Consider the following 57671-nt stretch of genomic DNA (forward strand, 5'->3'; position numbering starts at 1 on the left):
GCGGGGCGCTCGGCCTTGCAGGAGGTGCAGCGCTGGGTTGCCGCCCATCCTGCGGAAGATCACAGCATCGCGGCGTTGTCCGCACGGATGCATCTGAGTCCACGCCATTTTGCACGACTGTTTCGCAGCGAAGTCGGCATGACGCCGGCCGCCTGGGTGGAGGCGTCGCGTATTGCCAACGCGCGGCGCTTGCTGGAAGGCGAGCATGCCGCGCCCAAACAAGTGGCCGCGCTGTGCGGGTTTGCGGATGCCGATACGCTGCGACGCGCATTTCGCCGGCATGTCGGTATCACACCGGCGGAATATCGCAAACGCTACACCGGCTGACCGCGCACTACGACTTGAAATCGATATAGATCGGGTTGCCGATCAGCAACAACTTGCCCGAGGCATCTCTCACCTCGACACGCATCCAGTGTGGTGCGCCGTCGGCACTCCAGCGGAAAGGCAGGTGTCGATCCGCGCTGTCGATCGCCATCTCTCCTTGCGGCAGCGGCTTGCCATCCAGCAGCACCACGACGTGTGCATCGGCGACGTGTGTGACATGCGCGTCGAAATCGACGGCTGTGCCGGCGCCGGCAACGAGGTTTCCACCCATATCCGCTTGCCGGTCACCGGACCGGGCATGCCATTCGAGCAAACGATCACGACTGCCTTGCACGTCGATAAAAACCTGCCCGGAGCGGATGCCGTCGAGAATCGCCGGCATCGACAACGCCTGCGCATGCACTACGGTGGTCGGTATGCCGGTGGGATTGCTACCAATCCCGGGGGCATCCTGGAAGGCATTGTGATTATCGCTGCCGCCAATGCCGGTCAGGCGATACCCCTTTGCCAGCTGCTGTTCCCAGAACGGCAGGGCTGACGACGGTGTGTCCGCATCGCTGCCGTTGACGATCTCGATGGCTTGCACGCTTCGCATGTCGATCGGCGGCTCGGCGGTCCAGCCGCAGCCCATGCAGGCTTCGCCGCTGGGACGAATCGCATGGTTGATCGACAGCAGACCATGCAGCGGCACTAGCGCCTTAGCCAGCGCGTTCCAATCCGGGACCTCCTTGCTGCCGACGCGAAAGTCGACCGGAGCTGTCGTACCGAACAGATTGGCGTGACCGCTGAAGGTGGTGATCTCACGCCCCGGTATCAGCAGCAGGCGGTCGAAGTACGGTTGCAACTCGAGCATCGCGTTCGCGTGCGACACCGTGTTGTGGTCCGTCATCGCGATGAAGTCCAGGCCGCGCTGCGCGGCAGCCTGCACCGTGAAGAACAACGGGCAAGGAACCTTCACGCCGCTCTGGCTTTTGCAGCTTCCGTCGCTATGGGCCGTGTGCATGTGCAGATCACCCCGATACCAGCCGGCTTCATCGCGCAATGGCGGATGCAACACCGTCGGCATCCACGCAGGATCCGTCGCGTGGCCGAACCAGATGCGCGCATCGTAGGTCGCATGGCTGGTCTGGCGAATATTGGGTATGCCGAGCACGAGCGTCCAACGCCCGGCGCGTATCGCCCCCGGCAGATAGGACGGCGTGGCATCGGTGGCCGAGACGGTGAACAGGTGCTTGCTGCCGCCGCTCCAGCCACGAAAACCATCCTGGCCACGGAAGCCGTCCGGGCCGAGCAACCCCAGGTCGATCGTCGTGCGCTCCGTATCGTGGCCGGTGTAATCGAACTGCACGGTGATGCGTGTTGTACCCGCCGGGACGTCGAACGGCAGGTTGCGGTAGGTGTGGTTCTCGTGGCCTTCCAGCGTGCCGTGCAACACCACGTCGGGTGTCTGGGCGTCGGCGGCGTGGCTGCTTTCCAGCACACCGAGCAGCATGATCAAAAGGGCAAAGAGGTTGACGAGCAGACGCAGGGGACGCTGATTCATGGGGTCATACCAAGGGGACTGTCATAAACGAGCCATTGGCGACGTCGAGGTAGATAACCGATCCACCTCGACGTCACCTCGGGTCATGCGTCAGAAGCGATACATGATGGCCGCACGGTAGGCACGCCCAAGAATCGGGCGGGCGATAAACGTATTGGCCCCTGCGTCGGCGCTCTGCAATTCACCGGCGCGCGGGTTGCCTTCGGTCAGGCCCTCGGAGTTGGTGATGTTGTCCACGTAGAAGTACAGCGAACAGATTCGCGAGATGTCATAACGCGCGCTGGCGCTGAGCACGTCGTACGAAGGCAGCCGTACCGAGTTGGCCGTATCCACAAATCGCGCGCCTTCGTATTCGTAGGCCAGCTGCAGTCGCAGCCTGCCATCGAGCAGATTCACGCCGGGCACGATGCGGTAGCTCACCTTGGGCACACGGATCAGCTGGTTGTCGACGAAATCTCGCAGCACCGGCGCGCCATTGACCAGTTCGGTATAGGTCAGGTTCTTGTATTCGGGATCCTGCAGTGTGCCGGTGACCTGCACGTCGAACCACTTGGTCGGATACCAGGTGCCTTCCAGCTCCAGACCGGTGGTCTTGGTATTGGCATAACCCTGCTGCACGGTCGATGCGCCCGAGTTCGGATCAAAGACGTAGTTGCTGAACGACACGTCGTTGTACTTGGTATAGAACGCGGTCGCGTACAGGTCCAACTGGCGATCCGAATACTTGTAGCCCACCTCGCCCAGTTTCATCGTCTGCGTCAGCGGGGTGGCGCTGGGGCTGGTGATGTAGGTGCTCAGGTTGGGCAGGCGAAAGGTCGGCGTCCAGCGCGCGAACAGGCCCTGGCGATCGGAGAACTGCCAGTTTGCCCCAAGGGTCCAGCCGAGCTTGTTGAAGGTGTGATCCCAGGCCGTGTACTGCCCGTTGCCCTCGATGATCTGCGACGTCGCGGGCGTGCCCAGGTTGACCGTCTGTTTCAGCTCGGTGTTGCCGCGAGTGTTGACCTGCTCCCAGCGAGCGCCGGCGTCGATACGCAGCTTGTCGGTCACCTGCCATTCGTCCGAAACGTAAAACGCGTTCGTGGTCGAAATGCCGCTGGCGTTCTCCCACTCGTAACCGTATTTGTAGATGCCGTGATCGGTCAGCGTGGATACCGGCTGGCCGGCTGCATTGACGGCGACCAGGTCGAGCAGGCGCGCGTTGTCCTGCGTGTCCAGCAGCACGGTTGACGAGTAGCGGCTGAACGACTGGTCGAAGCGCGCGTAGTAGTAGCCGAACGTCACGTCGTGGCTCTGATCGCCGATATCGAACTTGCGCATGAAGCGCGTGTCGTTGATCAGCTCCTTCACCGGCATCGTCACGCCGCGCAGGCCGCCGATGATGACCAGGCCGTTGCCGTTCTGATTGGCGTTGTTGAATACCTGGGAAGGGTTGTCGACGTAACGCAGTTGCAGCGCGGTCGCGCCAGCCGGCATCGACGACTTGGCGGAGGCAAGAAACGTATCGGCGCTCTCCACGGTATTGGGGAACATGCCGTTTCGCTGGGTATGCGTGTCGTCGTAACGCAGCGATTCGGCCAGCTTCCAATCGTCGCCCAGGTCGTAGTCGAACTTGAGCGTCAGCTGGTCGCGTTTGACGTGCGTGCCTTCGCTATTGTCGAAGTTGTAAAGGCTACCGTCGCCTTCCTTCATCTGGATGTGTTCGGTTTCCGGGCCGGCCAGCGTGCCGAAGTTGCCGTCAAAACCGGGCACGGCGCGGATCTTGCCGTCGGGATAGGTGCGCATCGGGATGCCGAGATACAGCGCCACCTTGTCGTCCAGGTGCTTGTAGTCGACGCTGAAGCGACCGTGCTCGAAATCCTTGGCCAGATTCACGCGAAACTGGCCGCCCTCGTCGGCGTTGAAACCCGGATCGCGAATACCGCTGTCGATGCGGTAAAAGCCGCCCAGGCCCAGCTTCCAGCCGTCACCGATGGGCGTGCCGTACCACATGTCGGCACGGCTGAGTCCGTAGTCGCCGACCGTGTACTTGAAGATGCCTTCAGGCGTGTCACCAACCTGGCGTGGAATGAAGTTGATCGCACCAGCCGGCGCGTTCGAATAGAACACCGACGATGGGCCGCCGCGCACGACTTCGATGCGCTCGATGGTTTCATCCAGTCGAAAGGCCTGATCGGCATTGAGATAGCCGAGCGCCGGATCATGCTGTACCGGGATACCGTCTTCGAGCAGATTGACCGAGCCGAAGCCATCCACCGGAATACCGCGCGCACGAATATTGCCGCTGGCTTCGCCACCCGATGCCTCGACCCAGAAGCCGGGGACCGATTTCATCGCTTCGGTCACTGATGTGGGGGCTTGCATGCGCAACCGGTCTTCATCGATCGTGGTAATCGAATAACTGGTTTGTGCTTTCGTGCGTGTCTCAACACCGGAGCGGGCGGTTACGACGATGCTGTCGAGGTTTTTCGCGTCCTTGGTGCTTTTGTCGCTCGTGGTTGCGGCGCTCGCATCGGGAGCTTGTTGCGCGGAAACGTGAAAGGTCGCGCTGGCCATCGTGCCTGCCAGGATGGCAAGGCCAATGGCCCGGGAAAGTGAGGTGGTACGCAAGGCGGTAACTCCGGGAATGGGTGGGGATTCACGGAGCCGCGCACACGCCCACGCCGATCACGCCATCAAGGCGATCGGTGAAAAGGGCAATATCTGCCATGCAATCTGCTGTTGCTCGCCGCCCCCCCTTGGCTGACGCGAGCTCCGAGGTCGCAAATAGTAGGCGCAAGCTATTACAGTTAAGTCGACGTTGCCATGACAACGCTTGTTCATTTCGTTTGGACGTCCAAATCCTTAAACGAAGTCGTCATATTTTTCAATGCGTGTCGTGCATATGAGCTTTGCAGCAAGTGCATCGATCTGGAGTGAGTGAAGAGGAGTGAGGAGTGAGAGAGAGCGACGTGCGTTCTAACTTATGACTCACATCTGGACACTTGCTGCTGCCTTATTGGATGCTCGCGTCGTTCCAGCGCAGCATGATGCGTTCGCCTGCATGTGCATGGCCTTCGACATCCAGCGGGAACAGTGTGCACACCTTTGGGCGAACGAGCAGGTCGCAGCCATGCTGCAAGTCCAGGCGTCCCAGGTTGTCGCTGGCGACATCGGCTTCGAGCTCGTGGACGGGGTCGCGCAGGCCCAGTTCCAAATGCGTCACGCTCCCGGCCGGGTAGATGTGCTGCAGACGCGCCTGCCACGCGTTACCATCGCCGCGGATGGAAAGCGTGAGGTGCTCCGGTCGAACATACGCCACAGCACGTTCATAGCGCCCTTCCCATGGGTCTTCGCATAGCTCCATGGCGCTGCAGACTAACTGCGTGCCACGCCGCTCCACCGGCAGCTTGTTGACCTTGCCGATAAACTCGCACACAAACGGCGTGGCCGGTTGCTGATAGATCATGTCGGGCGTATCGACCTGCTCGATGTGGCCGTTATTCATCACCGCGACACGGTCGGCAAGTTCGAGCGCTTCTTCTTGGTCGTGGGTGACGAAGACCGTGGTGAGCTGGAGCTCTTCATGCAGGTGACGCAACCAGCGGCGCAATGAAATACGCACCTGCGCATCGAGCGCGCCGAATGGTTCGTCGAGCAACAGCAGGTTCGGTTCCACGGCCAATGCGCGTGCCAGTGCAACGCGCTGGCGCTGGCCGCCGGAAAGTTGCGCGGGATAGCGTTTGCCGAAGCCTTCCAGATGCACACGCTTGAGCAGTTTCTCCACGCGCTCGTCGATCTCGCTACGCGATGGCCGGGAACGCATGGGGCGGACGCGCAAGCCAAATGCGACGTTCTCCGCGACCGTCATATGCCGAAACAAGGCGTAGTGCTGAAACACCAGGCCGACGTTGCGTTGGCGCGCCGTTACCTTCAGCAGATCGCGCTCGTCCTGCGTGACGCTGCCGCTTTCCGGATAGTCCAGCCCGGCCAGGATACGCAACAACGTGGTCTTGCCCGAACCGGAGGGGCCAAGCAACGCAAGGAACTCGCCTTGCGCGATATCCAGGCTGACGTTGTCGAGCGCGGCCGATCCGGCAAAGCGGCGACTGAGATGGGAAAGTTTCAGCGTCATCGATTTTCTCAGTGCCTGGCGGCGTTATGCGAGGCGATCTGGTCGCCGTAGCGCCATTCGAGCACGGTCTTCAACGTCAGGGTCAGCAAGGCCAGCATCGCCAGCAGCGAAGCGACGGCAAACGCACCGACATAGTCGTATTCGTTATAGAGCACCTCGACCTCCAGCGGCATCGTGGTGGTCAACCCGAGGATATGCCCGGAGACCACCGAGACCGCACCGAACTCGCCCATCGCGCGCGCATTGCACAACAGCACGCCGTACAGCAACGCCCAGCGGATATTGGGCAGCGTCACGCGGAAAAACATCTGCCAGCCATTGGCGCCGAGCACGCGCGCGGCTTCTTCCTCTTCGGTGCCCTGGGCCTGCATCAGCGGGATCAGTTCCCGTGCGACGAAAGGCAGGGTGACGAATACTGTGGCCAGCACCAGGCCGGGAACGGCGAAGATGATGTCGATATTGTGCTTGTCCAGCCACGGCCCGAACCAGCCATGCGCACCGAACAGCAAGACATAGAGCAGGCCGGAGATCACCGGTGATACGGAGAATGGCAGGTCAATAAAAGCGCCGAGAATGGATTTGCCGGGAAAGTCGAAGCGCGCCATCGCCCAGGCCGCGGCAACGCCGAACACGAGGTTCAACGGCACGGCAATGGCTGCCACCAGTAAGGTGAGCCGCATCGAGTCCAGGGCTTCGGGCTGCGCCATGCCATGAAAATAGGCCTTGAACCCTTGTTGCAGGGCTTCGTAGAAGACCGTGGCCAACGGCAGCAACAGAAACACGATCAGGAAAATCAGCGCCACGCCGATCAGACCGGCATGCGCGAGTTTGCGCGGCCACGCCGTGGGGCGGGTGGTCGGCTTCATCGGCGGATCTCCGTCCAGCGTTGGCTCCAGCGCTGCAACCGCGAGACGGCAATCAGCAGCAGCAGGGAGAACGCGAGCATGACGACGCTAAGCGCGGCGGCGCCGGCGTAGTCGAACTGTTCGAGCTTCTGCACGATCAGCAGCGGCGCGATCTCCGAGCGCTTCGGGATATTGCCGGCGATGAAGATGACCGAACCGTATTCGCCGACAGCTCTAGCAAGTGCCAGGGCAAAACCGGTGAGCAGCGCCGGTACCAGCATCGGCAGGATCACCCGGAAGAAGGTCTGCGCACGCGTGGCGCCCAGGCTCATGGCAGCCTCTTCGACATCGTTCTCCAGCGCTTCGAGTACCGGCTGCAAGGTGCGCACCACGAAAGGAAAGCCGACAAAGATCATCGCCACCAGCACGCCAAGCGGCGTATAGGCGACATGGATGCCCAGCGGCTCCAGCCAGCGGCCGAGCCAGCCGTTGGGCGCATAGATCGCGGTCAGGGCGATGCCTGCCACCGCGGTGGGCAGGGCGAACGGCAGGTCGATCAAGGCATCGAGCAGGCGTCGGCCGGGAAAGCGATAACGCACCAGCACCCATGCCACTAGCAAGCCGATGGCGGCATTGATCAATGCGGCGACCAAGGCGCCGCCAAAGCTGAGCTTCAGCGCGGCAAGCGTGCGGCCGGAGCCGAGCAGGTGGGTCAAATCATCCCAGCCGATACCCGACGCCTTGGCGATCAGCGCCGCCAGTGGCAGCAATACGATCAGGCTCAGATAAACGATGGTGTAGCCGAGGCTCAGACCGAATCCCGGCAGCAGGCGGCGCTTCATCAAAAGCCTCCGTTCGCGCCGAAATGATCGAACACGCCACCATCGCGAAAGAATTTGTCCTGCGCCTGCTGCCAGGTGCCGAACATCTCGCTCAGCGTGAAGGTGACGATCGGCGGAAACTGCGCGGCATATGCGCCAGCGGCACTCATCGAACGCGGGCGATAATAGTTTTTCGCCGCGAGTAATTGCCCTTGCGGTGAATACAGGAACTGCAGGTAGGCCTGTGCCAGCGCACGCGTGCCATGGCGTTCGACGTTCTTGTCCACGATCGCCACCGGTGGTTCGGCCAGGATGCTGATCGACGGTCGGATGATTTCGAAGTCGTTCTCGCCCAGGCGTTGTTTCGCGAGCATGGCTTCGTTCTCCCACGCCAGCAGTACATCGCCGATGCCGCGTTGGGCAAATGTGCTGGTTGCGCCGCGCGCACCGGCATCCAGCACGGGTACGTGCTTGTACAGCGTACGCACAAAAGCGCGCGTCTCGTCTTCGTTGCCGTGGTACTTCTTCAGTGCATAGCCCCATGCCGCCAGGAAGTTCCAGCGCGCGCCGCCTGAGGTCTTCGGATTGGGCGTGATCACCTGCACGCCGGGTTTGACCAGATCATCCCAGTCGTGGATGCGCTTCGGATTGCCTTTGCGCACCATGAAAACAATTGTCGAGGTGTACGGGGTGGCGTGGTCGGGCAGACGCTGCTGCCAGTTTCTGGCCAGCCAGCCGCGTGCCGCGATGGCATCGATATCGTAGGCGAGCGCCAACGTCACCACGTCCGCGCGCAAGCCTTCGGAGACGGAACGGGCCTGCTTGCCCGAACCGCCATGGGACATGTGAATCGATACATCGTCGCCATGTTGTTGCTTCCACTGCGCGGCAAACGCTTCATTGATGTCCCGATACAGTTCACGCGTCGGGTCATAAGACACATTGAGCAGGCTCACATCCGCCGCCCGCGAAGCTGTCGCCGCAAGGCACAGGGCGAGCAGAGCGGTGGATACAAGACGAGGCAGCATGCGGTTCCCGGGGTGAAAGGCGCGAGTCGGCGCGGCGATTCGCCGGCCCAGTTATCGCCGATGTTCCCGATCCGGATGTTAAGCGTGGGTTGACGCTATCGTGATCAGCGAAATGCGAGCGCCAGTACGATGCCGATCCATAGCACCATGCCCAGCCAGTTGTTGTTGCGAAAGGCCGTCAGGCAGGCCTGGCGATCGCGCGTACGAATCGACCAGAGCTGCCAGGCGAACAGACCGAGTGCGGCGACCAGCGCCAGCCAGTACAGCCAGCCGAGGTTCGCGCGTTGGCCGACAAACAGCATGGCTAGCGCGAATGTTCCCATCAGGATGCCCAGAATGGGCAGATCCGCGTCGCCGAAAAGGATTGCGGTGGACTTCGCCCCCGCCTTGATGTCCTCGTCGCGATCGACCATGGCGTACTGGGTGTCGTAGATCACCGACCACAGGATGTTGGCGATAAACAACAGCCACCCCAGCGGCGGCACGGTGTTTGAAACAGCCGCGAAGGCCATCGGAATGGACCAGCCGAACGCGGCGCCCAGCACCACCTGCGGGAGATTCGTATAGCGCTTGGTGAAGGGATAGATCGCCGCCAACGCGGCACCGCCGAACGACAGCAGTATCGTGAACTTGTTGGTGAACAGCACCAGCACGAACGCGAACACCAGCAGCGCGGCAAAGACGATCAGCGCTTCGCGCGGCGTCACGCGCCCGCTGGCGATCGGCCTGCCCGCCGTGCGTGCCACCTGGGGATCGAGCTTGCGGTCGGCAAAATCGTTGATCGCGCAGCCGGCCGCGCGCATCGCGAACACGCCCAAGGTAAAGATCACCAGCAATTTGACCGGCGGGAAATCGCCCGCCGCCAGCCATAGCGCCCACCAGGTCGGCCACAGCAGCAATAGCGCGCCGATCGGCCGATCCATGCGCGTAAGCACCAGATAGTCCAACGCCTTCTCGCGCACCCGCGGCGGCAACTTCTGCAGCAGCCAGTCCAGCACGCGCGTGGCGCGCGTGGAGCTATCGGCCGGGCGTACGGCCGTTTTCTTCGCCGGTGGCGTTCCAACCCGCGCACGTGGTGCGTTAGCAGGGGCCGGGGTACGTCTTGGGCGCTTGCGTGGAGTCGGAGCCATGGAACGGATTTTAGCCTGGGATGCTCTGGCGAGGTGTGACCGATCGGCGGTATCCCAGATCAGTCGTCGGACCGGATATGTTCGAAATCCACGATGTCACCGCGATCGCCATAGATATAAAGGCGCTTTTTCACGTGCGGGTAATCGCAGATATCCTGTTCCAGGCGTTGCCCGGCCACCAGCATGGTCAGGGGTTCCGAGCCGGTGTTCTTCAGGACATGCGCGACGCCGCCACGCGGAAAGCCCAGGAAATCACCGGGACCGACGGCATGGATCTGCTCGTCGATAAGCGCTTCGCCGACGCCCGAGAGCACGTAGACGAATTCTTCTTCGTAAAGGTGGCGGTGATATTCGCTCGACTCGTGCCCGGGCATCAGCGTAATCAGATGCGCGCCCAGCTGGGTCAGGCCGGTGAGGTCTCCGAGCGACTTTCGCAGGCGGACGGCGTTGGGGTTGAGCGTGTGCGGCCGGACTTGCGCTTCCATCGCGGCGATGGCTTCGGCCTTCAACAGTTCGCGTGGTGTGTTCGACATGCTGGACCTGACGGCAGGCAGGAGTCCAACACATTAGCAGCGTGGGGAGGGCGGTCGCGACTGAAGTCGCTCCAACAAACTGAGGAAGGCCCCGCTATCTTGTAGGAGCGGCTTCAGCCGCGACCAGCCGTGACGCGACTGAAGCCCGCCCCCACAAACGCCGATCAGCCCTTCTTGCAGATCGACTTCTTGTCCGGATACGTCTTCACGCACCAGTCCTGCCATTCCTTGCGGTTGGTGGCGCGCGTGGCCGGATCGGAGCCGTTGTAGACGAACTCGAAACTCTTGCCGGTGATCTGGTTCAGCAGCGCGGCGAGTGCGTCATGCACCACTTCGGGCGAGTACATGCGCTGACCCTGCTCGGTTTTCTTCGAGTCGACGATCACGATGTTCTTCAGCGTCATGTTCTTGTCGCCGAGCGGACGCATGTCGCCCAGGTGGCTGACCAGATAAGGCACGCCGTTTTCGCCGTACGACTCCAGGCGCAGGAAGGCATCCGCTTCGGTCTGCGAACTGGTGGTCTGGTCTACCAGCGTCGATATCTGGCTGGCAAGCGTCGTGCGCTTGGTATTGCCGCAGCCGGCAAGCAATACAGCGGTAACAGACACGAGCAGGACAAGCTTCTTCATGGGTACTCCTTTACGACACTGTATGAAAGAACGAAACGGGCGCTGCCAGCCGTGTGCAGCGGCGGGCAGACATGGAAGAACAAAAGGGGGGGGCGCGGCGATGCAAGACGCCGACGGAAAACGTTGTAATAAAGCGCGACGCCGACCGGGGGTCGGTATCGTCGGTTCGCATCCCATCGTTGTTGGCATCTCGTTCCATGACGCTATCCACCCTGATCGCACATAAATCCGATGGGGCGGCGCCAGGCGTCCGCTCGATGAGCCATCAGATTTCCCCTGGCGCGTGCCGATCAAGCTACGGGCACGTCTACATTCGACGCCCGGATAATGCCATGGAATGAGCGGCCATAGGCAAGACCCCGTTCCGCAAATAACCGGCCCGAGCGGCTATCTACCGATCCGGCGCCATGGTGGCGGATCGCCCTTGAACCGGAAAATGGCTACCAGAATCAGGTTAATGGCGTTGTTCGGGCCTTCCAGGGCTCCCGGTAGCCCAACCCTGGACCGCAGTTTTTTGCGGGGTGCCAGTGGCCAGGGATATTCAATCCTTTAGCAGTAGACGGTAAGCCGGATTGGCGGTTTCGTTCTTGTACGGATAGCCGAGCCTGGAAAGGAACTGGGTAAACACCCCGCGCTCCTCCGTCGGCACCTGGATACCCACCAGGATGCGGCCGTAATCGGCACCGTGGTTGCGGTAATGAAACAGGCTGATATTCCAGTCCGGATGCATATGATCGAGAAAGCGGGTGAGTGCACCGGGACGTTCGGGAAAATCGAAGCGGTAGAGCTGTTCGTCGTGGGCCAGCGCGGAACGACCGCCGACCATATGGCGCAGGTGCAGCTTGGCCAGTTCGTCGTCGGTCAGATCGAGGGCGGCGAAGCCTTCGGCCTTGAACGCTTGCAGCAGCGTGGTGTTCTCCGCATGGTTGCGCGTCTGGATGCCGACGAAGATATGCGCATCGGTGGCATTACCGATGCGGTAGTTGAACTCGGTGATGTTGCGATCGCCAAGCGTTGCGCAGAAGCGGCGAAAGCTGCCGCGCTCCTCGGGAATGGTGACGGCAAAAATGGCCTCATGGCGTTCACCGACCTCCGCGCGCTCGGCAACGAAACGCAGGCGGTCGAAATTGAGATTGGCGCCGGAAACGATCGCGGCCAGGGTTTCGTTGCGCACCTGCGTACGTGCGACATATTGCTTGAGCCCTGCCAGCGCCAGGGCACCGGACGGTTCGGGAACGCTACGCGTTTCGTGGAAAATATCGCGAATCGCCGCACATATCGCATCCGTGTCCACGCGCAGGACCTCATCGACATACTTGCTGCACAAGGCGTAGGTCCGTTCGCCGGGCTGCTTTACGGCGGTACCGTCGGCGAACAGTCCGACTTCATCCAGCGCGATGCGTTTTCCCGCCTCCAGCGAGCGCGCCATGGCATCGGCATCGTTGGCCTGCACGCCGATGATGCGTATCTCCGGGCGCAGTGCTTTTACATAGGCTGCGATGCCGGCAATCAGACCGCCGCCGCCGATCGGTACGAAGATCGCGTGCAGAGCCTTGGGGTGTTGCCGCAGTATCTCCATGCCGATCGTGCCCTGGCCGGCAATCACGTCCAGGTCGTCGAACGGATGGACCAGGGTGAAATCATGCTGGGTCTGCAGTAACGCCGCGTGCGCCTGGGCGTCGCTATAGGAATCGCCGGCCAGCACGACAGTGACCGATGACCCACCGAAGCGTCGCACCGCGTCGACTTTTACCTGCGGCGCCGTCACCGGCATCACGATGGTCGCGCGTACACCGAGCCTCGCTGCAGCCAGGGCGACGCCCTGCGCGTGATTCCCCGCGGAGGCCGCAATGACGCCGCGTGCCCGTTGAGCATCGTCCAGCGTAGCCATCTTGTTGTAGGCGCCGCGCAGCTTGAACGAGAACACCGGCTGCTGGTCTTCGCGTTTGAGCAGAATGTGCTGGCCCAGGCGCGCCGACAGCAGCGGCGCCTGTTCCAGCGCCGTCTCACGCGCTACGTCGTAGACCTGAGCCGACAACACGCGACGCAACAAGTCATGCTGCGTATCGGCGAGATCGACCGTGTCGTCGGCAAGTGCGCTCATGAGTGCAGCAGGGATACCGGGCGGCTGACCTCGATGACATCGACCAGCTTGCGCGTCTGCTCGATGATCTGCTGCACGGTACCTTCCGCGCCATGCATGACCAGTGTCAGCTGGGACACACCGGGGTCCTGGGTGATCGCTACCGTCAGCGAATCGATATTGCAGTTGCGCGCGGCAAACAGTCCGGCGACGCGAACCAGGGCGCCGGCTTCGTTCTGCAGCAAAATGGAAAGTGTATGTTTCATGGTCGCCTCAGAACATGTCGGTCGTGGAGGCGTGCGCGGCTGCACTGTCGCGCGCAGCGATAAAGTCGCCGGTAATCATCTGCGCGTAGCTGGCACCAGGGCCGACCATCGGATACACGCCGGCATCCGGATCGATCAGCACCTCCAGGAAAGCTGGCCCGGGGAAGGCGATGAACTCGGCGACCATGTCGGCGACCTCTTCGGGACGCTCCAGTCGTTTGGCCCATTCGAAGCCATCGGCTTGCGCCGCCTTGATGAAGTCCTTGCGATGCAGGCTCTTGTCCGACGAGGCAAAGCGACCCTTGAAAAACAGCTTCTGCCATTGCCGCACCATGCCGTCGCCAAAGTTGTTCAGCACGACAATCTTGACCGGCAGTCCGTAGGTGGTCACGGTTTCCAGCTCGCCGAGATTCATGCGGATGCTGGCATCGCCGTCGATATCGATCACGATGCTGTCGCGCCGCGCGAACTGCGCGCCGATGGCGGCGGGAAGGCCAAAACCCATCGTGCCCATCGAGCCGGAGCTGAGCCAGTGACGCGGCTCACGGAAATCGAAGTACTGCGCCGACCACATCTGGTGCTGGCCGACGCCGGTACTGATGATGGCGCGGCCCTGCGTATGGCGGTTGATCTCCTCGATCACCGCATAGGGTTGCACGAGGGAGCTGTCGCGGTCATAGCCCAGGGCATGGATCTGCTTCAGCTCGGCAATGTGCGCGTGCCAGGGCGCATAACGTGTCGCGCTGTCACGATGCAGGCCATGTGTTTGGCCGTAGTCGCAGAGCCGATGCAGCGAGCTGCGCAGGTCGCCGATATGCCGCCAGTCGACGGCCTTGACCTTGCCGATTTCGGCCGGGTCGATATCGATCTGTGCCACCGTGCGTGCACGTGGCGCAAACTGGTCGGGGACACCGGCGACGCGATCGTCAAAGCGCGCGCCGAGCGCAAAAAGAAAATCACAGTCCTCCACCGCATAGTTGGCATACGCGGTGCCGTGCATGCCCAGCATGTGCAGGGCCAACGGCTCGGTGGTGTCGTAAGCACCCAACGCCATCAAGGTGGTGGTGACGGGAAAGCCGAACGTATCGACGAAACGCTTCAGTGCATCGGCCGCACCGGAAGCGATCACGCCGCCGCCGGCATAGATCAATGGGCGTTTGGCGGTGGACAGCGCCTGGAAGAATGCCGCGCATGCCTCATCGCTCAGATACGCTTCGTCGATGGCACGCAGGCGCGCCCGGTAACCGGGAATGGGCAAGACCCCGTGGCCTGCAAAGGTCAGCGGCGCGTTTTGTACGTCCTTCGGGATATCGACCACCACTGGGCCGGGTCGCCCGCTGCGTGCGATCTCGAATGCCGTACGCAGCGTGACTTCCAGTTGTGCCGGGTCGGTCAGCAGAAATACGTGTTTAGCGCACGAACTCATGATGTTGCTGATCGGTGCCTCTTGAAAGGCATCGCTGCCGATCGCCGTCGTTGGCACCTGGCCGCTGATCACCACCATCGGGATCGAGTCGGCCATCGAATCGCGTACCGGCGTCACCATATTGGTGGCGCCCGGACCGGACGTGACGATCGCCACGCCGACCTTGCCGGACGCGCGCGCGTAACCGGCGGCCATAAAGCCGGCACCTTGTTCGTTCGCCGGCACGATCAATGGCATCGGTTCGCCGCCATCAGGTCCGATATGCGTGGCGTTATAGCGGAACACAGCGTCATAGACCGGCAGGATGGCGCCGCCGGAATAACCAAACAGAACATGCACGCCTTCGTCGGCCAGTACCTGGACCACTACTTCGGCGCCGCTCATGGTTTGCCCGGCGAGCGGGTGCTCGCTTTGCGTGGGTTCCGTTGGCGTGATGTGCAGTGGGGCCTTCATGGATAAACGCGTGTCCTTGGAATAGGAGTGAGAAGTAAGGAGTGAGGAGTGAGTTCGGGGGAGCGAGTGGCTTTCTCTCGCCACTCACTCCTCTTCACTCACTTCTTGCTCTCAGCCTGCTTTCTTCAGCGGCTCGGCCGCCGCCGGCTGCGCCGCACCCGCATTCAACCAGGGCATGCGCGCACGCAGCTTGGCGCCGACCTGCTCGATCGGGTGATCCAGATCTGCCTGCTTCAGTCGCTTGTAGTTGGGCAGGCCGGCCTGGTATTCGGCGATCCAGTTGCGCGCAAAGGTGCCGTCCTGGATATCGGTCAGCACGGCCTTCATGCGCTGCTTGGTTTCCTCATCGACCACGCGCGGGCCGCTGACGTAGTCGCCGTACTGCGCGGTTTCGGAGACGAATTCGAGCATGCGCTTCAGGCCGCCTTCGTAGAACAGGTCGACGATCAGCTTCAGCTCGTGCATCACTTCGTAATACGCGATCTCCGGCTTGTAGCCCGCTTCGACCAGCGTCTCGAAACCCTTGATCACCAGCTCGCTGGCGCCACCGCACAGCACGGCCTGCTCACCGAACAGATCGGTCTCGGTCTCTTCCTTGAAGTCGGTTTCGATCAGCAGCGCGCGGCCGCCACCGATGCCGGCGGCATACGCCTTGGCCTTGGCTTCGGCTTGGCCGGTGGCGTCCTGCTCGACGGCGAACAGGCAGGGCACGCCGCGGCCGATCTCGTACTCGCGGCGCACCAGTGCGCCCGGGCCTTTCGGCGCCACCAGCACGACGTCGATGTCCTTGCGCGGATCGATCTGCTTGAAATGCACGTTGAAGCCGTGCGCGAACAGCAGCGCCGCGCCGGCCTTGATGTTCGGTGCGATGGCATCGCGATAGATCGCCGGCTGAGTCATGTCTGGCGTCAGCACTGCAACCAGGTCGGCATCGCGCACGGCATCGCCGGGCTCGGCCACGTTGAAGCCTTCGGCGCGCGCGCGCTCCCAGGACGGGCCTCCCTTGCGCAGGCCGACGACGACGTCGAGGCCGGAGTCGCGCAGGTTCAGCGCATGCGCGCGGCCCTGGCTGCCATAGCCCAGGACAGCGATGCGGGCATTGGCAAGTTGGTCGGTAGTAGCGGCGGGTTGGCTCATGCGATAGCTCCAGTCAGGGCAGGGTTGGAAGTGGTGGTGTGGGTGGCAGTCGAAGCAGCGTTGGAATCGTTGGTGTCGTTGTCGAAAGCGCGCGTGACCGCGCCATCGGAAGCGGAACTGACCAGACGCGCGTACTTGGCGAGTGCGCCGCGCGTGACCTTGGGTGCGGGTGCACGCCAATGCTTGCGGCGTTCGGCCAGGTCGGCATCGGTCGAGATCTCGCGCGTGCCGGCATCGATACGGATGCGGTCGCCTTCCTGCAGCAAGGCAATCGGGCCGCCACGAACGGCTTCCGGCGCGATATGGCCGACCATGTAGCCGTGCGTCGCGCCGGAGAAGCGGCCGTCGGTGATCAGCGCGACATCGTCGCCCAGACCGCGTCCGATCAAGGCGGCAGTGACGCCGAGCATCTCGCGCATACCGGGGCCACCGGCAGGTCCTTCGTTGCGGATCACGATTACATCGCCCTTGACGATGTTGCCGGACTGCACCGCGGCGAAGGCTTGTTCTTCGCTTTCGAACACGCGGGCACGGCCGTCGAAGTGACCCGCGCCCTTGCCGGCGAGTTTGAGAATGCAGCCCTCAGGTGCGAGATTGCCGTAGAGGATCGAATAGCCGCCGCGCGGTTTCAGCGGCTGCGTGGTCGGGTGCACGACGTCCTGTGCCTCGGCGCGGGGCGCGGCGCTGGCCTCGTCGAACAGGCTGCGCCCGGTCACGGTGGGCGCATCGTCGAGCATGCCCGCTGCAATCAGTTCTTGGGCTACGCGCGCGCTGCCACCGGCACCGAACAGTTCCACCGCGGTGTAGCGACCGCCGGGCAGCAGATCGGCAATGACCGGGGTGTCCCTGGATGCGGGCTCGAAATCTTCCAGTGTCCACGGCACACCGGCTTCGCGTGCGATCGCCAGCAGATGCAGCACGGCGTTGGTCGAACCCGCCGTCGCCGCAACCATGCGTGCGGCGTTGCGCATCGCCGTGACAGTGATCAGTTCGCGCGGGGTGCGCTGCTCGCGCAGGCATTCCATCGCCAGCTCGCCGCTGCGAAAGGCGGCCTGGGCCTTGGCCGGGTGCGTCGCGGGGATATCGTTGAAGCCCATCGGCGACAGGCCCAGCGTGGTCAGCACCATCGCCATGGTATTGGCGGTGAACTGGCCACCGCAGGCGCCGGCGCCCGGGCAGGCATCGCGTTCGACCGAGGTCAGTTCGGCATCGTCGATCTTGCCGGCGCCATGTGCGCCGACCGCTTCGAATACCTGCTGGATGGTGATCGGATGATTGTCGTGGGTGCCATGCGCGATGGTGCCGCCGTAAAGCGCGACACCGGGGATATTCAGACGTGCCAGCGCCATGGCCGCGGCGGGAATGGTCTTGTCGCAACCACACAGCACCACCATCGCGTCGAGACAGTGGCCGTCGACAGCCAGCTCGATCGAATCGGTGATCACCTCGCGGCTGATCAGCGAGGCACGCATACCCAGCGTGCCCATGGCGATGCCGTCAGTCACCGCGATCGTATTGAACTCGATGGGCGTGCCGCCGGCCGCGCGTACACCGGCAGCGGCATGCTCGGCCAGTTCGCGCAGGTTGAGGTTGCAAGGGCTGACGTTGGACCAGGTATGCACGATCGCCACCAGCGGCTTGGCGATGGCTTCGTCGTCCAGCCCGGTGGCGCGCAACATCGCGCGTGCGGGCGCGCGGTCGGGGCCGGTCTTGATGAGATCACTGCGCATGAAAGATTCCGTCGAAGGAAAAAAAGTTGCCGCTGCTACGCGTACGCGTCGAAGGGGTGAGGGGGGACGACATGTCCTCGGGGCGAGAGAGACATGCCGTTCCGGCCCGCACGCGTAACAGCAGCAAGGAGAGAACCATTAGCCGCAGGCTCGCGCGCCGGAGAAGAACGCCGCCGAATTGCTTGCGTGTTCTTCCAGGGCGGTCAGCACCGCTGCCTGCACTTCAGCGGTACCGGCGGTGCCGCCGATATCGCGGGTATGCGGGCCATCGCGCAGTACTTCGTCGATCGCCGCTTCCACCGCATTGGCTTCCTCTTCCAGCTCCAGCGAGTGGCGCAGCAACAAGGCGACAGACAGAATGGCGCCGGTGGGGTTGGCGACATTCTGGCCCGCGATATCCGGTGCGGAACCGTGGATCGGCTCGTACAGGCCGTTGAATCCATCGCCCAGCGATGCCGAAGGCAGCAGGCCCAGCGAACCGGCCAGTGCCGCCGCTTCGTCGGTCAGGATGTCGCCGAACAGGTTTTCGGTGACGACGACGTCGTAGCGGCCGGGCTGGGTCAGCAACAGCATGGCCATCGAATCGACCAGCTGGTGTTCCAGCTTCACGTCCGGATACTCGGCCGCGATGCGCTGCACGGTGCTGCGCCACAAGCGCGAGGTTTCCAGTACGTTGGCCTTGTCCACCGAGGTAACGTGGCGGCGGCGCTGGCGAGCCAGATCGAACGCGCGGCGCGTGACGCGCTCGATTTCGGCGACGGTGTACTTGCACTCGTCTGTGGCCGTGTCGGCGGTACGCGTCTTCGCGCCGAAATAGGCACCGCCGGTGAGTTCGCGGACGAACAGCACGTCGACATGCTTGAGCTTTTCTTCTTTCAGCGGCGACAGCCTGGCCAGGGCCGGATGCACCTGCAGCGGACGCAGGTTGGCGTAGACGCCCAGTGCCGCGCGCAGTGCCAACAAGCCTTGCTCGGGCCGAACCGGCGCATTCGGATCGGACCACTTGGGGCCGCCGACGGCGCCGAGCAGAACCGCGTCGGCCTTCTTGCAGGCTTCCAACGAGGCTTTCGGCAACGGTTCGCCGTGCGCGTCGATGGCGCAGCCGCCGATCGCATGCTCTTCGAAGGTGAATTCATGGCCGAAGTGCTCGGCGACCGCATGCAGCACGGCAACCGCGGCCGCGGTGACTTCGGGACCGACGCCGTCGCCGGGCAGGGTAACGATATGCGCTTTCATGCAGCCTCCTGGCGGGCTTGCGTGGTGTGTTCGTAACGGGTGATGGCGTCGTGGTTCTGCAGCAGGTAGCCGAGCTGGTCGACACCGTTGAGCAGGCAATGACGGGCGAAGGGTTCGAGCTGAAAGCCGATGCGGCCACCGTCGGGCAGCGCGATGTATTGCTCGCGCACGTCGATAATCAATTCGACGCCCGGGTGCTCCAGCAGCCAGCGATGTTCGGCCTCGTCGATGACGATGGCGAGCAAGCCGTTCTTCAGCGCGTTGTTGCGGAAGATGTCCGCGATCTCGCTGCAGATCACCGCGTTGATGCCGTAGTCGAGCAGGGCCCAAGGCGCGTGCTCGCGCGAGGAGCCGCAGCCGAAGTTGCGTCCGGCGACGATGATCGAGCAGCCCTTGGCTTCGGGGCGATTCAGCGGGAACGCAGGGTTATCGCTGCCATCGGCCTGGTAGCGCCAATCGTTGAAACACAGCTTGCCCAGGCCTGCGCGTTCGGTGGTGGTCAGAAAGCGCGCGGGAATGATGCGATCGGTATCGATGTTTTCATCGGGCAGGACGGCGGTGCGCGAGTGGATGCGGGTCACGGGTTTCATGCGGCCACCTCGGTCAGATATTCGCGCGGATCGGCGATGACACCTGCCAATGCCGACGCGGCAGCGGTCGCGGGACTGGCCAGCACAGTGCGAGCCCCTTTGCCCTGGCGACCTTCGAAATTGCGGTTGGACGTGCTGACGACCAGTTGGCCCGGTTGGGCCAGATCGCCATTCATCGCGATGCACATCGAGCAACCCGGGATGCGCCATTCGGCACCGGCTTCGGTAAAGACCTGATGCAGGCCTTCGCGTTCGGCATCGCGGCGTACTGCTTCGGAACCCGGCACGACCAGCATGCGCACGCCATCGGCGACGCGGCGGCCGCGCAGCACCTGGGCCGCTTCACGCAGGTCCGACAGGCGCGAGTTGGTGCAGCTGCCGACAAAGACCACGTCGACCGGCGTGCCGCGCATCGGTTGGCCGGGTTTGCTCTGCATGTAGTCGAGCGCGCGTTTCTCTTGTGCGTTGCGCGCGGCGGGAACCGGGGCATCCATCGCGATCGCCATGCCCGGATGCGTGCCGAACGTGACAGTGGGCCGCACCTTGCTCGCATCGATATGCACTTCGCGGTCGTAGCTGGCGCCATCGTCGGTGCGCAACGCGCGCCATTGCGCGACAGCCGCATCCCAGGCTGCGCCCTGCGGCGCGCGTGGACGGCCTTTCAGCCAGGCGAAGGTGGTTTCGTCCGGCGCGATCAGGCCGGCGCGGGCACCGGCCTCGATCGACATGTTGCACACCGTCATGCGCTCTTCCATCGACAGCGCCTCGATCGCGCCGCCGCGGTATTCGATGACATGCCCGGTGCCCCCATCGACGCCGATCTCGCCGATGATGTGCAGGATCAGATCCTTGGCGCCGACGCCGTGCGGCAGGTTGCCGTCGACATGAATCGCCAGTGTCTTGGCCTTGCGCTGCAACAGGCATTGCGTGGCCATCACGTGGCCAACCTCGGTCGTACCGATACCGAAGGCCAACGCGCCGAAGGCACCGTGCGTGGAGGTGTGGCTGTCACCGCAGACGATCGTCATGCCGGGCTGGGTGGCGCCAAGCTCCGGCCCGATCACATGGACGATACCGCGATCTTCGCTATCCCAGCCGTGCAGCTCGACGCCGAACTCGCGGCAGTTTGCTTCAAGCTGCGCGACCTGCGCCTTCGCTTCGGCATTTGCATAGGGACGCTCGCCATCGGCGCCCGCTGCCAGCGTTGGCGTGGAGTGATCCAGTGTTGCCAGCATGCGATCGGGACGGCGCAACGACAGGCCACGTTCGCGCAGTTCGGTGAACGCCTGCGGCGAGGTGACTTCGTGCACCAGATGCAGGTCGATATACAAAATTGCCGGCGTATCGGCGGTTTCGGGCGCGACGACATGCGCGTCCCATAGTTTCTGGAACAGATTGCGCGGACTCATGCGGCTTCCAGGGTGGCAGTGGTGTGGACGGGTGTGAGCCAGCCGCGCGTGTCTTGCGTGCGGCCGTCGAACAGGCCGAAGAAGCAGTCGCGCAGGGCCTGCGTGATCGGGCCGGGCTTGCCGTTGCCGACCGGCTTGCGGTCGACCGAGCGCACCGGCGTGATCTCGGCGGCCGTGCCGGTGAGAAACATTTCGTCGGCGGAGTACAGCGCTTCGCGCGGCATCTCGCGCTCTTCGACCTGGTAGCCCAGATCGGCCGCCAGCTCCATCACCGACTCGCGCGTGATGCCGGCCAGGATGCCGGCGCTGGCCGGCGGCGTGTAGATGCGACCGCGCTTGACCACGAACACGTTCTCGCCGGCACCTTCGCTCAGCAGACCGTTCGCGCCCAGCGCGATGCCTTCGTCATAACCGCCGCGACGTGCTTCCAGGCAGATCAGCTGGCTGTTGAGATAATTGCCGCCAGCCTTGGCCCAGCTCGGCACGGTGTTCGGCGAAGGGCGATGCCACGAAGACACGCACACATCGGCGCCACGTTCGGCCGCTTCGCCCAGATACGCGCCCCAGTCCAATGCCATGATTGCGACGTCGACCGGCGCGCCGTCCTTGGGCAGTACGCCCAGACCGCCGGCGCCGCGGAACACGATCGGGCGCACATAGGCCGACTTCATGCGGTTGGCGCGAATCAGTTCCAGGCAGGCATCGTTGATCTCGTCTTCGCTGTAGCCGATATCGATCTCATAGACCTTGGCCGATTCGAACAGACGGCGAGTATGTTCCTGCAAACGGAAATACGCAGGGCCATCGGGTGTGGCGTAGACACGCTCGCCTTCGAATACCGACGAGCCGTAATGCAGCGCGTGGGTACTGACGTGGACGGTGGCTTCCGTCCAGGGACGAATTTGTCCGTTATGCCACAGAAAAGGCGTACTCATGCCACAGCTCCTTGCACTTTTGGATGGGTCCCCGTGGTCGGGGCCTGGCGCGCGATGCGATTGACGATGACCAGCGCCGCCAGTGCGGTGGCCTCGACGATGTCCGTGCTGATGGCCTGACCGCGCCACTCGCGGTCCTGGTTGCGCGCGGTCAGTTGCGCCTGGCCTTGTGCGTCGCCGCCTTCGCTGACGCCGCGTACCTGGAAGTTGGTCAGCTCCAACGGTGTGCCGGTGGCGCGTTCGATCGCGCGCAGGACGGCATCGACCGGGCCGTCGCCGATCGCCGCTTCACCGATCTCGGTGCCGTCTTCGTGAGACAGTCTTACCGATGCGGACGCACTGCCGCCCAGGTGCGAGCTGCTGTTCAACTGCACCAGATGCCACGGGCCGACAGCCTCCGGATCATGACCAAGCGCGATGGCCTCCAGATCGTCGTCGTGGACTTCGCGCTTCTTGTCGGCCAGCGCCTTGAAGCGGGCAAAGATGTTCTCCATCTCCGCGTCGTCGGGCGTGTAGCCCATCGTCTGCAGACGTGAACGCAGCGCATGGCGACCCGAATGCTTGCCTAGCACCAGCTTGGTTTCGGCGATGCCGACATCCTGCGGATGCATGATTTCGTAGGTGCCGCGGTGCTTGAGCATGCCGTGCTGATGAATGCCCGACTCATGCGCGAAGGCGTTCTCGCCGACGATCGCCTTGTTGCGCGGCACGTTCTGGCCGGTCAGCAGGCTCAGCAGGCGCGAGGTCGGATACAGCTTGCGCGTGTCGATGCGGGTGTCGACGCCGAAGTGCGGCGCACGCACCTTCAAGGCCATGACGATTTCTTCCATCGCCGCATTGCCGGCGCGTTCGCCGATGCCGTTGATCGTGCATTCGACCTGTCGCGCGCCGGCACTCACAGCGGCCAGGCTGTTGGCCACCGCCATGCCCAGGTCGTTGTGGCAGTGCGAAGAGAAGATCACCTTGTCGGCGCCTTGCACATGGCGTCGCAGATAAGCGAACAGCTCGCCCATCTCGCCGGGCGTGGTGTAGCCGACGGTATCGGGGGCATTCAACGTCGTTGCACCGGCGGCCACGGCCGCGTTGAACACCTCGACCAGGAATTCCGGCTCGGTGCGTAGCGCATCTTCGGCGGAAAACTCCACCTCATGGCACAGCCCGCGCGCCAGCTCGATCGAGCGCACCGCCGTATCGATGACCTGCTGTTTGCTCATGCCCAGCTTGTGCTCGCGATGCAGCGGGCTGGTCGAGAGAAACACGTGGATGCGCGAGCGCTGCGCTTTCTCGATGGCGCGTGCGGTGGTCTCGATATCGCCGGGCTGGCAACGCGCCAGGCCGCAGACGGTAGCGTTGCGCAGCATGCCGGCGATTTCCGAGACGGCCGCGAAATCATCCGGCGAAGCCTGCGGGAAGCCGGCTTCGATGATGTCCACGCCAAGCGCCTCCAACGCGTGCGCGAGCCGGAGCTTGGCGCGTCGATCCATCGAAAAACCGGGCGCCTGCTCGCCGTCGCGCAGGGTCGTGTCGAAGATGCGTACATGATCTTCGGCGTCGGTACTGGTTTGCTGATCGGGTGTCATGTTGGCTCCGCTTTGGATGCGTCGCCGAGGGCAACAAAAAACCCCGCTCCGTTGCCGGTGCGGGGTTCTTCGGGTGGTTCAGGTTAGTTCTGCTTTACCTGGACACGCGCCCTCAGCCCGCACCTCCGTTGATAATAAGGAGTACGAGTACGAGGGTAAGAAGGAGGTTGCCGTGGACCTGCAAGCGTCCCGGAACCGTCAGGAGACGGATCTTTTCGGTGACGTGAAGGTGGCTGTTGCGCTGCGGCATGTCGTCGACCCTAACGGTGGCCGACAAGTCATGTCAACAGTTTCGTTTGAAATTTTCTATCGATCCAGGAAAATGCGATGCCGTGGACGTTTGGACGTCCAGATGTCTGGACGTTTTCAGTCACGCATTCGCAAGATCGTCCAGGTACAACCAAAGCGTGCGGCGAAGCTGCGTCTGTGCGGTCGTGCGGGCGGTCGATGCGGTTTCGGCATGCAGGGCGACCGCGGCCTTCATCATGTACTGCACGACGGTCGCGCCGGCCCGGACCTGCGCGGTCGGCAGGCCGGGGTAGCGGCCGCTGAGCAGTCCGATCAGTTCATCGCGAATACGCATGCGTATGGTCAGTGCCTCTCCCTTGGGCACCGAGGCAGGCACCTCGGTAAGCACCACGAACGAGGGTTGCTGACGACGGAAATCCACGAACAGGCGGATCAACTGCCCCGCCAGCTCGTCGTTGCCCCATTGCGCGGCTCGCGCGGTCAGTTGGCCGATCCGGGCGTACAAGGCCTCGGCGTGGCCGCCCATCAGCGCCTGCGCCACCGCTTCCTTGGTCGGGAAAAACTGGTACAGCGAGCCGATCGAGGCACCCGCCCGGGCAGCGATTTCGGTCATTGTTGCCGCGTCGTAGCCCTTTTCCACGAAGGTATCGGCAGCCGCCGAAAGCAGGGACGCCACCCGTTCATGACCGCGTTTGCGCTGTGGCGCGCGCGCCGGCGGACTTGTTTTTTGTGAGGGCATCCTCATAAACTCCTAAGTGAGGACATCCTCACATTTCTCGTATTTTGCCGGACCCGGAGACTTCGATGGAAAAGCTCGACCCCCGCACCACGGCCCTGGTGCTTATCGACCTGCAGTTGGGTATCGCCCCGTTTGCCGGCGGCCCATACACCTCGGCTGAAGTGTACGAGCGCGCGGGCCGGCTTGCCGCTCGTTTTCGTGAACTGGGCTCGCCGGTGGCCCTGGTACGCGTCGGTTTCTCGCCTGACCATGCCGACGCGCTCAAACCCCCGGTCGACGCGCCATCGCCGCCCCGCAAGCTGCCGGACAACTGGCTGGACTATGCCCCCGAGCTTCATGCCTGCGACTCGGATATCCACATCATCAAACGGCAATGGGGTGCATTTTATGGCACCGAGCTGGAGTTGCAGATGCGTCGTCGCGGCATCCAGACGCTGGTGATGGGGGGTGTTTCGACGAACATCGGCGTCGAGTCGACGGCGCGGGTGGCGTTCGAGCTGGGCTTTTCGCAGGTGCTGGTGGAGGACGCGATGAGCTCTTCCGATGCGGATATGCATGCGTTTGCGGTGGGGAAGATTTTTCCGCGGTTGGGGAGGGTGCGTAGTACTGAGGAGGTCTTGGGGATGTTGGCGTGAGTGCTCAATGAGGACTTAAAGCCTCCCTCAACCTAGCCCTCTCCCCCGGCGGAGCCAGGGGAGAGGGTTGGGGTGAGGGAGGCGGGGCTCGCGGAGACATCGCCTACCAAGCAGATCTGCCCCTCAAGCCCGCGACAACTCCACCGTCTCCCGCAGCAACCACTCCTTCAGCGCGCCCTCGTCAGCCGCAATCGCCTCAGCGCTCGCCGACCGGTAAAGCATCGCCGCAAGCGGCCCCGGTACATCCGGCGAAAAACCAAGCAAGGGTTCCAGCACGGTTTCGAACTTGGCCGGGTGTGCGGTTGCCGTCACCACGCGTGGCAGGCCATCGTCGGGGAGGTTGTCCAGTACATGCATCGCCGTTGCGGTGTGCGGGCAGAACACGTTGTCGTGTGCCTTCGCATGGCGGGTGATGGTTTCGCGAATCGTCGCATCGCTCACGCTGGAGGCAGTCAGCTGTCCGCGCAGTTCGTTGTCGTATGGGAACGTCCAGCGCAGGCGCTCGAAATTGCTGGGCGCGCCGACGTCCATCGCATTGGCCAGGGTGGCGATGGTGCGGTGGGCGGCATAGTCGGCACCGGCGAAATAGTCGGGCAACGTGGTGTTGGCGTTGCAAGCTAAATGAATCGAGCCGATCGGCAAACCCATCTCGCGCGCCCACACACAGGCCAGCGCATTACCGAGATTCCCGGTCGGAACGATGAAATTGGCCTCGGTCCCGTGCGTGCGCCAGATAGCCAGCGATGCTTGCGCGTAGTAGCTCATCTGCGGCAACAGGCGGCCCAGACTGATGCTGTTGGCGGACGATAGCGGCCGCTGCGCCTGCAGTTCGGCGTCGCCGAGCATGGCCTTGGCCATGCGTTGGCAGTCGTCGAACGTGCCGTCGACCCGCAGTGCCTGTACGTTGTCGCCAAAGCAGCCGAGCTGGTGAGCCTGACGCGGCGAGACGCGTCCGTCCGGGTAGAGGATCACCACCTGGATACCGGGCTGCTGATGCAGCGCGGCAGCGACTGCGGCACCGGTGTCGCCGGACGTGGCGACCAGAATGGTCAGCAGCGGTTGCGCACTGTCGCCACGCAACTGACGTGCGAGGCAGGCGGCGAGAAAACGCGCACCGACATCCTTGAACGCCGCGGTGGGGCCATGAAACAGCTCCAGCACATAGGCGTTTGTGCGTTGCGCGAGCGGCTTCAGCGGCGTATCGAAGCTCAAGGATTCCGTGCAGATATCCGGCAACGCGCCCGCCAGCGTGCTGCCGGCAAAGAACGGTTGCAGCAGCACCGTCGCGACTTCGGCCAACGTGCTGGCATCGGCGAATGCGTCGATGCTCAAGCGCGGCAAGGCTTCGGGTACGTAAAGGCCGCCATCCGGGGCGAGGCCCGCGCTGATCGCCTGTTCAAGCGTTGCCGAGCCGGCGCCGCGCGTGCTGTGAAAGAGCAATGGTTCGCTCATGCGTCCCTACCTTCCTCCAGAAGATGCGCCGCCGGTCCGTCGATGGGCGACACGAATGAGTCACTTTGCAAACCCGCCGCAGCAAAAGCGGCAGACATCGCCACCGCAGCTGCCTGGGCATCGCCGCGGTTTTCGTACCAGCCGAACACGCTCGGGCCTGCGCCGGAAATGCTCGCACCCATGGCGTGATGATCGAGTGCTGCCTGCTTCACCTTGGTGAACTGGGGCACGAGTGACGCGCGCCGTGGCTCGACCAGGACGTCTTTCAGGCCATCGCGCACCAGGGCCGCCTCGCCGCGATAGCAGCCGGCCAGGACCAGGGCCAGGTTGGCGCTCTGCGCGACAAACTCCGAGAGTGCGTAGTCGCCCGCCAAGGCCGCACGTGCCTTGCGTGTTTCCAGCACGACGTGCGGATGCACCAGCGCGCAATACCAATCGGCCGGTACCGGGATGCGCACCATCCGGTCGCGCGTGGCAAGGACCAGGCCACCAAGCAGCATGCCGCCGATGTTGTCGCCGTGCCGGCCGCCGCTGGCGACCGCTTCGCCTTCCAGTGCGAAACCGTACAGCGCTTCGCGTGGCAACGGGCGGTCGAGCAGGGCATTGGCGGCGATCAGTGCGGCGACGCAGGAAGACGCCGAGCCGCCCATGCCCGAACCCAGAGCGATGCCTTTATGCAGCACCAGCTCGAAGCCGTGCGCCAGGCCGAGCGCCTTGCGCAGGGCGAGCAAGGCCGCGCCGGCGGTGTTCGCGCGCGCTTCGGTCGGTAGCGGATGGGCGGCGCCATGGATGGCGGTAATGCGCACCTCCGGCTCGGCGATGCGCCGGACTTCGGCACGGTCTCCGGCACCTGCCAGGCTGTGTCCGAGAATGTCGAAACCGACGCCGATATTGCCGACGCTGGCATAGGCAATGGCTTGAGCTGCTTGCATGGCTGACGTTGCGCGCCTTGGAGAGAGCTCCAATTGTGCATTCATGGCCTGAACTCCAGCGTGTCGGCGATGCGCAACAGGTCGGAAAAGATGCCCGCAGCGGTCACTTCAGGCCCGGCGCCGGGCCCCTGCACCAGCATGGGATTGTCGTGATAGCGCTGCGTGGTGAACTGCACGACATTGTCGGTCAGGCGCGAATGCGCGAAAGGATGCGCAGCCGGCAGCACGCAAAGCGAGACCTTGGCCTTGCCGTGCGCATCGAGACTGGCGACATGCCTCAATACGCCGCCATGCGCGCGGGCGTTGGCTAATTGCGCGGCCATCGGGGCGTCGAGCTCGCTCATGCGCTCCATAAAGTCGTCCAGCGACAGGTCGGCCAGCGCGGCGGGAACCAGACTTTGCACGTCGATATCTTCCAATGAAAGCTGCCAGCCTGCTTCGCGCGCCAGGATCACCAGCTTGCGGGCAACGTCACGGCCGGAGAGGTCGTCACGCGGATCGGGCTCGGTATAGCCCAGCGCGTGGGCTTCGTGCACGAGGGCGGAAAAGGGGCGACTGCCGTCGTATTGATTGCACAGCCAGGCCAGGGTTCCGGAAAACATGCCGTCGACGGCGAGCAGCCGGTCGCCGGTGTCGAGCAGATCGCGCAGGGTCTGTACGACCGGCAGGCCCGCACACACGGTGGCTTCGTAGCGGAAGCGGGAGCCGGAAAGGCAGGCGTTGCGGATGGCCTGCCAGCGATCCAGCGGGCCGCTGCCGGCCAGCTTGTTCGGCGTGACCACGTGCACGCCCGAAGCCAGCCAGCCGGCATAGTGCGCGGCGACATGGTCGTTGGCGCTGCAGTCGATCAGCAGTGCGTGGCGGCCGTCCATGCCGCGTACGTGTTCGGCGAAAGCATGCAAGTCGGCCGGTCGCCAGGTCTGCGCGCCATCGTGCCGGGCATTGAGATCCGGGTCGTCGCTATCGAGCCACATGCGCTTGCTGGCGGCGACGCCACAGAGCTTGAGGTCCAGTCCCATGCCGGAGAGGCGCGGCTGCGCGGTGCGCAGTTGAGTGAGCAGGGCGCTGCCGACGCGGCCGGGGCCGATCAGGCCCACGGCCAGCACGCGGCGACGGGCGGATATCGCCGGCAGCGCTGCGCCATGTGGCGGAAGCAAGGGTTCTTTAGCGGGTTGTGAAATACACACGTTCACGATGACCTCCTTGAGATTAGGGGGCCCCGTCTTCAGTGTGTAGGCGGTTCGGAGTATGCCGGCCCGCCTCTTGTGAGGGCGGGACCGTTGCGGTATTGCTTTACTCGCGCACGGACATCCGCCCAGACCTGGTTCCGGTAGTGGTAATAGTGGTCGTGGAGGCGGACGGCATGACGGTCCCGGCGGTTGCCAGGGCGATGGGCATGCAAGATGGCAGGCTGATCGGCGTCATGGTGTCGACATTAGGTGCGATGCTGCGGTGCAGTCAACAGGTTCATTTGCAACCTTTTCCATGTTTGTCGGTCGACAAATACGTCATATATATGTCGAGTGCGTCTAAACTGACACATTAGTTGCCATCTCGCCCTGGTTTTACCCCCTGTCTTTTGGCAACCTCAATCACGCAATTCTTTTAAAACACCATAGGAACATCCATGGCTATTGATCTGAAGTCCCTTTCGCCCTCCCAGCTCCAGTCTCTTATCGCCAATGCGGAATCGCAAATGCACGAGGCCCGGGCCAACCATATTCAGGACGTCCGGAAGAAGATCGACGCGCTCTTGGGCAATAGCGGGCTGACCCTCGCTGACGTTTACCCCACCCGTGGACGTGCCGGAAAGGGCACGGGCAAGCGTTCGGCGGTGGCGCCGAAGTACCGCAATCCGGAAAACCCGGCCGAAACCTGGTCCGGTCGCGGCCGCCAGCCGCTGTGGCTGGCCCACGCCCTGAAGCGTCGCGGCAGTAGTATCGAAAACTTCCTGATCGAAGGCGCCACCAAGGCAAAAGCGCCGGCCAAGAAGACGACTCGGGTCGCGAAAAAAGCCACCCGCAAGAAAGCCCGTCGTTAACCGCTATCGGCTTTTAAGTGTGATTCGACCAAAGCCTCGTGGGTTAACCACGAGGCTTTTGTTTAGATGATCGCCGCTTCGTTGACACGCTTGATGGCTTCGTCGATGGGCAGCGGCGTTGCAAAGAAAAACCCCTGCGCCCAATCCACATTCAAGGCGCGCAACGCCTGCGCGGTGTCGGCATCGGCGACGTGTTCGGCAACGGTTTGTGCCTTCAGTTCCTGCGCGATCATGACGGTGGCGCGTACGACCGCCAGATCATAGGCCGAGCGCGTCATGTCGCGCACGAAACTGCCGTCGATCTTGATAACGTCGGCGGGGATTTGTTTAAGGCGTTCGAACGATTGAAAGCCGACGCCGAAATCGTCGATACCGATATGGCATCCGCGCTCGCGCAATTGCTCAAAGAGCGTCAACGATTCGGCTTGATAAGCAATCGCGGCGGTTTCCGTGACTTCAAAACACAACCGATCGGCCGGCAGTATGAAGGTATCGAGTTGAGCAAACAGCTCGCGGGCAAAGCCTCGCGAAGCAAGCGACTGTCCAGCCAGATTGATGCAGAAACGGCCGATGCCGGGCATCAGCGCTTCATGTTCGTGCAGCCAGCGATTGAGCTGGCGGACCATGGCAAGGTCCAGCTCCGCCATGCGCCGGTCGGCTTGTAGCTGTTCGACGAACAGGTGCGGCATGATGATGCGCCCATCGCGGTCGCGCAGGCGACAGAGCAATTCGCCGTTGATGTTGGCGCTGGCAGCGGCTTCCGATAGCGGCACGAACGGTTGCAGATACAGTTCCACTTCCATCGCGCGAATCCGCGACAGCACGGTGGTCGATAGCTCCAGGCCGCGTTTGTGCTGCTCGCGCGGGTCGGCGTGTGACGCGGCGAGGGTCAGCTGCACCTGGGATTCTCCGCGTGTGCGCGCTTCGATAGCGGCATCGGAGGCGAGGGTAATGCGGGTGTCGAGCGTGGCGTGCGCCAGCGCCGGTTCGGTCACGCCCAGGTAGGGCAATACATGAAAGCGCCGCTCCTGCCACACGAATTCCTGCTGTTGCAAACGGTGCAATACGTTTTCCCAGGACATGTCGCCATCGCGCAGCAAGACGACAAACTGGCCGGTGCCAATATGAAAGACCTCGGCGATGTCCTCCAGTTGCGCGGCAACCCAACTGCTCATCGCCGCCTGCGCCTGCAGGCCGAAACTGGCGGAAACTTTTTCGGCGCGGTCCAGTATCAGAAAGCCCAGCGGGAGATCGGTGCGGTGTCCATATCGCTGACGCAGCGCGGAGAGATTGGGCAGGCCACTCAAGGGCTCGATCAGGCTGGCCTGCTGATACTGTGCCAGGGCGCTGTCGCGCTCGCGGCTATAGAGATAGAGCAGCAGCACCATCAGTTCCAGTGTCATGCATTCCAGCGCGATGCGCGCCAGGTCGAGCATGTCGGGCAACTCGCTGGAGCGATCGACGTACCGCGACAACGCGGTGGCAAAACTGAACTCCACCAGCACCAGCAGGGTCATGCTCCAGCGCAGCGGCAGCTTGAACGACGCCCATACCACCAGCACCGCAATCAGCAACCGATTTTGCAGCAGCACGTCGAGAATGTTTTCTATATCGAACTGTTGCCGGCTGGCGAGCTTCAACAGCAGTGCGGGCAGCAGCACGCCGAACAGCACCGGTTGCCAGGGCAGGGAGCGCTGCCACCAGGGCCGGATAGCGTGCGTGGGGTTTTCGGTCTCCAGGACCAGGATCGGCAATGCCAGGATCAGCGTGCCGAAGAACTTGGCGAAAAATACCTGCACCGTATCGCTGGCGACTGCGGCCCAGTCAGGTGCCTGCAGCGGCGATACCAGCATCAGGTTGCCCAGCGCGTAGAAACCAGGCAACACCAGCAACGCAGCGAACAGAAACCGTGGAATGTGCCGCGCACTGAAGACGGCGTCGCTGGCATGGCCCCGGTAGACGAAGCCACGCATCCACAGCATCAGCCAGTACACGCCAAGGGCCAGGAGCAGGCCCATCAGACCGGGCACCAGCGGCGCATGCTCGGTATGGAACATGCGAAAAAGCCAACACACGGTAATCGTGAGCAGGCACATGCGTAGCGCCGAACGTTCGCGATAGGCCAATGCGGACACGACCAGCGCGCCGGTGGCAAGGTGCGCCAGGGAAGCCATGCCACGTACGCCGAAGAAGTCGGCGCGGTAGCTCATGTTGATGCTGAAGAGCAAAGCCGTGGCAAGAACGAGCAGCACCGCACGCAGCCAGTAGCCGCCGGTATAGAACCTGTGCGATGCATGTGCCATCGAAAACTTTGTCTCCCCCATTCAGCAAGCGACGTCTTGTCGGCCTGCTGCCACTGTGCCCGGTATAGATACCACACTCATCGGTTAGACCAAGACACGGATGCCCTGGCACCGGGCCACCGGGCCGCAAGAACTTGTCATCCGTGGCGAGCGTCACTCTTCTCGCAGTACCTCCACACGGACAGGTACCGCCGATTCGTCCAGTAAAACCCGAATAATGCGATGCCTTCGCAGGCGCTCGCCGAGCACATGATCGGCGCCCAGGCGTTCGTCGACCGTGCTTTCCAGGACATCGCGCCGACGTCGCCGACGGTCGGCGTCGGCGAATCGAAAGCGGTTGTATTCGGCCCAACCAATCAATACGAGAGCGCAGAGCAGCGCGATGACGGGCAACGCCAGGACGATGAAGGGGTCGAGGGCATGCTCGTCTACATAAAGTCGCTGGTAGGCCGTCCGGATGCCCAGGAACCATGCGAAAAGAGTCAGCAAGGGCACCCACAAGCAGGCATAGAGCAACCAGGCAGCCGTGGCTATCGCCCCCCAGAGGGTGCGACGCAAGCGGGTCAGGCGGTCGGGTCGATCGATCAGCGGAGGGTTCATCGCACACCTCGGTCCGGGCTGGTCCAGCGCGCACGCCGGTCGCTGCGATTGGCGATCGTGCGCGGCAGGGCGATCACGGCGGTGAGCATGCCGATGATCCAGAACGCCAACGGATACCAGATGATCCAGTAGAAATGGCGCGCCAGCGGTCGCTCATAGCGGCGCTCGATCACCAGGCTGGTAAAAAACTGCAGCATGCAAACCGTCGCCAGCACCACGCCGTGCCATCGCGGCAGAATAGTGTCGACGTACAGCGAAGGCGGCAGAGGCAGAAAATTGCCCAACACCCAGAGCACGATCAGCGTCAGCATGACGTAAGCCCAGGCCAGGCTGGCGAGATATTCGAACAGAACGCCCCACATGCGCCGCTTGCGCCACGTCAGCACACTGCGACCATGACTGAGCAGCACCTCCACGCCACCACGCGCCCAACGCAGGCGCTGGCTCCATAAGCCGCCGAGGGTTTCCGGCATGAGGATCCAGCAAAGCGCGTTGGGCTCGTAGCGAATTTCCCAACCGTCCAGCTGCAGGCGCCAGGAAATGTCGATGTCTTCCGTGACCATGCGATCCGACCAATAGCCAATGCGATTGAGCGCCGTCTTGCGAAACGCGCAGATCACGCCCGACACGGTAAATAGCTGCCCATAAACGCGCTGCGCGCGTTTGATCAGGCCGATGATCGCGGAGAACTCACCCACCTGCATGCGCGCCAGCAGGGTCGTGCGGTTGCGCACGCGCGGGTTGCCGGTAACGCCGCCCACTCGCGGTCCATCCATCAAGTGGCCGACCATCCAGCGTGTGGCGTGCGTGTCGAGGATCGCATCGGCATCCACGCAGATCAGGTATTCCGAGCGCGAGGCCAAGGCGCCCACGCGCAGGGCGTTGGCTTTCCCATGATTGCTTTCAAGGTGCACCACCCGAAGCTGCGGCACCTGTTCGACCAGCTCGGCCAGGCGCTCGACGGTGTCATCCGTGCTGCCATCGTCGATGGCAATGATCTCGAAATCCGGATAAGCCTGGGCCGCGATGGCCGCGATGGTTTCGCCGATACGTTCGGCCTCGTTGTAGCAAGGCACCAGCACGCTGACGAAAGGGCTGTCGCGTAGCGGCGGCGGCTCGTCGTGAGGCGGCGTACCGCGTTCCCGCCGGAGGTAGTAGTACACGCCGCCGATCATCCAGAAAAAAGCCATCACGATCGGATAAAAAAACGCGAAATCAAACAGCGCGACGATTAGCGCAGGGCCAGAAGCCGCGTGGCTAGTCGCCAGTGCTCCCGTCCCGACGGGGACCAGGAGAAGGCGCTTGAAAACGTGCGCACGACTAGCGTGCGGCATAAAAATGCAGCATGGCGGTCATGCTTGTCCTTTCGCAGCAGGTAAGTTGGCCGTCGTCCGCTTACCTTGCAAAGGCGCGCGTCAAGACAATGTTTTTTTTGGAGCGCCAAATGAACGGCAACTCAGCATGGACGGTTTTGTTGCGAACAAAAAAAAGCGCCGGGCATGCCCGGCGCTTCGCTAGCCAAGTCGATGCGAGTGGGCTCAGCGGCTCAGATCGATCGCGTAGATGGCCGTACCGTCGCCGTTGTCCTTGAGCAACGTAATATTTTTCAGGCCTACGGCATGCGCAATATCCTGTTTGCCCGCGGCCGCCTTGAACACCACCGGGCCGCGCGTCTTCAGCGGCGCGAATCGCCAGGAGGTCGCCTCCAGGTCTTTCGCCTTGATCTGCTTGTGCTGCTGCAGCCACTTGGCGAGGATCTCGCGCGCGCCATCGGGCGCGGCCAGTACGATGTTGCTGCCGTCCAGGCCGGGGAAATTGCCGCCGCCGCTGGCGCGGTAGTTATTGGTGGCGACAATGAAATTCTGCTCCGGCTTGACCGGCTTGCCCTTGTAGGTGAGATGGACGATGCGCTCGCCCTTGGGCTTGGACACGTCGATGACGTAATGCAGGCCGCCCTGGATCTGATCGAAGTTGTAACCAGGCAGGCCCTTGCCAATCAGCTCCTGTTCGCCGGTCTTGTTCGGGTCGATCTGGTTGAAGCGTTCGGCCGATTTCTCCAGCCACGCCTTCAGGCCGGTGCCGCTGACTTTCACCGCATTGAGCGTATTGGGATAGAAATACAGATCGGCCGCGCTGCGCAGGGTGATCGGGCCGGGTACGACATCGGTGTAGTCGTCGGGGCCGCCGAAGCCGGTACGGAAGGCGGCAGCCGCCGAGAGCACCGGTAGCTTGGCCAGCTCCGGATGCTGATGCGGCAGTTCGGCGCTCACGTATTCGCGCTGCGCAGCATTGATCGCGGCGAGCCCGGTCATATTGCCCTGGTCGGCAAAGTAGCTGCTCATGCGAACCTTGGTATCGCCGATCGGGGTGTTGACGTACGCCACGGCGGCATCGTGTGCCTTGGCAACCAGCGGCGCGATCGCCGGATCAGCGGGCACACAGTCGGTCTTGGTCGGGCAGATCGGGCGCACTTCGCTATGCGTCTTGTCCTTGTTGATCACCCAGCGACCGTCACGCCGTTCCAGCGCAAGCTCGATCACGCCCAGGTCCTTGCCGAAGAACCCGCCCATCACCGCCGGCGTGCCGCGCACGAAACCGCGCTTGGCATCGACGTCCTTCATGCCCTGGTAGTGCGGACCGGGAAACTCGGTATGCGAATGGCCCAGCAGCAGCACGTCGACGCCCGGCACCGCGGCCAGGTACCAGCCGCCGTTTTCCATCTCGGAGGTATAGGTGTCGGTGTTGAGGCCGCCATGCAGCACGGCCACGATCAGGTCCGGATGCTGCGCCTTCAGTTCGGGTATGTACTTGTTGGCGGCCTCGACCACACCGGTGACGGTGACCTTGCCGGCCAGGTTCTGCTTGTCCCACTCCATGATCGGCGGCGGGGTGAAGCCGATGATGCCGACTTTCAGTGTCACGCTGCGCTTCTTGCCGTTCGGCGCGTCGACCTGGATGGTCTTTTCCACCACCGCCCAGGGCTTGAAGATCGGCTGCCCGTCGCGCGCGCTGAACACGTTGGACAGCACCAGCGGGAAATGCGGGCCGGCGCAGCGGTCGGTATGGCCGCCGTCGACGTTCATCGGCGTCCCGGTGACCTGCGACAGGAACGGCAGGCCGTAGTTGAATTCGTGGTTGCCGGCGGTGCCGCCGTCGTAGCCGATCGTGTCCATCGCCTGGTAGATGCCCAGTTCTTCCTGGCAGCCGATCTTCTGTACCTGGGCCTGATAGTCGGCCAGCACGCTGCCCTGGATGGTGTCGCCGCTGTCGAACAGGAAGGTATTGGCGTACTGCTGGCGCGCCCGGCGGATCAGCGTGGCCGTGCGCTCGTAGCCCAGGCTGCTGTCCGGCTTGAGCTTGTAATAGTCGAAGCTCAGCACATTGGAATGGATATCGGTGGTTTCCAGGATCGCCACCTGCGCATGGCTCCCGTCTGGTGCGACGGCGGGTTTCTGCGAGGTCGTGGCGCAGCCGGCAAGCAGGGCCAGGGCCATGGCGGCGGGCACGGCGGCCCGGATCAAGGTGGAGCGCAAGGGCATGGGACGTTCCTGAACGGGTATCAAGCCGGGCAACCTAGCAGATTGGTATGAAATTTCACGCTCAACGGCGGCTGAACCCTGCCGAGAGTCATGCCTTCCGTTAGCCTTGCAGCAGGCTAGTCGCAGCTAACATGTCGCTTTCATTACAACATGTTAGAGAACAGGGGCCAGCCGTCCGATGTCATCATCTGTGTTTCGCGTCGCCAGAGGCAGCGCGGCCTGTCTGCTCGCGCTCGTCTTCTTCGGGTTTTGTATCGATGTGGCCGTCATGGGTGAACCCGGCTGGCCGCAGCGCGGTTTCATTCTTGCCCTGATGCTTTGCACCTTCGGTGCGTTCGTGTTCGCGTTCGGTCGCGTGGCCATCGCGCTGGTGCTGAGCGGTGCGTTGTTCCTGTTACTGCGTGTGCTGTCGGTATTGAAGCTGCGTTATCTCGACTCGCCGCTGATGGCCGCCGACTTTGTCTACTACGCGCGCACCAGCCTGCTGGAGACCTTGCGGCATTACCCTCACCTGTTCGGCGTCAGCGTCACCGCCTGTCTGTTGGTACCGCCGTTGCTGTGGCTGACATGGCGTTTCGACTGGCATCTGCTGGGGCGCCGCGTGCGCAAGTGGCGCGTCGCCGGCTTTATCGCCTGCGTGGTGGCGTTCTGGATCTGCCTGTTGCCTAACGGTCCGTTCGCGGTCGTCCATGCGCGGGATATCTGGGACAAGCTTTCCGACGAAGCGTCCGCGCAGCTCACCAATTTCTTCGTGACATTCAGCGAGTCCGGCGTGCAGATGCCGGCGCAATCGAGCGAGACCGATGCCGAGCAGACATGGAGCGCGACGGCCAGCGGTACGCCGGGCGTGGCGGCCAAGGCCACCTATCCGGACATCGTCGAGGTACTGGAAGAAAGCACCTTCGATCCGTCGTACTTCAATGGCTGCAATGTGCCCGAGTGCCATGTGCGCATGCTTCAGGCCGATGCGCAGACACGCTCGCACGGCTTCATGCGCGTGCACACTTGGGGCGGCGGTACCTGGATGAGCGAGTTCGCCGCGCTGACCGGCATGCCGCATGATATTTTCGGGCCGGCCGGCATGTACGCGCCGTACGTACTGGCGCCGCATGTACGCGACTCGCTGCCGCTGCAGCTGCAGCGCCTGGGTTACCTCACCGTGGCCGTCTATCCGACCAACGGCAATTTTCTCAACGGCCGCAATGCATACAAGGCGTATGGTTTCGATCGGTTCTTCGACGCGCAGGAACTGAAGCTCGACGAGTGGGAAGAAACCGACGCGCAGATGTTCGACGCGGTCAAGCGTGCCTATGCCCAGGTGAAAAAACCCGGCCAGCCGGTATACATCATGGTGCTCACGCTCAACCAGCACGGCCCGCACGACACCGACCCGCTGTCCACGCTGCCGCTGCCCTTCAGCCAGAACCCGTTGAAGAACCTGCCGGACAAGCAGTCACTGAACATGGTGACGTATCTGGCGCGCCTGCACGATTCGGACACCGCCATGACGCAACTGGAACACGAGTTCCTGGCGCGAGCCGAACCGACCCTGATCCTGCACTTCGGCGACCACCAGCCATCGTTCAGCGGCGTCATCCGCGAGATGGGACGCAGCGTGCCGGACGGCGCGCAAGCAGAGCAGAACTATCTGACGTACTACATGCTCAAGAGCAACTTCGAAGGCCCCGCATTGCCGACGTATCCGGTGCTCGATATCGCCTACCTGCCGACAATGATTCTGCAGGCCGCAGGGTTGCCGGCCGATCCTTATTTCTCGGCGTCGATAGCGTTACGCGATCGGTGCAAGGGGACGTACAGCGATTGCAAGGAGCCGGGGTTGCTGGAGTCGTACCATGCGTGGATTTTTCAGAAGCTGCATGTGTATGAGTGAGGAGTGAGTGGAGAGGAGTGAGGAGTTAGTGAGAGCGCACCTCCCCACATTTCACCTCACCCCACCCATTCGTCATTCCGGCGAAGGCCGGAATCCACTCCTCAGTTTCCCACTCATCAGACAACGTTTCTCAAGCGAATGCGCTGAGGAGTAGATTCCGGCCTTCGCCGGAATGACGAGAGGGGTAGGAAGACTGTGGCGAGCATCGAGCGCGCTTTAAGTCCTCAGCGCCAAGACGCCTCGCGCACAGATTCGGCGCACCTCAGAAGCGCCTGAAGTGTCCCCTATCGATTCGAGTAGGCGGCACGGACGGTTTTATCTCTCAATGCTGCTCAGAGCTCTGGCTCCAAAGGCCATTCTCTCTTTGGTTACTTTCTCTTTGGGCCAGCAAAGAGAAAGTGACTCGCTCGCCGGCAGGCGAGTGAAACGCCCGCTGCGTAAGCGGCCAGATCGCCCGAACACCCAGGCAAGAACCATACCGTCACGTAAAAGGCTTCCGGCCTGCGCCGGAATGACGAGATAGGGGAGGTCACAACAAGACTAAGCCACCGGGTAAGCAACCCCACCCACCCAAGTCTCACGCACCACAACCCCATCATCCACCACAGCAAAATCCGCCCGCTGCCCAGCAACCAACTGCCCCTGCACCCGATCACGTCCAATCCAGGCCGCAGGATAACTACTGGCCATGCGCGAAGCTTCAGCCAACGGCAACCCAATCACCTGCACCGCATAACGCACCGCACTGGCCATATCCAACGCCGACCCGGCAAGCACGCCAGCGTCACTCTGACAAACCCCATCACGCGCCGTAATGATCTCGCCATTCAACACATAACTGGGATTATCCGACCCGACCGGAGGCATCGCGTCGGTGACAAGAACACTCTTGCCCCGCGCCTTGGCAGCAATGGCAATACGCAAAGCCACCGGATGCACGTGGTGTCCATCGGCAATCAAACCGCACCAGCTATGCGGATCGTCCAATGCGGCACCCACCACACCAGGATCGCGACTACCCAACGGCGTCATCGCGTTATACAGATGCGTGAACCCGCTGACACCCGCATCGAGCGCGGCACGAACCGTGGTGTAGTCGGCCGCCGTATGACCGGCAACCACCACCACCCCCGCCTGGCTGAACTGACGAATGGTATCCATCGGCACCTGCTCGGGCGCCAGCGTCAACATCACCACGCCGCGGTTGCCGGCAGTCAGCGCCAGCACATCTTCATGCTCTGGCAGGCGAAACAGACTGGCGTCGTGAATGCCCTTGCGTGCCGGTGCCAGGAACGGGCCCTCGACGTGGATACCCAGAATGCCCGGCACGCCCTGATCGATCGCATCGTTGACGGCCTTGAGCGCCGCACGCATTACTTCAGGCGTATCGGTAATCAGCGTCGGCAACATTCCGGTGGTGCCGAACTTGCGATGCGCAGCGGCGATGCTGGCCAGCGCTTCGACGGTCGGTGTTTCGTTGAACAACACACCACCGCCGCCATTGACCTGCACGTCGATAAAACCCGGCAGCAGCAGATGACCGTGCAGGTTGTGTTGTTTCGCTTGTGCAACGCGAGGATCGTCCTGCGCCACGATTGCGACGATATGAGCGCCCTCGACCAGTACGGCCTGGCCTTCGCGCGGGCCGTGCTCGCCGAGCACGCGTCCATTGACCAGGGCGAGCATGCTTTGCGTTGCCATCAGACCGTCTCCGTCACCTTGTTCAGATGCGGCGGTACGTCCGGGTCGTAGCCGCGTGCCAATGCGAGCGCGCTGGCAGCGCGATAGAAACTCTGCACGGCCAGCAGCGGGGTTACGATCGGTGCGATGTTGTTGGGTAGCGGCAACGCATCGGTGCCGCTGGCGCCGGGCGCGGCGACCCACACGCGTGCGCCGCGCGCACGAAATTCGCTGGCGACCGCAAGCGTGTTGTCCAGCGTGCCGTCGTCCTGGCCGAAGAACAGCACCGGGAAGCCATCGCCCACCAGGGCCATCGGGCCGTGCTTGACCTCGGCAGCGCTGAAGGCCTCGGCATGCAAGCCGCAGGTTTCCTTCAGTTTCAAAGCCGATTCAAGCGCGGCGCCGAAGCCGTAGCCGCGACCGACCACGAATAGATTTTGCTTGTCGCGCAGGCCCTGCTCGAGTGCACTCCAATCGCTATCCCAGCCACGGCGCAGATCGTCGGGGAGCCGTGCGATCACGCCGTGCAGTTGGGCGTCGTCACTCCAATGCGCGGTCAACTGCAGGATCGCGGCCAAGGTCGCGAGGTAACTCTTGGTGGCAGCGACACTACGCTCAGGGCCGGCGCGCAACGGGATGACGGTGTCGGCCAGTTCCGCCAAGGGCGAGTCTTCGACGTTCACCATCGAGATGACATAGGCGCCGGCTTTCTTGGCCGCTTTAGCGCTGCGCAACAGGTCGGGGCTCTTGCCCGACTGAGAGATGGCGACAAACAGTGCACCGTCCATTTTCAGGTCGGCATCGTAGATCGAGGAAATCGACGGCGACGCGGATGCGGTCATCAAACCGAGGCGCGTTTCGAACACGTACTTGGCATAGGCAGCGGCGTGATCGGAACTGCCGCGTGCGCAGGTGGCAATGAAGCGCGGCGGATGGGCGCGCAGATGCTTGCCGAGTTTGGCCAGCAGCTCCGCATTCTGTTCGAGTTGGCGCGCGACCACATCAGCGGTTTCGGCCGCTTCGCGGTACATCAGGGTGTCGCTGGAAGATTTCATGGATCTCTCGATAAAAGTCGGGCGCCGTTCGAACGAACGCTCAGCCCTTGCGTGGCGCGGAGCCGCGTGGCGGCGCGGTGGAGCCGCGGACCACTAGTTCCGGTGAAAAACCTTCGTTACTGGGAATCTCGGCGCTGCCGTTGTTCTTGCGCTGCAAGTCATCCATCAGGCGCAACGCGGCGTGACGGCCGATATCGCCGGTGGATTGGCGCGCGGTGGTGAGCGCCGGCCACGCCTGCTTGGAGAACGGGTTGTCCTCGAAACCGGCGATCGACAGATCCCACGGCACGTCCAGTCCCGCCGAGCGTGCCGCAGCCAGCACGCCGGCGGCAATTTCGTCGTTGCTGCCGAAGATCGCGGTAGGCGGCTCCTTCGATGCGAGCAGCTTGCGCGCGCGGCGAAAGCCATCGTCGAAGGCATAGCTGCCGGGCAGCACGATCTTCTTGTTGAGTGCGATGCCGTAATCCTTCAGCGCGTCCGAATAACCCTGGAAGCGCTCGGGGCTGGAACGGTGATGCTCCTCGCCCCACAGGAAACCGATGCGCGTATGACCGAGCTGGATCAGATGCTCGGTGATCGCATAAGCCGCATCGCGGTCGTCGACATAGACGCAGGGCGAGCCGTCCCTGGGATCTTCGCGCGCGGCGATGATGCGTACGAAGGTGATGTCTTCGCTTTTCAGCGTGGCGATCAGGTCGTCCTGCTCGGACATCGGCGGCGCCAGCACCAGGCCGGCCAGGCGCGAGCGCTTGACCAGCGAACAGAGCTCTTCGGCCAGGTCAGGCGCGGACGAATCGCAGGGATGAATCTGCAGACCGAAGCCGCGCTCGCGACATGCCGACAGCACGCCTTCCTGCATGCTGATGACGTAGTGCGCGTTCGGGTTGTCGTAGACCAGGCCGATTGCATAGGCGTGCGTACTGCGCAGGCCGCGGGCGGACGGATTGGGCCGGTAGCCGAGAGCTTCAATGGCGCGTTCGACTTTTTCGCGCGTGTCGGCACGCACGGAAGTCTCCCGGTTGATCACCCGGGAGACGGTCTTGAGCGATACGCCAGAACGCTTGGCGACGTCCTTGATGGTGGGGCTTTGCAACGGCAGAACTCCGGTAGCGCGGTTAACCGGGCATCGTAGCCCAGGCTTGGGTCATCGGGATGGCGGTCTCAGGTCCCGTGCTGGCCTACCCGGTGGCCGCGCGCGCCGTAGTAGAGGATGTACAGGTAGCAGGGCACCATCAGCACGGCGAACACCAGCTGGAAGTTGAAGTGCGCCTTCAGGTGCGCGAACAACTGCGGCAGGATCGCGCCACCGACGATGCCCATCACGAGCAAGGCCGAACCCAGCTCGGTGAATCGGCCCAGGCCCTTGATCGCCAATGGAAAGATCGCCGGCCACATCATCGCATTGGCGAAGCCCAGTGCCGCAACGAAGCCGACGGAGACATAGCCGTGGGTGACATACGCGCCCAGGGTAAACACCATGCCCAGTACCGCGGACAGCGCCAGATAGGACTGCTGCGAGATGACCTTCGGGATCAGCGCAAGGCCGGCCAGGTAGCCCACCAACATGCAGATGAGGGTGAACGACGTGAAGTGCGCGGTTTCGCCCGGGGCCAGACCGAAGCCCTGGCCATAGGTGCCGATAGCGTCGCCAGCCATGACCTCGACACCCACGTAGAGGAACAGGCACAGCACGCCCAGCCACAGGTGCGGAAAGCTGAAAATGCTGCCCTTGCTGTGGCCGATCGAGCGCTCGCTGTTGGCGCCGGACGGCTTGATTTCAGGTAGCGAGGAAAACAGGATCCAGGCGGCTACGACGACCAGCAGCGCAGCGAGTGCCATGTATGGCCAGAACACGCGCGATGCGAATTCAGTGAGCAAGGCATCACGCGAAGGGCCGACCTCCATGGCGCTTATCCGGCCCAGGAATGCATCGATGCCGCTCATCACCAGCGCGCCGAAGGCGAATGGCGCGATCGCGCCGGCCACCTTGTTGCAGATGCCCATCAGCGCGATGCGCTGCGCGGCGCTTTCGATCGGGCCGAGAATGCTGATGTACGGGTTGGAAGCCGTCTGCAGCAGCGACAGGCCCGCGCCGATCACGAACAGGCCGGTCAATGCGCCGGGATAAATGCGAATGCGCACGAACTCGCCGAACAGTGCCGCGCCGATCGCCATGATGAAAAGGCCCAGCACCATGCCTTTCTTCATGCCGGTGCGCTTGAGCACCGCGCCCGCGGGCAGCGCCAGCACGAAGTAGGACACGTAAAACGCAAACGGCACCAGGAAGGCGTTGATGTCGTCGAGCGTAAAGGCGACCTTGACGAACGAGATCAGCGGCCCGTTGAGCCAGGTGAAAAATCCCATGACAAAAAACAGCAGGCCGATGATCAGCATCGGTACCAGGCTGGATGTGCGCGGTGCGTCCGCGGTGACTGTTGTGGATGACATGATGCTTTTCGTGGCTCCCCGCCCATGGCTTTGGTAACGCTTAAAGATAGCCCGATGGGCCGACCTTCCCCAGGGGTGTTTTATCCGCGCTAACTAGCAACGTTGTCAATTGTTGTCCTTCGACGAGACATTTTCTGACGCCCGGCATCCGTGACGGATGACACGGGCCGGTTTTGGCCATGGCGCGATGCGCCAAAACCCTTGGCCCGTCACTATTGATCGATCTAAATGGCTTTGGGCTGCGGATTTGACCTGTATGGCCCAAAAACTGCCGGAGAATGATCATGCTGCACTGCAAAATAACAAATCGACCCGACTTCGAAATGTCCTGTTGACAACGTTGTCATCCGTTCGCAGACTCCGGCCGAACAAGGGTGCGTTTTACAAAAACGTTACGGGGATTTGACGGGGGTATGGCGTGGCGGACGTGGTCAACCACAGCAGGGCGAATGGGTCGTCACCGGCCGGCGCTATGTTTCTAGCGGCCGATGTGGGCGGTACCCATGCGCGCGTCGGCCTGGTGAGCCAGCGTCCAGGCGAACGCCAGACGATTACGGTGCACCAGTATCAGCGCTATGCCTGCGCGGACTGGCCGAGCCTTACTGCCGTCTTGAAGGATTTTGTCGCGCATCTGGACAACTCGGTTCGGGTCGACCAGTGCGCGGTGGCCAGCGCCGGCTATGTGCTGGGCGACGCCATCGTCAACGACAACCTGCCCTGGCCGGTGTCGATTCGCGATATCCGCGACAGCCTCGGTATCGATCAGCTGACCGTGGTCAACGATTTCGAAGCGGTGGCCTATGCCGCGCAGTTCCTCGCCCAGGCCGACACCACGCCGGTAATCGAAACCCGTGCCGAACCGGTCGAGGGGCCGGTGCTGGTGATGGGTCCGGGCACAGGGCTGGGTTCGGCGGTGCTGTTTCCAGGCAAGCCGCGCGCCAGCGTGCTGGCGACCGAGGCCGGGCAGATTTCGCTGGCGCCGGGCAATGCGCTGGAGATCGACATCCTGCGCTGGCTCGCCCGGGATCGCCCGCACGTGTCGTTCGAAGACGCCTTGTCGGGTCCGGGCCTGCTTAATCTTTATCAGGCGATCGCGCATCTGCGCGATCGCAGTGTTGCGCTGACTTTGCCGAGCGAGATTACCCAGGCGGCTCTCGACGGCAGCGATGTCACGGCCGTCGAGGCGCTGGATGTGTTCTGCGGCCTGCTCGGCAGCTTCGTCGGCGATCTGGTGCTGCTTTACGGCGCACGCGGCGGCGTATTTCTCGCCGGCGGCATCCTGCCGCAGATTCGCGAAAAGCTGCTGACCAGCAGTTTCGCCGAGCGCTTTTTCAACAAGGGCGTGATGCGCGCCTTCTTGCAACAGGTTCCCGTTCGGTTGATGGAACACGGCCAACACGGGGTGATCGGCGCAGCCGGGTTGTATCTGGATAGCCGGCCCATCCGGTAAGGAAACATCAGCCATGCAGCACGCTTTCGCATCGAACGATAAGCAAGCCAACAAGAAGCAGCACCGCAATCACGCCACTACCAACCGCTGTTGATTCGCCTCTGAGGGGAGGAAACCATGTCCTATCGAAAGACTCTACTTGCAGCCAGTATCGTCGCCAGTCTCTGTCTAGCCGGCAACGTGTTTGCCCAGGACACGGCACAGCCGACGCAGTCCAAGCAGCAGTTGGGGCCCGACGGCAAGCCCGTCAAGGACCTCAACACCGTCACTGTCATCGGTATCCGCGATAGCGAAGCCGAATCGCTGAACCTGAAAAAGGCTGCCGATTCGCACGTTGAAATCGTGACCGCCGAAGACGTCGGCAAGCTGCCGGCCAAGAACGTGGCCGACACGCTGCAGCGCTTGCCGGGCGTCAACATCAGCTCGTCCAGTGCGAGCGAAGGTGGCTTCGACGAAAGCGATCGCGTGAGCCTGCGCGGCACCAATCCCAGCATGACTCAGACCCTGGTCAACGGTCACACCATCGGCACCGGTGACTGGTTCGTGCTGAGCCAGGTGCAGACGGTCGGCCGCAGCGTCAGCTATAGCTTGCTGCCGTCGGAAATCGTCAGCGAAGTGGTCGTGCACAAGTCTTCCGAAGCCAAGCTGCAGGAAGGCGGTGCCGCCGGTACGGTCGACATCATCACGCGCAAGCCGCTGGAGTTCGCCAAGCAGTACACCACCCAGGTGTCTGTCGGTGGCGTGTATTCGGACCTGCCGAGCGACACCAAGCCGCAGTTCAGCGGCCTGTTCAATTACAAGAGCGACGACAATACGTTCGGCGTGATGGCGCAGGCGTTCTACGAGAAGCGCAGCCTGCAGCGCGACGGCCAGGAAGTGGTCGGCGGCTACAACAAGATCAATGCAACCGATCCGATCGCTGTGGCCCATCCGGACCTCGCGGGCGTCTACTATCCGAATGAAACTGGCCAGACGTTCTTCACCCAGACGCGTACGCGCAAGGGCGGTTCGATCGACCTCGAGTGGAAGCCGCTCGACAACCTGACGCTGAACCTCAACAGCTTCTACTCCAAGCTGAAGGCCGACAACTTCAACCGCAACTACATGATGTGGGCGAGCCAGTTCGTGCCGGGCGGCGTGGGCCTGCAGCCGGGTTACCAGGTCAAGGGCAATGTGCTGACCAACGCCAACTTCGCGGCGGTGCCGGGTAGCACCACGCCGTATGGCGTGTACGACCAGATCTCGCGTCCGGGTGCATCGTCCTCGTCCGCCTACACCACCCTGGACGCCGAATGGCGTGCGACCGACCACCTGACCTTCACCGGCCAGATCGGTACCACCCAGGGCAAGGGCGATAGCCCGACCCAGGATGTGAGCGAACTCGGTTTCGGTGCGGGCGCGGGTGCGGGTTGGGATATGCGCGGCACCGGCAAGCCGATCAACTGGTCCATGGGCGGCGACAACAGCTCACCGTCGGGCATCATTCCTTCGGCCGGCTGGATCTTTGGCGACCAAGACATCCACGTCAAGGACAAGGAAAACTTCTTCCAGGGCGATGGTTCGCTGGCGTTTGACGATATCCCGCTGTCTTCGCTGGATTTCGGCGTGCGCTACTCCACGCATACCCGCCAGAACAAGAGCGATATCGGCCAGGGCCCGGCCGGCGATTGGCAGAATCCGGCCAACTATCCGCAGTCGTGGCAGAACTATCCGGGCGGCTTCAATGGCGATCTGGGCGTTACCGCTCCGGGTTCGGTCTGGTATTACAGCCCGGCGCAGCTGGCCGCATTCGATCGCCTGTACACCACGCGTGATCCGATCGCCCGCTACAACTGGCAGAACATCTACAAGGTGAAGGAAGACGTCTACGCGATGTACCTGCAGGCCAACTTCACGGGTGACCGTTGGAGCGGCAATGTGGGCGTCCGTTACGTCCACACCAAGGACGACATCAACTACAACACCAGCTCGGTGTCCGACTTCACCGTTTCCGGCCCGTATACCGGCTCGGCCTTCGGCGACTACTACAAGAACAACTACAACAACGGCTCGGGCCGCTTCCTGCCCAGCGCCAACCTGAAGTTCAACCTGACCGACGACTTGCTGGCCCGTGTCTCGGCGTCGCAGACGATGACGCGTCCGGATTACTCGGCGCTGGCCGGTTCGTACGTGCTCGACGACCTGACCCACACCGGTACCGGCGGCAATCCGCAGCTGAAGCCGCTGATCTCGACCAACTTCGATGCGTCGATGGAGTGGTATTTCGCGCCGCGCGGCCTGGTGTCGGCGGGCGTGTACAACATGTCGCTGGACAACTACGTCAACTTCGGCAACCAGAACATCCAGTTCAAGGATGTGCAGGCCAGCACCAACGCCGGACACGATGTCTTCGCCACCTATCAGGTCAGCGTTCCGACCAACGTAGGCGGTAACGTCAAGGGCGTGGAGCTGAACTACATCCAGCCGATCGGCAACAACTTCGGCGTGCAGACCAACTACACCTTCGCCAGCGGCCATGCCGACGGCGGCGGTCCGTTGCAGGGCACTTCGAAGAACACCTACAACGTGTCGGGTTACTTCGAAAACGAGCGTTTCAACGCGCGCCTCAGCTACACCTATCGTTCTTCGTTCTACGCGGGTGTGAGCCGTTCCGATACGTTCTTCCAGGGCGGTATCGGTACGCTGGCGGCATCGGTCAGCTACAGCATCAACGAGTGGATGTCGATCGCGCTCGATGCGATGAACCTCAACAGTCCGAAGTTCAAGTACTACACCGTCAACCCCGCCTACGGTCGTCAGCCGTATGCGTTCTACGACAACGGTCGCCAGTACTACGTCAACCTGCGCTTCAAGTTCTAACTTTTAGGCAATCCTCCCCGCCAGGGCCCGGCACACTTGCCGGGCCCGATTTTTCTTCGCGGGGCCTGAAGACTCGCTGGGAAAGTCTTTCTGCATGAAGCATCGTTGCCGCGTCATCGCCGTACTCTGTGTCCTCGCCGCGCCAGGCGTAGAAGCCGCTACGTCGAAGATCCTGGTCGATCAGGTCGGTTACGACACGCAGGCACCCAAGCAGGCCGTGGTCATGCTGCAGGCCGCGGATGGTGCGAAGACCTTTCGCATTGTCGATGCCGATACCGGCAAACAGGTGCTGCAAGGCGAGCTGTCGGCAACCACGACCGTCGCTCACTGGCGCGATCGCTACGCCGTGGCCGATTTCAGTGCATTGAAGACGCCAGGGCATTACTACGTCGACGCCGACGGCAGCCATTCCTGGACTTTCATCGTTCAGGACAATGTGCTCGAACGCAACACGCTGTCCAATGTGATCTATTACTTCAAGGGTCAGCGCTCCAGCGGTCTGCTCGAGAAAGCCGATCGGCATCTGGCGCGCCCGGATGGGCAGCCCGGCACGCTCGATCTGCATGGCGGCTGGTACGACGCCACCGGCGACTACGGTATTCACTTGTCGCATCAGAACCCGACCAGCTACTTCAACACCCAGCAACTGCCGCTGGTGGCGTGGAGCTTGTTGCGTACCTGGCAGCAACTGGATGCGCGCCACGATCCGAATTTTCGTGAATACCAACGCCGTCTGCTCGACGAAGGGCTCTACGGCGCGGACTTCCTGGTGCGCGATAAGCGCCTGGACGGCTCCTTCTACCAATCCATCGACGGCTCGGGTGCTGCCAAGCTGCCACAGGATCGCCACATCGGCGATCCGAACTGGCGCACGCAGATCAAGCAGAAGCCCGGTGACACCACCGAACAGATTCAACAACCGGCACGTGGACCGCATGCTTTCGAGGCGAGCTTTCGCGCTGGTGGCGGCATGGCCATTGCGGCCCTGGCTCTGGCTGGCCGCATGGACGCCGAGGGTGATTACACACGCCAGGATTACCTGAAGGCTGCCGAAGACGCCTATCGCTTCCTCGACGCGCACAACAACGAGCTGACCAACGACGGCAAGGACAACATCACGGACGACTATTGCGCGCTGCTGGCCGCGGTGGAGCTGTATCGCAGCACGCACGACGAGGCATGGCGCAAGGCGGCCGATGCGCGTGCGGACAAACTGCTCGCGCGCCTGATCAGTCACGGGGGTTATCGCGACTACTGGCGCGCGGATGACGGCGTGCGACCGTTCTTTCATCCGTCGGATGCGGGCTTGCCGGTGATTGCCTTGACCGAGTACGCCAGCATCGTCGACGGCAAGCGCCTGGCGCAGGTTCGCGATACGGTCAAGCGTTCACTCGCCTTCGAGCTGCGCACGACTGCCGATGTCGCCAACCCGTTCGGCTACGCCCGCCAACTGGTCCGTAATAAACAGGGCGATCTGCGTACCGCGTTCTTCTTTCCGCACGACAGCGAAGCCGCGCCGTGGTGGCAGGGCGAGAACGCGCGCCTGGCATCGCTGGCCGCCGCAGCACGTCTGGCTGCACCGTTGTACAAGGGTGACCCCGCGTTTCAGCGTCAGCTGCAAGGCTATGCGTGGAACCAGCTGCATTGGATACTCGGCCGCAATCCGTACGACAGCAGCATGCTGATGGCCAGTGGGCACAATAACGCACAGTACATGTTCTTCGATTCCTACGCGTATACCAGCGCGCCCGGTGCGATCATCAATGGCATTACCAGTGGGCTGACGGATGAAGATGGCATCGCGTTCGACCTGGGCTATGCGCAAACCGGTAAGGACGACGACTGGCGCTGGACCGAGCAATGGTTGCCGCACGATGCGTGGTATCTCTTTGCCGTCAGCATTCCCCGCGATTAACGCCGTGAGAGTTTCGATGAGAACGATTCGCTACATGCTTTGCCTGGGCCTGCTTGGGCATGCCGTCATGGGGCAGGCCGCAACACACGCTGCCCCAACGCTCGATCTCATTCCGATGCCAGCACAGGTGGCAAAGGGGCAGGGCGCGTTCGAGGTGAATGCGCAGACGCCGGTCGTGATCGGCGCAGGCGATGCGCAAGCGAAGCTGAGCGCAGACTATCTGGTTGCGCAGCTTGCACAGGGCCATGGCCCGGCATTGAAAGTGCAGGACACGCCGGCCGGTGCGCCGGCAATCGTATTCAAGCGCGATGCCAGCGCGGCGGTCACCAGCCCGGAAGGCTATCTGCTCGACGTCACCCCGCAAGGCATTCGCATCACCGCACGCGACGATGCCGGCCTGTTCTATGGTGCGGTCACGTTATGGCAGTTGTTGACCGCTGCCGGCGACAAGAACGACGTGAAGCTTGCGGCAGTGCATATCCAGGATCAGCCGCGGTTTGTGTGGCGTGGTCTGATGCTCGATTCCGTACGTCATTTTCAGACGACCGATGAGATACGCACGATCATTGACCAGATGGCGCTGCACAAGCTCAATGTCTTGCATTGGCATCTCACTGACGATCAGGGCTGGCGCATCGAGATCAAGCGTTACCCCGAGCTGACCCGCATCGGCGCTTGGCGTACGCCGCCCGGCGCGGGCGCCGATGGTGAGCCCAAACAATACGGTGGTTTCTACACGCAGGATGAAATTCGCCAGATGGTGGCGTATGCCGCCGAGCGGCATGTGACGATCGTGCCGGAACTCGATATGCCTGGGCACGCGCAGGCGGCCGTGGCTGCCTATCCCGAACTTGGCGTTACCGGCAAGCGCCCGGCGGTGTCGACCGATTGGGGCGTCAATCCCTATCTGTACAACACCGACGAGCACACCGTGCAGTTCCTCGAGAACGTGCTCGACGAAGTGATGACCTTGTTTCCGTCGCAATACATTCACCTGGGCGGCGACGAGGCGATCAAGGACCAATGGCAGGCGTCCGCGCCGATCCAGGCGAAAATTCACGCGCTTGGACTCAAGGACGAGAACGCCTTGCAGAGCTGGATGATCGAGCACTTCGGCAAGTATCTGGCTGCGCATGGTCGCCGCCTGATCGGCTGGGACGAGATTCTCGAAGGCGGTGTGCCGCCGAGCGCCACGGTCATGTCCTGGCGCGGCATCAAGGGTGCGGTCGATGCGGCGCGGCAAGGCCATGACGTGGTGCTGTCGCCGGCACCGGATCTGTATTTCGATAGCGTGCAAAGCACGCGCGACGACGAGTTCTCCGGCCGCTTGCCGGCGATGGATCTCGCGCACATCTATGCTTTCGAAGCGGTGCCCAAGGAACTGAATGCGGCGCAGGCCAAACATGTGCTGGGTTTGCAGGCCAATGTATGGACGGAGCACCTGCCCACGATACGGCACGTGCAGCATGCGATCTTTCCGCGCATGGACGCCATCGCCGAAGCGGGTTGGTCGACCAAGAGCGCGCGCAAATGGAACAGCTTTGTCGCGCGGTTGCCTGCGCAGTTCGAGCGTTATCGCAGTGCAGGGGTGGAGGTGGCTGACAGCGCGTTCGCACCGTCATTCGATTTCGATCGCAATGCAGCCATCGCTACCGGTAAGGCCAAACTCAGTCTGAGCAATCAGGCGCACGCCGGCGTACTGCGCTATACGCTGGACGGTAGCGAACCGACCGCATCGTCTCCGCGCTATACGCAGCCGCTCGCCGTGAATCTGCCGACGACCGTGCGTGCTGCGACGTTCTCGACTGGCGGTACTGTTCTGGCGTCGGCGCGCGAGCGTATGCTCGACCGCGATAGCCTGCTCACCCGCAACAGCGGTGAGCTGCTCAATTGCCCAGGCAGCGATTTCACCCTGCGTGTGCAGCCCATGCCCGATGCCACCGGCGTCGCGCCGGTCTATAACCTCAACGTCTTCGATGCTTGCCGTCGTTATCCGACCGCGCGCCTGGATGGGGTGCAGTCGATTCGCGTCGATGTCGCGCGCTTGCCGCGCAACTATGCGCTGGCGCACGAGGCCAAGCTGGTGAAGTCGCATCCGGCAGCCACTGCCCATGGCGAGTTGGTGGTCAAGCGCGATCGTTGCGATGGGCCGATTGTGGCGACCTTGCCGTTGCCAGCGGTCGACGGACCGCGCAACTTCACTCTTCAGGGAGCGATGGCGCCGACCAAGGGCACGCACGATCTGTGCCTGATCTTTACCTCGCCCATCGAAGGCCCGCTTTACGCCATCGACAAGGCCGCGCTGCGAGTGGAACCCACACCGTGAGCGGAGTGTTGCGCCGGCTGGCGTCGGTCGATGCGTTACGCGGCTGCACGGTGGCGGCCATGCTGTTGGTCAACGACCCCGGTGATTGGGATCACGTCTATGGGCCGCTGGAACACGCGACCTGGCACGGTTGCACGCCAACCGATCTGATCTTTCCGTTCTTTCTGTTTGTGGTTGGCGTGTCGGTGGCGCTGGCGATCGAGCCGCGCATCGCGATGGGCGCGGACAAGGGCAGCCTGACACGTACCGCCTTGCTGCGCGCGTTGCGTATCCTGGTACTGGGCGTGGCGATCAATGTGCTGGCCTGGATGATCATGCCCGGTGCGCATCTGCGTTTTCCCGGTGTCTTGCAACGCATCGGACTGTGCTTCGCCGGGACGGCGCTGTTTGCGATCTACACCAGACCGCGTGTCCAGTGGGCAGCCATCGTCGCCATTCTGCTCGGCTATTGGGGGCTGCTGCTTGCGGGCGGTTCGCTTGAGCCTTTCATCAACATAGTCAGCCGATCCGATAGCGCGATCTTCGGTCGGTTCGTGTATCTGATCGACCCGGCAACGGGCCGTGGTCACGATCCAGAGGGACTGCTTGCGTCGCTGCCTTCCCTGGCAACCTGCCTGCTTGGGTTATGTGCTGGCCGCTGGCTGCGCGATGGGCAGATGAAACCGCTGTGGATCGCCGGTGTCACCGGGATCCTCCTGGGCGCGCTATGGTCGCTGCTGCTTCCGTTCAACAAGAATCTTTGGACACCATCGTTCGTGCTGTGGTGCGCCGGATGGGCAGCGCTGTTGCTGGGTGTATTTCATCAGCTGATTGACGAGCGCGGTTGGCCGGCATGGGGGCGCCGCTTCGGCGTCAACGCGGTGGCGGCGTATGCAGGCTCCGAATTGATGCAGATTCTGTTGCCGGGCCTGGGACTGCAAGAGCCGATCTACAACCACGCCTTTGCTGGCTGGATCACGCCCGTGGCAGGTGCCTATGTGGCGTCGCTGGCCTTCGCCGTGGTGTTCGTCGCGGTGTGGTGGGTCATCGTGTGTGTGCTCGATCGACGCCGGATATACATCAAACTGTAAGCAAGATCTTGCGATTCATGGGCTATGATCGGGCGCTTCACGGTTTCATGCCCGCGGGATATCCATGCGTTATCGCAGCTGCCTCGTTCTTTCTTTCGCCCTGCTGGCGGCTTGCGCCAGCCAGACAGTGACGTCGCCGCGGCCGGCCACGATCGACATTCCGGCCATCCAGCGTCCCTCGGGCGAGACAGCGCAATGGTGGTTCCGTAACGGCGCGGCGCAGGCCGCGCAGCACTCGGCGCAGGCGGTATCGACACAGAAAGCCAGGAACGTGATCGTCTTTCTTGGCGACGGCATGAGCATCACAACGATCGCTGCCGCACATGTGCTGGCCGGGCAGCGCAAGGGCGTGGACGGTGAAAGCTATCGCCTGAGCTTCGAGAGTTTTCCTTTCAGCGCGCTCAGCCGTACCTACGAAACCGATCAACAGACGCCCGATTCGGCCGGCACCATGACCGCCATCATGACTGGGGTAAAGACACGCGCCGGCTTTATCGGCGTCTCGCAGCTACCCAAGCGTCAGGACTGCGCCGCCAGCAAGGGCCAGGAACTGGTCACCACGCTGGAGCTGGCATCGGCTGCCGGCATGAGTACAGGCGCGGTCACCACCACGCGCATCACGCACGCCACACCGGCGGCGACGTACGGGCATTTGCCCGAGCGCAACTGGGAAGTCGACACCGCACTCAGCACGCAGGCGCGTGCCGATGGCTGCAAGGATTTCGCAGCCCAACTGGTCGATTTCCCAGCCCGCGCCGGTCTGACCGTGGCCATGGGTGGCGGTCGCACCGAGTTCATGCCCAGCAATGCCGCTGATCCGGAGTACCCGAACAAGCACGGCCAGCGCGCCGATGGACGCGACTTGCTGGCGGAATGGAAAGCCAGGTATCCGGGTGGTGCCTATGTGTGGAATCTCAAGCAGCTCGAAGCTCTCGATCTGGCGCATACACCGCAACTGCTCGGCCTGTTCGAGCCCTCGCATATGAACTACGAACACGATCGCCCGCATGACGCCGCGGGCGAGCCGAGCCTGGCGCAGATGACGACCAGCGCCATCGAGGTGCTCAAGCAAAACCCCAACGGCTTCTTTCTGATGGTCGAAGGCGGTCGTATCGACCATGCATTGCATGCGGGCAATGCCTATCGCGCGCTCGACGAAACGGTGGCGTTTGCCGACGCCGTACAAGCCGCGCTCGACCACACCGATCCGGCCGAAACCTTGATCGTCGTCACTGCCGACCATAGCCACACGCTGACGTTTGCCGGCTATCCCAAGCGCGGCAACGATATCCTAGGCCTGGTGGCCGGGCCGACCGACAGTTACGACGAAGAGGGCGGCCCGGGCCTCGCGCACGACGCCACTGGCAAGCCATACACCACGCTGAGCTTTGCCAACGGCAGCGGTTACACCGGTGCGAGCGATAGCCAGCCCGAAGGTTCCAAACGGTTTCCGCACGCGCCGAAGAGCTATCGCGGCAGCACCCAGGGTCGTCCCGATCTGACTCATGTCGCCGTCAACGATCCGAACTACCTGCAGGAAACCATCGTCCCGCTGAAGGAAGAAACGCACGGCGGCGAGGATGTGGTGATCTTTGCCACGGGGCCCGGTGCGTCTGCCTTCCATGGCGAGATGGAGCAGAACGCGATCTTCCACATCATCGTGCAACACGCGCCGCGCATCGGCGAGATGGCCTGCCGCCTGCAGGCGTGCAATGCCGATGGTGTGCCGGTCGACCGGCCTATCTATGAGGCCTGGTTACGGCAAGTCAGCAAAGACGCTCTTTTGCGCTGACTGTCACAGAGTTTTCTTACCCTGGGCGCGAAACGCCCATGGAGTCCTTGCATGAAATCGTTAAGCTGGGCCATCGCCCTCACCGCCGGGATTCTGGTCATGTCCGCCCCTCTTGCTGCCAAGGAAGCGCCCATTGCGGCCAAGGTGCTGGTCATCGGCCACCGTGGCGCCAGCGCGCTGCGCCCGGAGCACACACTGGCCTCCTACAGCAAGGCGATCGCCGATGGTGCCGACTTCATCGAGCCGGATCTGGTGATGACCCGCGACGGTGCGCTGGTCGCCCGGCACGAAAATGAAATCAGTGGCACCACCGATGTCGCCAAACACCCGGAGTTCGCGGGGCGCAAGACCACCAAGAGCGTCGACGGAAACAACGTCACCGGTTGGTTCACCGAGGACTTCACGCTGGCGGAACTGAAAACCCTGCGTGCGCGCGAACGTCTGCCGCAGTTTCGCAGCACGCAGTACGACGGCCAGTTCCAGATTCCGACGCTCGACGAGATCATCGATTTCGTAGCGGCGCAGTCCGCGACCTATGGGCGTCCCATCGGCATCATTCCCGAGATCAAGCACGGCACCTATTTCCAGAAGATCGGTCTGCCGATGGAGCAACGCGTACTCGGTACGCTCGATGCACATGCCTATACCCGCACGGCGCCGGTGGAAATCCAGTCCTTCGAGATTACCAACCTGCGTTACCTGCGCGGCAAGCTCGGCAAGAACCATCCCAATATCCGCCTGCTGCAGCTGATCGATGACGCCGACACGCAGCCGTTCGACGTGGTCGTCGCAGGCGGCAAGCTGCGCTACGCGGATATGCTCACGCCGGCGGGATTGCGCGACATCGCCACGTACGCCGATGCGATTGGCCCAAACACTCGCGCAATCATTCCATTGGCAAGCGATGGCAGCCTGGGCGAGCCCACGTCGCTTGTGCACGACGCGCATGCCGCCAAACTCGAAGTGCATCCCTATACGTTTCGCCCCGAGAATCATTTTCAGGCGAAGAACTTCTGGCAGGGCACGGATCCGAAGCAGTTCAACGAGAACGGCTCGGTGGCCGAAATCCGCGCCTATCTCGATGCCGGTATCGATGCTTTCTTTACCGACGATCCTGCCTTGGGTCGGCGCGCACTGGACACGCGATAAGTTTACGACACGCGCCTGTCATGGCCTTGTAGCGCGCAACCGCAAGCATCTACGGTTTCCATCAGGGGATGTTTCGGATGCGCGCATTGTTGCGAGGCAGTTTGCTGGGTCTTTCGTTGATGCTGGGTGCGGTGCCCGCGATAGCCGCACCGGTCCTGCTGATTTCCATCGACGGACTTCGTCCGGATGACATTCTGCAGGCCAAGCAGCGGGGTCTGACCCTGCCGAACCTGACGCGCTTCGTGACGCAGGGCAGTTATGCGAGCGGCGTGACCGGTGTGCTGCCGACCTTGACCTATCCGAGCCACGTTACGCTGCTGACGGGCGTGACGCCGGCCGTCCATGGCGTGGGCGGCAATCTCACTTTCGATCCGCTCAACAAGAATCAGTACGGTTGGGACTGGTACGTCAGCGACATCCGCGTGCCGACGCTGTGGGCCGCTGCACGCGCGCAAGGTTTGAGCACGGCCAATGTGCATTGGCCGGTAAGCGTCGGCGCGCCGGCGGATTGGAATCTTCCGCAGATCTGGCGCACCGGAACGCCTGACGACCGCAAGCTGTTGGCTGCCCTGGCAACACCGGATCTGTTGCCCGGTCTGGAAAAAGACCTTGGGCCTTATCCGCTGGGCATCGACGAATCGCTGGACGGCGATGTACGTCGTACACGCTTCGCGGTAGCGCTGCTGAAGCAACATTCGCCGGCCTTCATGACGGTGTATCTGGCATCGCTGGATCACGAAGAGCATGCCAAGGGGCCCGGTACGGCGGATGCCAATCGCGTTCTGGAACAGCTCGATGTTCAGATCGGCCAGTTGGTCCAGGCCGCGCAACAGGTGCATCCGGACGGCATCGTGGCTGTGGTGTCCGATCATGGTTTTGCATCGGTCGAGCACGACGTCAATCTGTACGCGCCGTTTATCAAGGCCGGTTTGATATCGGTCAAGGACGGCGAGGTAACCGATTGGCAGGCTGCCGTCTGGAACGATGGCGGCAGTGCGGCGATCGTATTGAAGAACCCGGATGATGCCGCGCTGCAAGCACGCGTGAGTGCATTGCTGAAAACGTTGGCAGCCGATCCGGCCTATGGCATCGACAACGTGATGGATCGCGCGAACATCGCCAAGAAGGGCGGAGCAACCGAGGCAAGCTGGTTCGTGATCTTCAAGCCCGGCTTCGAAATGGGCATCAAACCCGACGCACCGCTACCGGCGCCTTCGCACTATCTGGGCATGCATGGTTACGATCCAGCGCGTGTCGATCAACGCGCGACGCTTTTGATCCAGGGCAAGGGCGTTGCCGCGGGTCGCAACCTCGGCTTCGTGGATATGCGCGATATCGCACCGACACTCGCGATGTGGCTTGGCGTCAGCTTGCCGCAAGCTCAAGGCAAGCCTCTGGACATCAAGCAGTAAAGAAGGCAATTCATCGACGGCGTTGTCATTAAAGTCGTGCGGTGCGCGTGCGAGACGACATATCAATGTAAGCGCAATTTCATAAACCTTCCGCATGCTTTCACGATCCATCGCTTGGGGGATGGATCACGACACCTTTGTCCAATAAATGACGCGGCTACGTTCGTAGCCGCGCTGGGGATGCGCACGCATGTCGAACCGCCTGTTGTCTAGCCGCCGCGCCACGTTGGCGCTGGCTCTCATGATCGCATTGCAAGCCAACGCATACGCTGCCGACGAAACAACGCCGGCAACCGATGCCGCGCCGGCTGCGGATGCATCG

At 62.7% G+C, this 57671-nt stretch carries 44 protein-coding genes (2 of these 44 cut by a window edge); 13 read left to right on the forward strand and 31 right to left on the reverse strand.

The annotated features are described in order from the left end of the window. Window positions 1-327 carry the 3' portion of a GlxA family transcriptional regulator gene (locus QMG46_RS05120; RefSeq protein WP_281851407.1) on the forward strand. The gene continues 642 nt to the left of window position 1, outside the view, so the window shows 327 of its 969 coding nt (coding positions 643-969); the start codon falls outside the window, past its left edge; its stop codon occupies window positions 325-327. Between the two features lie 7 nt (window positions 328-334). Here QMG46_RS05120 and QMG46_RS05125 read toward each other — a convergent pair whose 3' ends face one another. From QMG46_RS05125 to QMG46_RS05220, 20 genes are all read right to left on the reverse strand, one after another. Next, window positions 335-1870: a CehA/McbA family metallohydrolase gene (locus QMG46_RS05125; RefSeq protein WP_281851408.1), complete on the reverse strand. Its 1536-nt coding sequence runs from the start codon at window positions 1868-1870 to the stop codon at window positions 335-337. Between the two features lie 90 nt (window positions 1871-1960). Then, a complete protein-coding gene (locus QMG46_RS05130; protein WP_281851409.1) occupies window positions 1961-4477 on the reverse strand; it encodes a TonB-dependent receptor in 2517 nt (838 codons plus the stop codon). 385 nt (window positions 4478-4862) lie between these two features. Then, window positions 4863-5981, reverse strand: a complete 1119-nt coding sequence (locus tag QMG46_RS05135; RefSeq protein WP_345781785.1) for a sulfate/molybdate ABC transporter ATP-binding protein — start codon at window positions 5979-5981, stop codon at window positions 4863-4865. An 8-nt stretch (window positions 5982-5989) separates the two neighbouring features. Continuing rightward, window positions 5990-6847, reverse strand: coding sequence for a sulfate ABC transporter permease subunit CysW (gene cysW / locus QMG46_RS05140; protein WP_281851410.1), 858 nt, complete (start codon window positions 6845-6847; stop codon window positions 5990-5992). Further along, window positions 6844-7668 (reverse strand): sulfate ABC transporter permease subunit CysT, encoded by an 825-nt coding sequence (gene cysT, locus QMG46_RS05145; protein WP_281851411.1) that lies wholly within the window; start codon window positions 7666-7668, stop codon window positions 6844-6846. Before cysT ends, cysW begins: the two co-directional genes overlap by 4 nt. Continuing rightward, window positions 7668-8675 (reverse strand): sulfate ABC transporter substrate-binding protein, encoded by a 1008-nt coding sequence (locus QMG46_RS05150; protein ID WP_281851412.1) that lies wholly within the window; start codon window positions 8673-8675, stop codon window positions 7668-7670. Before QMG46_RS05150 ends, cysT begins: the two co-directional genes overlap by 1 nt. A 104-nt stretch (window positions 8676-8779) precedes the next feature. Beyond that, a complete protein-coding gene (ubiA, locus tag QMG46_RS05155) occupies window positions 8780-9673 on the reverse strand; it encodes a 4-hydroxybenzoate octaprenyltransferase (protein ID WP_281852809.1) in 894 nt (297 codons plus the stop codon). A 191-nt stretch (window positions 9674-9864) separates the two neighbouring features. Further along, on the reverse strand, window positions 9865-10338 hold the full coding sequence (locus QMG46_RS05160; RefSeq protein WP_281851414.1) for a cupin domain-containing protein: 474 nt from the start codon (window positions 10336-10338) through the stop codon (window positions 9865-9867). 164 nt (window positions 10339-10502) lie between these two features. Further along, window positions 10503-10967, reverse strand: a complete 465-nt coding sequence (locus QMG46_RS05165; protein ID WP_281851415.1) for a hypothetical protein — start codon at window positions 10965-10967, stop codon at window positions 10503-10505. Between the two features lie 541 nt (window positions 10968-11508). Beyond that, window positions 11509-13071 carry a threonine ammonia-lyase, biosynthetic gene (gene ilvA / locus QMG46_RS05170; RefSeq protein ID WP_281851417.1) on the reverse strand — a complete coding sequence of 521 codons (1563 nt, stop codon included), beginning with the start codon at window positions 13069-13071 and terminating at the stop codon, window positions 11509-11511. Next, window positions 13068-13316, reverse strand: a complete 249-nt coding sequence (gene ilvN / locus QMG46_RS05175) for an acetolactate synthase small subunit (protein WP_281851419.1) — start codon at window positions 13314-13316, stop codon at window positions 13068-13070. Before ilvN ends, ilvA begins: the two co-directional genes overlap by 4 nt. A 7-nt stretch (window positions 13317-13323) precedes the next feature. Next, complete coding sequence (gene ilvB, locus QMG46_RS05180) at window positions 13324-15195, reverse strand: biosynthetic-type acetolactate synthase large subunit (protein WP_281851420.1); 1872 nt, start codon at window positions 15193-15195, stop codon at window positions 13324-13326. 111 nt (window positions 15196-15306) lie between these two features. Then, the gene (gene ilvC, locus QMG46_RS05185) at window positions 15307-16332 is read right to left on the reverse strand and encodes a ketol-acid reductoisomerase (protein ID WP_281851421.1); all 1026 of its coding nucleotides are present in this window, start codon (window positions 16330-16332) and stop codon (window positions 15307-15309) included. Beyond that, a complete protein-coding gene (gene ilvD / locus QMG46_RS05190; RefSeq protein WP_281851422.1) occupies window positions 16329-18062 on the reverse strand; it encodes a dihydroxy-acid dehydratase in 1734 nt (577 codons plus the stop codon). The genes ilvC and ilvD overlap by 4 nt, the downstream gene beginning before the upstream one ends. Window positions 18063-18200: 138 nt before the next feature. Then, on the reverse strand, window positions 18201-19298 hold the full coding sequence (gene leuB, locus QMG46_RS05195; RefSeq protein WP_281851423.1) for a 3-isopropylmalate dehydrogenase: 1098 nt from the start codon (window positions 19296-19298) through the stop codon (window positions 18201-18203). Continuing rightward, window positions 19295-19888 carry a 3-isopropylmalate dehydratase small subunit gene (leuD, locus tag QMG46_RS05200; protein ID WP_281851424.1) on the reverse strand — a complete coding sequence of 198 codons (594 nt, stop codon included), beginning with the start codon at window positions 19886-19888 and terminating at the stop codon, window positions 19295-19297. Before leuD ends, leuB begins: the two co-directional genes overlap by 4 nt. Further along, window positions 19885-21297 (reverse strand): 3-isopropylmalate dehydratase large subunit, encoded by a 1413-nt coding sequence (gene leuC, locus QMG46_RS05205; RefSeq protein WP_281851426.1) that lies wholly within the window; start codon window positions 21295-21297, stop codon window positions 19885-19887. The genes leuD and leuC overlap by 4 nt, the downstream gene beginning before the upstream one ends. Continuing rightward, complete coding sequence (locus QMG46_RS05210; protein ID WP_281851427.1) at window positions 21294-22232, reverse strand: branched-chain amino acid transaminase; 939 nt, start codon at window positions 22230-22232, stop codon at window positions 21294-21296. The genes leuC and QMG46_RS05210 overlap by 4 nt, the downstream gene beginning before the upstream one ends. Beyond that, window positions 22229-23812, reverse strand: coding sequence for a 2-isopropylmalate synthase (locus tag QMG46_RS05215; RefSeq protein WP_281851428.1), 1584 nt, complete (start codon window positions 23810-23812; stop codon window positions 22229-22231). The genes QMG46_RS05210 and QMG46_RS05215 overlap by 4 nt, the downstream gene beginning before the upstream one ends. A gap of 370 nt (window positions 23813-24182) precedes the next feature. Next, window positions 24183-24800: a TetR/AcrR family transcriptional regulator gene (locus QMG46_RS05220; RefSeq protein ID WP_281851429.1), complete on the reverse strand. Its 618-nt coding sequence runs from the start codon at window positions 24798-24800 to the stop codon at window positions 24183-24185. 65 nt (window positions 24801-24865) lie between these two features. On the opposite strand from QMG46_RS05220, the gene QMG46_RS05225 reads away from it, so the two are divergent. After that, on the forward strand, window positions 24866-25435 hold the full coding sequence (locus QMG46_RS05225) for a hydrolase (RefSeq protein ID WP_281851430.1): 570 nt from the start codon (window positions 24866-24868) through the stop codon (window positions 25433-25435). Window positions 25436-25558: 123 nt separating this feature from the next. Here the strand turns inward: QMG46_RS05225 and thrC are convergent, their stop codons facing one another. The 3 genes from thrC to QMG46_RS05240 are packed head-to-tail and all read right to left on the reverse strand — an operon-like array spanning window position 25559 to window position 29012. After that, on the reverse strand, window positions 25559-26887 hold the full coding sequence (gene thrC / locus QMG46_RS05230; RefSeq protein ID WP_281851431.1) for a threonine synthase: 1329 nt from the start codon (window positions 26885-26887) through the stop codon (window positions 25559-25561). Next, a complete protein-coding gene (locus QMG46_RS05235) occupies window positions 26884-27864 on the reverse strand; it encodes a homoserine kinase (RefSeq protein ID WP_281851432.1) in 981 nt (326 codons plus the stop codon). The genes thrC and QMG46_RS05235 overlap by 4 nt, the downstream gene beginning before the upstream one ends. After that, the gene (locus tag QMG46_RS05240) at window positions 27861-29012 is read right to left on the reverse strand and encodes a homoserine dehydrogenase family protein (protein ID WP_281851433.1); all 1152 of its coding nucleotides are present in this window, start codon (window positions 29010-29012) and stop codon (window positions 27861-27863) included. The genes QMG46_RS05235 and QMG46_RS05240 overlap by 4 nt, the downstream gene beginning before the upstream one ends. Window positions 29013-29446: 434 nt before the next feature. Here QMG46_RS05240 and QMG46_RS05245 point away from each other — a divergent pair, with 434 nt between their 5' ends. After that, window positions 29447-29860, forward strand: coding sequence for an H-NS histone family protein (locus QMG46_RS05245; protein WP_281851434.1), 414 nt, complete (start codon window positions 29447-29449; stop codon window positions 29858-29860). Between the two features lie 62 nt (window positions 29861-29922). Here QMG46_RS05245 and QMG46_RS05250 read toward each other — a convergent pair whose 3' ends face one another. The 4 genes from QMG46_RS05250 to QMG46_RS05265 form a co-directional block, all read right to left on the reverse strand. After that, a complete protein-coding gene (locus tag QMG46_RS05250) occupies window positions 29923-32163 on the reverse strand; it encodes an EAL domain-containing protein (RefSeq protein WP_281851435.1) in 2241 nt (746 codons plus the stop codon). A 153-nt stretch (window positions 32164-32316) separates the two neighbouring features. Continuing rightward, window positions 32317-32763 (reverse strand): poly-beta-1,6-N-acetyl-D-glucosamine biosynthesis protein PgaD, encoded by a 447-nt coding sequence (pgaD, locus tag QMG46_RS05255; RefSeq protein ID WP_281851436.1) that lies wholly within the window; start codon window positions 32761-32763, stop codon window positions 32317-32319. Continuing rightward, a complete protein-coding gene (gene pgaC, locus QMG46_RS05260; protein ID WP_281851437.1) occupies window positions 32760-33953 on the reverse strand; it encodes a poly-beta-1,6-N-acetyl-D-glucosamine synthase in 1194 nt (397 codons plus the stop codon). The genes pgaD and pgaC overlap by 4 nt, the downstream gene beginning before the upstream one ends. A 348-nt stretch (window positions 33954-34301) precedes the next feature. After that, window positions 34302-36302 carry a bifunctional 2',3'-cyclic-nucleotide 2'-phosphodiesterase/3'-nucleotidase gene (locus tag QMG46_RS05265; protein ID WP_281851438.1) on the reverse strand — a complete coding sequence of 667 codons (2001 nt, stop codon included), beginning with the start codon at window positions 36300-36302 and terminating at the stop codon, window positions 34302-34304. A gap of 178 nt (window positions 36303-36480) precedes the next feature. On the opposite strand from QMG46_RS05265, the gene QMG46_RS05270 reads away from it, so the two are divergent. After that, entirely contained in the window at window positions 36481-38193 is a 1713-nt protein-coding gene (locus QMG46_RS05270; RefSeq protein WP_281851439.1) for an LTA synthase family protein, read from the forward strand. A gap of 540 nt (window positions 38194-38733) precedes the next feature. Here QMG46_RS05270 and nagA read toward each other — a convergent pair. The 4 genes from nagA to QMG46_RS05290 form a co-directional block, all read right to left on the reverse strand. Further along, window positions 38734-39894, reverse strand: coding sequence for an N-acetylglucosamine-6-phosphate deacetylase (gene nagA, locus QMG46_RS05275; protein WP_281851440.1), 1161 nt, complete (start codon window positions 39892-39894; stop codon window positions 38734-38736). Next, on the reverse strand, window positions 39894-40928 hold the full coding sequence (locus tag QMG46_RS05280) for an SIS domain-containing protein (protein ID WP_281851441.1): 1035 nt from the start codon (window positions 40926-40928) through the stop codon (window positions 39894-39896). The genes nagA and QMG46_RS05280 overlap by 1 nt, the downstream gene beginning before the upstream one ends. A gap of 40 nt (window positions 40929-40968) precedes the next feature. Next, window positions 40969-42021 carry a LacI family DNA-binding transcriptional regulator gene (locus QMG46_RS05285; RefSeq protein WP_281851442.1) on the reverse strand — a complete coding sequence of 351 codons (1053 nt, stop codon included), beginning with the start codon at window positions 42019-42021 and terminating at the stop codon, window positions 40969-40971. Window positions 42022-42089: 68 nt separating this feature from the next. After that, window positions 42090-43376, reverse strand: a complete 1287-nt coding sequence (locus QMG46_RS05290; protein WP_281851443.1) for a sugar MFS transporter — start codon at window positions 43374-43376, stop codon at window positions 42090-42092. 472 nt (window positions 43377-43848) lie between these two features. On the opposite strand from QMG46_RS05290, the gene glk reads away from it, so the two are divergent. From glk to QMG46_RS05335, 9 genes are all read left to right on the forward strand, one after another. Then, window positions 43849-44826, forward strand: a complete 978-nt coding sequence (gene glk, locus QMG46_RS05295) for a glucokinase (RefSeq protein ID WP_281852810.1) — start codon at window positions 43849-43851, stop codon at window positions 44824-44826. A 117-nt stretch (window positions 44827-44943) separates the two neighbouring features. Continuing rightward, window positions 44944-47685 carry a TonB-dependent receptor gene (locus QMG46_RS05300; protein WP_281851444.1) on the forward strand — a complete coding sequence of 914 codons (2742 nt, stop codon included), beginning with the start codon at window positions 44944-44946 and terminating at the stop codon, window positions 47683-47685. A gap of 94 nt (window positions 47686-47779) precedes the next feature. Beyond that, window positions 47780-49600 (forward strand): glycoside hydrolase family 9 protein, encoded by a 1821-nt coding sequence (locus QMG46_RS05305; RefSeq protein WP_281851445.1) that lies wholly within the window; start codon window positions 47780-47782, stop codon window positions 49598-49600. A 16-nt stretch (window positions 49601-49616) separates the two neighbouring features. After that, window positions 49617-51926: a family 20 glycosylhydrolase gene (locus QMG46_RS05310; RefSeq protein ID WP_281851446.1), complete on the forward strand. Its 2310-nt coding sequence runs from the start codon at window positions 49617-49619 to the stop codon at window positions 51924-51926. Between the two features lie 8 nt (window positions 51927-51934). Further along, window positions 51935-52996 carry an acyltransferase family protein gene (locus tag QMG46_RS05315; RefSeq protein ID WP_281852811.1) on the forward strand — a complete coding sequence of 354 codons (1062 nt, stop codon included), beginning with the start codon at window positions 51935-51937 and terminating at the stop codon, window positions 52994-52996. Between the two features lie 64 nt (window positions 52997-53060). Beyond that, complete coding sequence (locus QMG46_RS05320) at window positions 53061-54788, forward strand: alkaline phosphatase family protein (RefSeq protein ID WP_281851447.1); 1728 nt, start codon at window positions 53061-53063, stop codon at window positions 54786-54788. A gap of 51 nt (window positions 54789-54839) precedes the next feature. Then, window positions 54840-55937 (forward strand): glycerophosphodiester phosphodiesterase, encoded by a 1098-nt coding sequence (locus tag QMG46_RS05325; protein WP_281851448.1) that lies wholly within the window; start codon window positions 54840-54842, stop codon window positions 55935-55937. A gap of 77 nt (window positions 55938-56014) precedes the next feature. Next, a complete protein-coding gene (locus QMG46_RS05330) occupies window positions 56015-57349 on the forward strand; it encodes an alkaline phosphatase family protein (protein ID WP_281851449.1) in 1335 nt (444 codons plus the stop codon). Between the two features lie 190 nt (window positions 57350-57539). Then, window positions 57540-57671, forward strand: the 5' portion of a protein-coding gene (locus QMG46_RS05335; protein ID WP_281851450.1) for a TonB-dependent receptor. 2193 nt of this gene lie beyond the right edge of the window; the window shows 132 of its 2325 coding nt (coding positions 1-132); its start codon is at window positions 57540-57542; its stop codon lies beyond the right edge, outside the window.

It is taken from the genome of Dyella sp. GSA-30, assembly GCF_027924605.1.
Classification (GTDB): domain Bacteria; phylum Pseudomonadota; class Gammaproteobacteria; order Xanthomonadales; family Rhodanobacteraceae; genus GSA-30.

Bases quoted from the DNA above. Each gene is read 5' to 3' on its own strand.
- QMG46_RS05125 (WP_281851408.1), bottom strand. From the start codon at position 1,870: ATGAATCAGCGTCCCCTGCGTCTGCTCGTCAACCTCTTTGCCCTTTTG.
- QMG46_RS05135 (WP_345781785.1), bottom strand. From the start codon at position 5,981: ATGACGCTGAAACTTTCCCATCTCAGTCGCCGCTTTGCCGGATCGGCC.
- cysW (WP_281851410.1), bottom strand. From the start codon at position 6,847: ATGAAGCCGACCACCCGCCCCACGGCGTGGCCGCGCAAACTCGCGCAT.
- cysT (WP_281851411.1), bottom strand. From the start codon at position 7,668: ATGAAGCGCCGCCTGCTGCCGGGATTCGGTCTGAGCCTCGGCTACACC.
- QMG46_RS05150 (WP_281851412.1), bottom strand. From the start codon at position 8,675: ATGCTGCCTCGTCTTGTATCCACCGCTCTGCTCGCCCTGTGCCTTGCG.
- QMG46_RS05160 (WP_281851414.1), bottom strand. From the start codon at position 10,338: ATGTCGAACACACCACGCGAACTGTTGAAGGCCGAAGCCATCGCCGCG.
- QMG46_RS05165 (WP_281851415.1), bottom strand. From the start codon at position 10,967: ATGAAGAAGCTTGTCCTGCTCGTGTCTGTTACCGCTGTATTGCTTGCC.
- ilvA (WP_281851417.1), bottom strand. From the start codon at position 13,071: ATGAGCGCACTTGCCGACGACACGGTCGATCTCGCCGATACGCAGCAT.
- ilvN (WP_281851419.1), bottom strand. From the start codon at position 13,316: ATGAAACATACACTTTCCATTTTGCTGCAGAACGAAGCCGGCGCCCTG.
- ilvB (WP_281851420.1), bottom strand. From the start codon at position 15,195: ATGAAGGCCCCACTGCACATCACGCCAACGGAACCCACGCAAAGCGAG.
- ilvC (WP_281851421.1), bottom strand. From the start codon at position 16,332: ATGAGCCAACCCGCCGCTACTACCGACCAACTTGCCAATGCCCGCATC.
- ilvD (WP_281851422.1), bottom strand. From the start codon at position 18,062: ATGCGCAGTGATCTCATCAAGACCGGCCCCGACCGCGCGCCCGCACGC.
- leuB (WP_281851423.1), bottom strand. From the start codon at position 19,298: ATGAAAGCGCATATCGTTACCCTGCCCGGCGACGGCGTCGGTCCCGAA.
- leuD (WP_281851424.1), bottom strand. From the start codon at position 19,888: ATGAAACCCGTGACCCGCATCCACTCGCGCACCGCCGTCCTGCCCGAT.
- leuC (WP_281851426.1), bottom strand. From the start codon at position 21,297: ATGAGTCCGCGCAATCTGTTCCAGAAACTATGGGACGCGCATGTCGTC.
- QMG46_RS05210 (WP_281851427.1), bottom strand. From the start codon at position 22,232: ATGAGTACGCCTTTTCTGTGGCATAACGGACAAATTCGTCCCTGGACG.
- QMG46_RS05215 (WP_281851428.1), bottom strand. From the start codon at position 23,812: ATGACACCCGATCAGCAAACCAGTACCGACGCCGAAGATCATGTACGC.
- QMG46_RS05220 (WP_281851429.1), bottom strand. From the start codon at position 24,800: ATGCCCTCACAAAAAACAAGTCCGCCGGCGCGCGCGCCACAGCGCAAA.
- QMG46_RS05225 (WP_281851430.1), top strand. From the start codon at position 24,866: ATGGAAAAGCTCGACCCCCGCACCACGGCCCTGGTGCTTATCGACCTG.
- thrC (WP_281851431.1), bottom strand. From the start codon at position 26,887: ATGAGCGAACCATTGCTCTTTCACAGCACGCGCGGCGCCGGCTCGGCA.
- QMG46_RS05235 (WP_281851432.1), bottom strand. From the start codon at position 27,864: ATGAATGCACAATTGGAGCTCTCTCCAAGGCGCGCAACGTCAGCCATG.
- QMG46_RS05245 (WP_281851434.1), top strand. From the start codon at position 29,447: ATGGCTATTGATCTGAAGTCCCTTTCGCCCTCCCAGCTCCAGTCTCTT.
- QMG46_RS05250 (WP_281851435.1), bottom strand. From the start codon at position 32,163: ATGGCACATGCATCGCACAGGTTCTATACCGGCGGCTACTGGCTGCGT.
- pgaD (WP_281851436.1), bottom strand. From the start codon at position 32,763: ATGAACCCTCCGCTGATCGATCGACCCGACCGCCTGACCCGCTTGCGT.
- pgaC (WP_281851437.1), bottom strand. From the start codon at position 33,953: ATGGCTTTTTTCTGGATGATCGGCGGCGTGTACTACTACCTCCGGCGG.
- QMG46_RS05265 (WP_281851438.1), bottom strand. From the start codon at position 36,302: ATGCCCTTGCGCTCCACCTTGATCCGGGCCGCCGTGCCCGCCGCCATG.
- QMG46_RS05270 (WP_281851439.1), top strand. From the start codon at position 36,481: ATGTCATCATCTGTGTTTCGCGTCGCCAGAGGCAGCGCGGCCTGTCTG.
- nagA (WP_281851440.1), bottom strand. From the start codon at position 39,894: ATGGCAACGCAAAGCATGCTCGCCCTGGTCAATGGACGCGTGCTCGGC.
- QMG46_RS05280 (WP_281851441.1), bottom strand. From the start codon at position 40,928: ATGAAATCTTCCAGCGACACCCTGATGTACCGCGAAGCGGCCGAAACC.
- QMG46_RS05290 (WP_281851443.1), bottom strand. From the start codon at position 43,376: ATGTCATCCACAACAGTCACCGCGGACGCACCGCGCACATCCAGCCTG.
- glk (WP_281852810.1), top strand. From the start codon at position 43,849: ATGTTTCTAGCGGCCGATGTGGGCGGTACCCATGCGCGCGTCGGCCTG.
- QMG46_RS05300 (WP_281851444.1), top strand. From the start codon at position 44,944: ATGTCCTATCGAAAGACTCTACTTGCAGCCAGTATCGTCGCCAGTCTC.
- QMG46_RS05305 (WP_281851445.1), top strand. From the start codon at position 47,780: ATGAAGCATCGTTGCCGCGTCATCGCCGTACTCTGTGTCCTCGCCGCG.
- QMG46_RS05310 (WP_281851446.1), top strand. From the start codon at position 49,617: ATGAGAACGATTCGCTACATGCTTTGCCTGGGCCTGCTTGGGCATGCC.
- QMG46_RS05320 (WP_281851447.1), top strand. From the start codon at position 53,061: ATGCGTTATCGCAGCTGCCTCGTTCTTTCTTTCGCCCTGCTGGCGGCT.
- QMG46_RS05325 (WP_281851448.1), top strand. From the start codon at position 54,840: ATGAAATCGTTAAGCTGGGCCATCGCCCTCACCGCCGGGATTCTGGTC.
- QMG46_RS05330 (WP_281851449.1), top strand. From the start codon at position 56,015: ATGCGCGCATTGTTGCGAGGCAGTTTGCTGGGTCTTTCGTTGATGCTG.